Here is a 56599-nt window from a genome sequence, read left to right on the forward strand (position 1 = left end):
TCGAGATCTGTCGACGACTCGACGGCCTGCCGCTGGCGCTGGAGTTGGCTGCCGCCCGGCTGCGGTCGATGACGGTGCGCCAGGTCGCCGACCGGCTCGACGACCGGTTCCGGCTGCTGACCGGCGGCAGCCGCACCGCGCTGCCGCGGCACCGGACGCTGCGTGCGGTCGTCGAGTGGAGTTGGGGCCTGCTAGAGGAAGCCGAGCGCGAGCTGGCGGCGCGGCTGTCGGTGTTCCACGCCCCCGGCACGCTCGAAGCGGTGGCCGCCGTGGCGGAGCAACCCGCCGAGGACGTCGTCTACGTGCTGGCGTCGCTGGTGGAGAAGTCGCTCGTGCTTGTCGGCGACGGGCGCGACGGCCAGGTGCGGTACCGGATGCTGGAGACCGTGCGGGCCTACGCCGCCGAGCGGCTCGACGAATCCGGTGCGACACCGAGGACCCGCGACGTGTTCGGCAGGTACTTCCTCGCCCTGGTCGAGGAGGTCGAGCCCAAGCTGCGCACCGGCGAGCAGATCCATTGGCTGGCTCGGCTCAAAGCCGACCAGGAGAACCTGGTCGCCGCCCTGCGCTACGCCATCGCGGTCGTCGACGCGGATCTCTCGTGCAGGCTGGCGGTGCGCGCGGTCTGGTTCTGGATGCTGGTGGGCGGGCAGCAGGAGGCGCTGGCGTTCGCCAAGCAGGCGAGTGCCCTGCCTGGTCCCGCGCCCGCCCACGCGCGGGCCGCGCTGCGGACGATCGGCGCGTTCGACCCACGGGCCGGGATTCCGCAGTCCGATGAACTGCGGGGCCTGTTGGCCGAACTCACCGCGACCGGCGCCGTCCAGCACTACCCGATGCTGGGGATGATCGGGCCGATGCTGACCAGCCTCGCCGGTGACGTCGAAGGCGCCATCGCCGACCTGGAGGCCCGGCTGGACCACCCGGACCTCTGGGCGCGCGGGATTTCGTTGCTGGGACTGGCGTTCGTGCGGGAGAACTTCAGCGAGCCCACGGGCATGGACGACCTCGCCCAGCGGGCGCTGGAGGCGTTTCGCAAGACCGGCGACCGGTGGGGTCAGGGCATCGCGATCTGGACCCTCGCCGAACACCAGTCCCTGCGCGGCGAGCACGCGGCGGCGATCGCCGCGCACCGCGAGTCGCTGCGGCTCGTCGAGGAACTCGGTGCCCTGGACGAGATTCCCACGCTGATGGGCAAACTCGGCATCCAGTTGGCCCGCGCGGGGGAGCCGGAGGCCGGGGAGCACGTCCTGCTCGACGCGATCACCTTGGCCAGGGGGCGAGGTCCCGCCGAGACCGTGGCCGCCCTGCACGCCTGGCTGTCCACTGTGCTCAGACAGCGGGGAAACCTGGGTCGGGCGCGGGAAGTTCTGGTCGAGGCGGAGGAAGCCATGGTCGACGTCCCCGTGTGGGCGCCGCACTGGTGGGTGGCCCATCTCGTCGCCCGGGCGCAGATCGCCATCGACACTGGCGACACCGACTCAGCGTTCGCCGATCTCCGCGAGGGCTTCGAGGCGATCCAGACACTGCCGGACCTACCGGTCACGGCGGCTGTCGCGGAGGCGACCGCGCGGGCCCTGCTGTGCGCGGGCGACGCGGTCGCGGCCGCGCGGCTTCTCGGGATCAGCATCGCGATCCGGGGCACGCCAGATCTCGGCAACCCGGATCTGTCCGTTTTGGAGTCAGGGATCGATGCCCGGATCGGGGTCGAGGCCCGGACCGCCGCGGTCGGCGACGGCCGGGGCCTCGACCGCGTCGCCGCGGTGGGTGAACTGTGTTCGGTGCTGGGCGCCGGTCAGCCCACTCGCCTGCGGTAGGCGCGCAGTGCCAGAGGGAAGAACACGGCCGCGATGCCCAGGGCCCAGACGAACGCCCATCCCGCGTGGGCCATCCAGTCGCCGCCGAGGAGTAGGCCGCGGCCCGCTTCGGTGAGGTGGGTGACCGGGTTGATGTCGACCCACGCGCGCAGCCAGCCTGGCATGGTCGACGAATCGACGAACACGTTGCTGCCGAAGGTCAGCGGGAAGATGACGACCAGCAGCGTGCCCGGCACCGCCTGCGGGCTCGACACCAGCATGCCGACCCACACCGACACCCAGCACAGGCACAGCCCGAACAGGATCATCAGTCCGGCGGCGATCAGGAACCGGGCCGGGTCGGTCTGCACCCGGAACCCCAGGATCATCGCGAAGCCGACCAGCACGACCAGGGTGATCACGAACCGGACGATGTCGCCCAGCACCGCGCCGACCAGTGGCGCAGACCGGGCGATCGGCATGCTGCGGAACCGGTCGAAGACGCCCTTGCCGATGTCGGTGTTGAGCGCCATCCCGGTGCCGAGGCTGGCGAAGGCGATGTTCTGCACCATCAGGCCGGGCACCAGGAACTGCAGGTACTCGCTGGTGCTGCCCTTGAGCGCGCCGCCGAACATGTAGACGAACAGCAGCAGGAACATGATCGGCTGCAGGGTGACGTCCAGCAGCGACTCCGGGTTCTTGCGGATCTTGATGACACTGCGGCCCGCCAACGCGAGCCCGTGTCGGATGGCCTGGTTCGGTCCGATGTGGAGTGTCGCGGTGGTCATGCGGGAATCCCCTCTCGGGTGCGGCCGGTCATCGCGAGGAAGACCTCGTCGAGGCTGGGCAGCCGCAGGGCGAGTTCGTCGACGGTGATGCCCGCGTCGTCCAGCCGGCGCACCAGAGTGGACAGCAGCATCGGGTCGTCGACGGGGGCGGTGAGCAGGCCGGTGTCGAGGTCCACATGCGGCTCGCCCGCGAGCCCGCGCAGGATGGACGCGACCGCCGCGACGTCGCCGATCAGCGTCGGACGGACCTGCAGTGTCTGGCCGCCGGTGCGGCGCTTGAGGTCGTCGGGGGTGCCGGTGGCGATGACCTTGCCGTGGTCGATCACCGTGATCAGGTCGGCCAGCTGGTCGGCTTCCTCCAGGTATTGCGTGGTCAGCAGCACCGTCACGCCCAGGTCGACCAAGCCCCGGATGGTGGACCACACCTCGTTGCGGCTGTGCGGGTCCAGGCCCGTGGTCGGCTCGTCGAGGTAGAGCACCTCGGGCCTGCCGACCAGGCCCGCGGCGAGGTCCGCCCGCCTGCGCATGCCGCCGGAGTAGGTCTTCACCGCCCGCCCGGCGGCGTCGGTCAGCTCGAACTGGGCGAGCAGCTCGGCGGACCGGGCCTTCGCCTGCGACTTGGTCAGCCCGAGCAGTTTGCCGATCAGCACGAGGTTCTCGGTCCCCGACAGGTCCTCGTCGAGCGAGGCGTACTGCCCCGTCAGACCGATCAGGCCACGCACGGTGGTCGCGTGGGTGCGCACGTCGAACCCGCAGACCCGAGCCGACCCCTCATCGGCCCGGAGCAGCGTCGCCAACACCCGCACCGCCGTCGTCTTGCCCGCCCCGTTCGGGCCGAGCACCCCCAGCACCTTGCCCTTCGGCACCATCAGGTCGACCCCGTCGAGCGCGACGGTGTCACCGAACCTCTTGACCAAGCCCTCGGCTTCGATCGCGTTGGACATCGGCGTCCCCTCCTTCAGTCCAGTCGAGCCTGTCGGCGGGCGCTGTCAGACCGCGCACAGCGCGCTGTCAGGCCGGTCGGACGGGTGACAGGACCGGACACGGTGACCGACTTGCCGGTGGGTGTCGTCGCGGTGCGGGATCATGGAGCCATGGGATTCGAGAGCGGACAGTCGTGACCTGGGGGCTTGACGACGCCATGGAGGAACCGAGGGAGGCCCCCGTCCGACGCAGACGGTGGGTCACGGTGGTTCTCGCGCTGTTCGTGCTGGCACTGCTGGGACTGTGCGTGCTCCGGTTGGGCGGATTCGACCTCAACCGGTACACGACGGCGGCGATCGCGCTCACCCCGTACCTGGCCGCGGCCGGGTTGCTGCTCGCCTTCCTCTCCCTGGCCCTGCGCCGACGGCTGCTCACCTTCACCGCCCTGGTGCTGGCGATCGCCTTCGGATTCCTGCTGATCCCCCGCTACCTCGCCGACGGCGAGCCGCTGCCCACCGGCCAGCGGGTGCGGGTGATGACGGCGAACCTCCTGATGGGCAAGGCCGACGCGCCCACCGTCATCAGACTCGCCCGCGATGCCAAAGTGGACGTGCTCGTCCTGCAGGAGCTGACCCCTCAGGCGCTCAACGCCCTCGACGCGGCAGGTCTGCCCGGGCTGCTGCCGCACCGCGTCGCCCAGCCCGCGGGTGGCACTTCGGGGACGGCGATCCTGGCGAAGGTGCCGCTACGGCAGATCGTGCTCGTCCAGGGAAGCTTCCACGACCAGCCCGCGGCGGTGGTGGACCTGTCGGGCAACACCGACGTCGAGATCGTGTCGGTCCACGCGTACCCGCCGGTCCTCAACGAGGAGGGCAGACGCCGCTGGCAGGCCGATCTCGAGGCGCTGCCGTCGTCGGACTCGAAGGGACGCCCCCGCATCCTGGCGGGCGACTTCAACGCGACCCTGGACCACAAGGCGCTGCACGGGGTGATGGACCGGGGCTACTGGGACAGTGCCGAGGTCGTGGGGGAGGGGATGCGGCCGACGTGGTCGCAGTTCCCGTACGGCCCGCCGGTGGCCATCGATCACGTGCTGGTCGATCGGCGGCTGGGGGTGGCGGAGGTGAAGGTCTACGACCTGCCCGGCAGCGACCACAACGCGGTCGTGGCCGAGGTCGCGCTGCCCCGCTGACCGTCAGCCCAGCCGGGACTGGATCTCGCCCAACGCCTCCGCCGCGGGCATCGGCAGCGAGATCCCCCGCCCGTGCCGAACCTCCGGCTCCCGGGGGTTGATCCGGATCAACGCCCCTGTGGCCGCGCTGGCGAGTTCCGCCTGCCTGCGCACCGTGGGAATCGCGTTGCCCGCTCCGATCTCCACCACTACCAACCGTTTGCCGAGCTGGCTGCGCCGCCAACTCGCAAGTGCGTCCAGGTCGCGCTGGCTGCGGTCGGGAACCCAGGTGTAGTCGCCGAACATCAGGATGTTCGGTCGGGCCAGGGCGCCGCAGCTCGGGCACTCGGGCAGCGGCCCGGTGGCTCGCATCGTCTCGGGGTCGACCTCGATGGCGACGTCGTCGGCGGGCCAGATGGCCGAGCGGCACGGGAGTAAACACTGCAGGTGGTGGATCGACCCGTGGACCTCCGCCACCTCGGTGAACCCGGCCTTCTGGAACTGGCCGTCCACGTTGGAGGTGAACGCCCGCGCGCCCCAACCCCGCAGGATGTCGAATCCGCTGTGCGGGACGGTGGCGCGGTAAAGGGCCAGGCGGTGGCCGTAGAAGCCCCACGCCAACTCCGGGTCGCTGCCGAAGTGGACCGGGTCGGCCAGCTCGACGAAGCTCAGCCCAAGGCGCTGGTACGGCGGGTACGCCCGCCAGAACCCCTCGTCACCACGGAAGTCGGGCAGGCCGGAGTCGACCCCCATCCCGGCGCCGGCGCACACCATGACGGCTTCGGCGCCCGCGATCAGCTCACCGGCCTGGTCTAACGCCGCCCTCACTCGCCCGTGCGCGGACCCGCGCTCTGCACCACCTCGAACTCCAGCAGGCTGGCGCCCGTCGACACCGGCTTCGCCCGCTCACCGGCGTGCGCCTGCCGGGACGAGCCGTTCGCCCAGGCCTGGAAGTGCTCCTCGGTCTCCCACCGGGTGTAGACGAAGTACCGCGTCTCACCCGAAGTCGGGCGCAGCAGCTCGAACCCGAGGAACCCTGGCTCGCCCTCCACCGCACCGAGCCGCGCGGCGAAGCGCTTCTCCAGCTCGGGCCCGGCACCCTCGGGAACCTCAATCGCGTTGATCTTCACAACAGCCATGAACTGAGCCTAGCTCGACTCGGATCGCCGCATCGCCGCGAGTTCAATCGCCCTCGCCGCTCGGAGCGACTCCGGCATGATGACCACCGTGACTCGATCGAAGCTGACCATCGCGGCGGAAATCGCCGCGGTCGGGGCGTTTGTCATCGCGGTTCTCGCCATTGTCGTGACGGTATTCTTCGATACGGGAATCCGAATTCCTTGGAAGTCCGAAGGTCAATCCCAGTCAAGTGTGGTCACGAGTCCCGTCACCACCTCTACGACGCCCAGTCAGTCGACAACCACGAGCCAGCCGGCGACCTCGAGTCAACCGCAGAGCACGCCTGCCAACGAAACCCGGCAATCCACGCCGACGCCGGTCGCACGTCACTGGCTTGGCTTGAAATTGGCCGCGGCCAAGGAATTCGGAGACGGTGCGAGCTTCTGGGTCGTCGTCCTGTTCGCCCTGCTCGCCCTGGTGGCGATGGGCTCGATCGTGTGGGCGCTTTACGCCTTTTTCATTCCCATTTCAGTGATGTCACACTTTTTCGCGGCAGTCGTTCCGATGGGCGCGATCGGCTACCTCTACTTGTGGACATTCTGGACAAATCTATCCAACCTGGGTGTCGTGGTCTTTATACTCGGGGCGATTATCACGACCGTCTACCCGGTTAGTCAGTCTTGAGATTCCTGATCGCGTCATTGAACCGCTCGGATTGTTCGAGGTTGCACAAGTGGCCCGTCCCCGGAATGACCACCATCCGGGAGTCGCGGATCGGGGCGGCCAGGGCGGCACCGACAGTGTCAGCCGGTGCGCGTTTGTCGTCGTCGCCGTAGAGCAGCAGTACCGGCACGTCGATCGTCGGCAGCACCGGGCGTAGGTCGGCCTCGGCCATGGCGTGGGCCATGGTCCGGAAGCCGCTGGGGTGGAAGTCGGACATCATCGCCGTGACCTCGTCGGCGAAGGTGTCGGTGGTCAGCAGGCCCGGTAGCCAGTCGGGCACGAAGGACTCCGGGGCCAGTTCCGACTGGGCCAGGCACGACGCCAGCCGCTCGGCGCACACCTCCGGTGGCAGCGAACCCGCCCAGCCCGCGTACGCGCTCGCCAGGACCAACGCCGAGGCGACCCCGGGGTGCCGGTGGTGGAATTCGATGGCCAGGGCGCCGCCCCAGGACAGGCCGACAAGGACCGGGTCGTCGAGTTCCAGTGCGGCGATCACCGCCCCAAGACAGTCGGCGTACTCGGCGAGCCGCCACGTCGAGGGCGGGTCGGCCGACTGGCCGCAGCCCGGTGCGTCCCAGGCGACGACGGTGAACTCGTCGCGCAGATCCGCGAGCTGGGGCCGCCAGGAGCGGCTGTCCTGCAGGATCCCGTGAAGCAGCACGAGCGGCGGGCCGGTGCCCGCCACCTCGACCCCGACGGCGACACCATTGATCAACACGGCACGACCACGACTCCATCGACCATCAAGCCCATGTCGACTGAATCTACTTGCGCAGGCTGCCCGGGTAGAGGAACTCGTCGGCGGGCTCGCTTGCGGAACGGAACCAGGCGTAGAAGAAGGCCGTCAGGTCCTGGCCCGCGATTTCGCCCGCCAGCTTCTCGAACTCCGGCCAGCTGGCGTTGCTGTCCTTGTGCTTGGCGATCCAGTCCTTGAGCAGCCGGTCGAACGCCGGGTCGCCGATCTGCCTGCGCAGCGCGTGCAGCGCGAGCTGGCCCTTGTCGTAGACGGCGGTGAACTCGTTGCCCGCGCCCATGTCGTAGAGCTTGCGGTTCCAGTAGCGCTCACGGTCGTGGTTGCGCGCGACCTGCGTGCGGTACCGCTCGTCGAGGTTCGCCTGCTCCTTGGCCTCCGCCCACATCCACTGCGCGTACGAGGCGAAGCACTCGTTGAGGCAGATATCGGCCCACGTCTTCACCGACACGGCGTTGCCGAACCACTGGTGGGCCTGCTCGTGGACCACGACCTCCAGCTCCGCCCACTTCGCGTAGACGGGCCTGCCCTGGGTTTCCAGCGAGAAGCCGATGTTCTCGTTGAGGTAGATCCCGCCCGCCGCGCTCTGCGGGTACGCGCCGAACTTGGCGCTCAGGAAGTCCAGGACCTCGGGCATCCGCGCCTGGACGGCCTTCTTGTCCTCGGTCCCGGGCGCGTACGCGTTGACCACCGGTGTCCCGCTCGCCAGCGTGGACCGCTCGAAGGTCCACTTGTCGATGCCGATCGTGGTCAGGTACGTGGCCAGCCGGGTCGGCTCGACCCACGTGTAGGTCGTCCAGCCGCCCGCGGCGACCGGGGGCTCCTCCCGGCCGTTGGAGACCACGCTCCACCCGTCCGGCACGCGCGCGGACAGCCGGAACGTGGCCTTGTCGCTCGGGTGGTCATTGACCGGGAACCAGTGGCTCGCCGCGTGCGGCTCACCGGCCGCGAACGCGCCGCCGGACTGGGAGATCTGCCAGCCGCCCGCGCCGAGGCCCTTGTCCTCACTCGGCTGCGGCTCGCCCTTGTAGCGGACCCGGGTGGCGAACTTCGCGCCCTTGGCGACCTCGGCCGCCGGGGTGATCACCAGTTCGTGCTTGCCCTCGCGCTCGAACTTGGCCTGCTTGCCGTCGACCTCGACCGCCGACACCTCGAACCCGATCAGGTCCAGGTTGAACGTCGACAGCGCGTCCGACGCGGTCGAGGTGACCACCGTGTCGCCGTCGAGCACCTTCGTCGCCGGGTCGTAGCTCAGGGAGACCGCGTACCCCTCGACGTCGTAGCCGCCGTTGCCGTCGTTCGGGTAGTACGGGTCACCGATCCCGTCGGCCGATGGCGGCGCGACCTGGGCTGAGCCGAGCGGCGACGACGGCGCGGGCGAACTCGGTTCGGGCGCGTTCGTGCAGGCGGTGAAGGCCACCGCCGCGAGCAGAACGCAGCACACGCGGACAACCGAGTACATCCAGGACACTCCAGCCGTAGGGGATGAGTCCATCATGGCGGGCGAGCTGTGTAGCCGCGGTTGCTTCCGGCAGACTCGGGCCCATGCTGGTCGAGTTCGGTGGTGCGGGTCAGCCGATTCTGCTGCTGCACGGTCTGATGGGCCGGGCGAGCACGTGGTGGCCGGTGGCGCGGTGGCTGACCGCGTACGGCCGGGTCGTGGGCCTCGACGCCCGCAGCCACGGGCGCAACCCACACCGCGGCGGCCACTGGCGCACGCCCGATTTCGTCGGCGATGTCGCCGATGTCCTTTCCCAACTCGGTCCGTCTGTCGTGATCGGACACTCCATGGGCGGCCTGCACGCCCTCGGGGCCGCCGCCGAGCACCCCGAGCTCGTGCGCGCGGTCGTCGTCGAGGACATGGCCGTCGATCTGCGCGGCCGCACCGCCGACGGCTGGCGGGCGATGTTCGACGCGTGGCCGACGCCGTTCCCGTCGCTGGGGCACGTGCACGAGTTCTTCGGCGCTCTGGGGCCGTATTTCGCGGAGTGCGTGGAGGAACGCGATGGCGGCTATCGGCTCATCGCGTCGATCGACGACCTGTTCGAGATCGCGGGCGAGTGGGGCGAGCACGACTACTGGGACTTCGTCGAGCGGGTGCGGTGCCCGCTGCTGGCCATCGAGGCGGAGCACTCGATGATGCCGCCCGGCCAGCAGGCGGAGATCGCCAAGCGCGCCGACGGCAGGCACCTGATCGTCGAAGGCGCGGGCCACGTCGTCCACAACGACGCCCCGGACATATACCGGGGAGCCGTAGAGGCTTTCCTGTCCGAAGTCCTGAGCCGCTGAGCACGGCGACAGACATCGTTCGTGAGCCCAGGGGACCGTGACGGCGCCTGACCACGGTGACCGACCAATCGCATGGTTCCCGGGGGCGCAACCAACACTCAAAATTCCGGGGAGGCGGAACTGTTAGAGGTCGACCAAGACGTCGATCTCGTCGTTCGTGGTGTCCAGTACCGCGATCTGCCGGGCGCGCACCCGGATCGGCGTGACCGGGAACAGGGCGTCGAACCCCGCGACCATCTGCTCCCGCGTGACGCCTTGGGCCAGGGTGCAGTGCGCCATCCACGCGCCCGGCAGGTAGTAGGCGCTCGGGTTGCGGACCCGGCCGGCGAGCACGTCGTGCACCGCCGAGTGCACCGCCAGCAGCTCGCCGTCGGTCACCGCGGCGAGCATCAGGACGTTCTCCGTCGAGGAGAACGTCGACAGCGCTTCGAGCCCGATGTTGGGCACGGCCAGCATCCGAAGATCACTCTTCAGGGCGGCGCGGGTGCGAGCCGGGATGTCCGTGGCCATCGCCAGCGTCAGGTGCGGCGGAAACTTCCGCTCGGTCGGCAGCCCGGCCGCGTCCAGCTTCGCCCACAGGTCCCGGACCTGGCCGTCGGCCTTCGGATCGAACGTCAACACGACACCCTGCGCCATGGCCGAGATCGTGCCGGCTACCCCTCGAGCAGCATCCGCCAGTCCTGCGTCTCGACGACCGTCCCACCCGCCGACAGCGCACGGGCCGCCTTCGCCGCGTCGCTGTCGCCATGCGGGTCGACCTGCCGGATCAGCAGCGGCCACGCGGCGGCGCCGATCAGGCCGCTCTCGTCGGCGACCGCGGTGGCGTAGCAGGGCTCGTCGGGCAACCCGGCGCTTCGCGCGAAGCGGCTCATCGCGGCGAACGTCGACGAGCCGAAGACGCCGTCTGTCGGGACGTCGCGCTCACCTCGGTCCCGCAGCAGGTGTTGGGCGGCCAGCACGCGAGGCCCCGTGTCACCAGGTCGCAGCAGCGGCCAGCTCTTGGGCTGGGTGACCGGCACCGCGAGCCGTTCGCCGACGACCTTGCGCAGTTCCGGCAGCCGCTTATAAAGCAAGTCGCCGGGGCACTGGGTGTTGGCGAAATCGCGGTGTCCACAGATCTCGGACGGCTTGATCTTGTACTGCCGGGCGATGAAGGTGACCAGGTCGACCAGCGCGTTCCACTGCGCCGGAGGCATGTCGACGGTGGTGTAGGTGCCCTCGTTCTCGATGCCGATGACCTCGCTGTTGCGGTTGGCCACATGGGCGCCCCGGACGTGGTGCGCGCCGTCGCGGACGATCTCGAGGCTGCGGTGCCGCCCCTCGGTCAGGTGCCCGCCCCGGCTGTTGGTGAACTGCTGGCCGGTGTCGATCCACCCGCGACTGTCCATGTGGTAGTTCTGGATCGCCCGCGACAGCTTGAAAGCCTGCTCCTTGCTCAGGTCCTCGCTGTTCTTCGTCGCCGTGTGGTGCACGACGATGTACGCGGGTGTCCGCTTGAGTACCTCGATCGACTCTTTCGGCGGGCGGGCCGCCCATTCGGCGGTCGTCCAGACCTTCGGGTTGGTTTCGGCGGCGGCGGTGAACGTGGTCACGGACAGGGCGGAACCGGTCAGTCCCAGGGTCGCACCGGTTCGGATCAGGTCGCGGCGGGTGAGTGCCAACTCGACCTCCCAGGGTCAATGTTCGCCGGGTAGCGCGAACAGTCCATCAGCGGTCTGCTCGACCAGGCCGTCGACCAACAGCGAGTCGAGGCACCGGTCTCGTTGACCACTGTCAGCCCAAACCAGGTCCAAGCGCGACTTGGCGGCGGGCTCGGCCGACCCCCGCAGCACGTCGAGGAGCAGCCCCCGCACCTGCCGGTCGGTGCCCGCGAACCGTTGCGGAGCCTTGGAAGGGCCGGTGTAGGCCGGGCGGCCCGCCCGCTGCCAGGCGCAGGTGGACAGCACCGGACAATCCACACAGCGGGGTGAACGGGCCGTGCAGACGACGGCGCCCAGTTCCATCAACGCGGCCGACGCGCGCGCCGCCGTGGCGTGGTCGGCGGGCAGCAGGGCGTCGACGTCGGCCAGGTCCCGGGTCGTCGACGGCGGCCCCGCCTCACCCGCGCCGTGAACCGACCGGGCGACGACCCGGCGGACGTTGGTGTCGACCACCGGCGCGCGCAGGCCGTAGGCGAACGCGGCCACCGCGCGGGCGGTGTAGGCGCCGATGCCGGGCAGCGCGAGCAGGGTGTCCACGTCGGCGGGCACCACGTCGCCGTGGTCCGCCGCGATCACTCCCGCGGCCGCGTGCAGCCGCAGCGCACGGCGGGGGTAGCCGAGCTTGCCCCAGGCACGGACCACCTCGCCCTGGCTCTCCGCGGCGAGCGCGGAGGGCACGGGCCAGCGGGCCATCCAGGTCAGCCAGATCGGCTCGACCCTGGCCACGGGGGTCTGCTGCAGCATGATCTCGCTGACCAGCACGCCCCACCCGGTGGTGCCGGGGGCGCGCCAGGCGAGATCGCGGGCGTTGGCGTCGAACCAGTCGACTACGGCTTGGACGTCCATCGTCCGCCGAAGTTAGTCGACCTCGGTGAGGGCGGCGTTGTTGACGTCGTAGACGAAGCCGCGCACCGCGTCCCGGTGGAGCAGGAAGGGGCTGCGGCGGACCCGCTCGACGGACTGGCGCACGCTGTCCTTGACCTCACGGAACGACTCGACAGCCCAGGGCGGGCGGAGGCCGGTGTCCTGTTCGAGTTCATCTTTGAACTCGTCCTCGGTGATCGTCATCAGGCCACAGAGGGTGTGCTGCATGACGATCACCTCCTTGGTCTGGAGCCTGCGCTGGCTGATCGACAGCGACCGGATCATGTCGTCGGTGACGATTCCGCCTGCGTTGCGCAGGATGTGGACCTCGCCGTGCTTGAGCCCGAAGACGTCGAACACCTTGATCCGAGCGTCCATGCAGGTCACGACCGCCAGGTGCAGGCTGGGCACGGGCGTGAGGATGTTCGGGGCACCGTGATCGGGCCCATCCAGATGGCGCTGGAGCAGGTCGTCGATGGCGGCCATGGAAACCTCCAGGTCAGGTGGAGCGTGTGCCCAGTGATTGGAACGTCCCTCCCACCTCCCGGACAAGGGTGAATAGACGAATCTCACTGATAGTGGAGTCTGTTCGCTGCGACACACCCCGATCGGGTCACCGCGAATCCGTGGCGGCTGGTAGCGGCGGCGTTACCGTTTTGGCGATGATCGACCCACCCGAAGCCGACCCTCGCGCCGTCTACCTGCGCAGACGAGCTCTCGCCGTCGCCGGGGCAGTGCTCGGCGTCATCCTGCTCGTGTGGCTCATCAGTGGGCTGGTCGGGTCGGATGAGGAACCGCAGGTTCAGGGAGCCGCGGTGCAGGTTCCGGCCAGCGCCCCGCCGTCCACCGTGTCGAGCCCGCCCGCGTCCTCGTCGACCGCGGCGCCGACCAGTTCGGCCGCGGTGCAGAGCCCGGCGCCGCCGCCCGCGCCGCCGCCGGACCCCAACCAGCCGTGCCCGGACGCCGCGACGATCGTCACCGTCGAGCTGGGTGCGCCGTCGTATCAGGTCGGACAGCGGCCGAAGCTGAGCCTCGTGGTGGTCAACTCCGGTGCCGTGCCCTGTACCCGCGACCTGGGACACGAGCTGCGGGAGCTGTTGATCACCACGCCGGACGGGGCCACCCGGATCTGGTCGAGCAACGACTGCTACTCACCCAAGGGCCCCGAGCCGACGATCCTGCAGCCCGGTGAGCGCAAGCAGTACGACGTGAGCTGGGCGGGCCGCACCTCGGCCCCGGGCTGCCCCTCGAAGCGGTCCGCGGTCCCGGCGGGCACCTACGCGGTGACACCGAAACTGGGCGGCCTGGTCGGACCCGCGGTCCCACTGGTCCTCACGCCTCGCTGAACCACGGAGACTCAGGGGCCGAACCAGCGCTCCTCGGTGTTGCGCGGCGCGGCCGACGTCGTGCCCATGATCAGCTCGGTCGGGAGGGTGATCTCCCGCGGCCGGGTCGGGTCGGGGGAGGCCAGCAGCAGCTTCCCGGCGGCCTTGCCCTTCTCCAGCACCGGCTGCCGGACGGTCGTCAGGCCGAGCCGCTCGCCTTCGGCGATGCCGTCGAAGCCGGTGATCGTCAGGTCCTGCGGCACCCGCAGCCCGCGCCGCTTGGCCTCGGTCAGGGCGCCGAGGGCCAGGATGTCGGAGGTGCAGATCAGGGCCGTGACGTCGCGGTCGGCGTCGAGCAGCTGCGCCGCGGCCGAGGCGCCGCTGGCGGTGCTGTGGTCGAAGCGTTCGACGACGGGGACGCGGTTCCAGTCGACGCCGACCTTGCTGAACGCCTCGGACAGGCCTGCCAGGCGCGTGCGCTGGACGTGGAAGTGCGCGGACTTCTGCCGCTCGACCGGGGCGAAGCCGTCGTTGCGGTCGCGGGCCAGGCGCATGCAGATCACGCCGACCTTGCGGTGGCCGAGGGTGATCAGCTGCTGGGCCAGGCCCATGATCGCGCCACGGTCGTCGATGCCGACGCGGTCGACGCCGTCCACCGTGGGCTGGTCGGCCACGACGGTGGGCACCGGCCGGGACAGGACCGCCGCCAGGTGCGGGTCGTCGTCCGGCACCGAATAGACCACGAAGCCGTCGACGCCCGCGCGGTGCACGGCCGCGACGTCCTCGCGTTCCGGGTTGACCGGGACGAGGTGCAGCCCTTGGCCCGCGCCCTCGCAGGCCAAGGCCAGGCCCTCCAGGAAGCCCAGCGCCGCGGGGTCGCGGAAGGCATAGGAGAGGTTCTCGGTGAGCAGGAGTCCCACGGCGCCCGCCTTGCGGGTCCGCAGGGACCGGGCCACTGGGTCGGGCCCGGGGTATCCGAGCCGCCGAGCGGTCTCCAGGACTCGGCGCCGCAGCTCTGGGGAGAGCTGATCGGGCCGGTTGTAGGCATTGGACACCGTGGTGCGGGACACCCCGAGTTCCGCTGCCAGCGACGCCAGCGTCGCTGGTCGTCGCACATGCATAGACCGCGCCATGGGCTGACCGTAACGGTTCAGAACCAATTGCAGAAGTCCGGCCTCCGTGCCCACCTGTCCACAGCGTCACCCGCTCGGGTGTTCAAGCGGGAATGTGGTGACGTATGCTGCGAATCGACAACGGTTTCCATTGTCGTCGTACTCACCGATAGCCCACAGGAGTGCTCCCGATGACCTTCTCTCCCTCACGGTCCGTCACGGTCGTGGCCGGGCTGGCGGCACTCGCCCTCGTGGGCGTGTCGGCCTGCTCGACGACCACCAACCCGCCCGCCGCTGAGCAGGGCAAGGTCTCGGTGGTCACCTCGACCGAGGTGTGGGCGAGCGTCGTCCGGGCCGTGGGCGGCGACCTGGTGTCGGTGCGGTCGATCATCAGCGGCAGCACCGGCGACCCGCACGGCTACGAGGCCAAGCCCGCCGACGCGGCGGCCTTCAAAGACGCCAAGCTCGCCCTCTCCAACGGCGGCGGCTACGACGACTTCTTCGCCGGCCTGGCGAGCAACGCGGGCGGCGACCTGCGCAAGATCGTCGCGGTCGAGTTGCAGCACAAGGACGAGCACGCGCCCTCGGAGACCCAGCCCGCTGAAACCAAGCCCGCCGAGACCAAGCCCGTTGAGACCAAGTCCGCCGAGGGCGAGCACGACCACGCCAACGAGCACGTCTGGTACGACTTCGAGACCGTCCACGGGGTCGCGGAGAAGCTCGCAGCGGAACTGGGCGCCATCGCGCCGGAACACAAGGACAAGTTCACCGCGAACGCCACCGCCTTCGGCGGCAAGCTCGAGGAACTCGAGAAGAAGGCCGAGGCCATCGGCGCGGCCAAGCCCGGCACGAAGGTCGCCGCCACCGAGCCCGTCGCCGGGCTGCTGCTGGCGCACGCGGGCCTGACCGACGCCACGCCCGAGGCCTTCGTCGAGGCCGTCGAGGAGGAGACCGACCCGCCGGCCGCCGCCATCGCGGAGACCGAGGCACTGGTCACCGGCAAGCAGGTCGCCGCGCTGATCTACAACGAGCAGACCGAGACCCCGGTGACCAAGTCCATCAAGGACAAGGCCACGGCCGCCGGAATTCCGATCGTGACCATGACCGAGAGCCTCCCCGAGGGTGTCACCGACTACCTTGACTGGATGACGAAGCAGGTCGACTCACTCGCGGGAGCCCTGGCGAAGGCATGACCGTAGATCGCAGCGCGCGCACGGCCACGCCGTCCTTACCGGACGGCGTGGCCAGTGTCGTCTCCATGTCCGGGGCACGGCTGTCCTATGGCGACCGCGTGCTGTGGGACGGCCTGGACCTCGACGTGCGACCCGGCGAGTTCATCGCCGTCCTGGGCCCCAACGGGTCCGGGAAGACCAGTCTCATGCGGGTCCTGCTCGGGCTGCAGAAACTCTCCAGCGGAACCGTCCGGGTCGCGGGCGCCGCGCCCGGCAAGGGCAACCGGCGCATCGGCTACATCCCGCAGCAGCGCGCGCTCGACCCGACGCTCGCGCTGCGCGGACGCGACCTGATCGGCCTGGGTCTCGACGGCCACCGCTGGGGCATCGGCTTCGCGGGCCGCGGCGAGCGCGCCCGCAAGGTCGACCATGCGCTGGCCGAGGTCGGGGCCACCGCGTTCGGCGACCGGCCGGTCGGGCTCCTCTCCGGCGGTGAGCAGCAGCGGCTGCGCGTCGCCCAGGCGCTGGTCAACGACCCGCGGGTGCTGCTCTGCGATGAGCCACTCCTGTCGCTCGACCTCGCGAACCAGGCAGCCGTCAGCAAGCTGATCGACGAGCGCAGGCGGGCCGCGGGCACCGCGGTGCTGTTCGTGACCCACGAGATCAACCCGATCCTGCCCCTGGTCGACCGAGTGCTGTACCTCGTCGAGGGCCGCTTCCGGGTCGGCTCGCCCGAGGAGGTCATGACCTCTCGGACGCTCACCGAGCTCTACGGCACCAAGGTCGAGGTCGTGCGCGTCGGTGGCCAGATCCACGTCATCGGCGCCCACAGCGACCTGTGCGAGGACACCCCGCACCACCACGCGGAGCACTGATGGACAAGTTCTTCGACTTCGGGCTGACCGCCGAGCTGCTCCGCTACGACTTCGTCGTCGCCGCCCTGTTCGCCGCGCTCGTGCTCGGCCTGCTCGCCGGGGTGCTCGGTCCGCTGATCGTCAGCCGGAACATGGCGTTCTCCGTGCACGGCACCAGCGAACTCGCCCTGACCGGCGGCGCGGCCGCCCTGCTGCTCGGCTGGGACACCGGCGGCGGCGCGCTGGCCGGGGCCATCGTCGCCGCGCTGGTCCTGGGTCTGCTGTCGCGCCGCAGTTCCGACTACGACTCGGTGATCGGGGTCGTGCTCGCCTTCGGGCTCGGCCTCGGCGTGCTGATGCTGTGGCTCTACAAGGGACGGTCGTCGAACAAGTTCGGGCTGCTCACCGGTCAGATCGTCGGCCAGGACTTCGCCAGCCTCACGCTGCTGATCGGCTGCGCGGTCGGGGTGTTCGCGGTGCTCGCGGTGATCTACCGGCCGCTCCTGTTCGCGAGCGTCGACCCGGCTGTCGCCCAGGCTCGCGGGGTGCCGACGACGATGCTGGCGCTGGTGTTCGCGGTGCTGGTCGGTGTCGCCACCGCGCTGGGTGTTCGTACCGTGGGGTCGCTGCTGGTGTTGGCGCTGATGGTCACGCCCGCGGCCGCGGCGTGTCGGGTGACGGCCAGTCCGCTGCGGGCGACGCTGCTTTCGGTGCTGTTCGCTGTCGTCTCGGCCGTTGGCGGGATTGTGCTTTCGCTGGCACCGGGGGCTCCGGTGAGCGCGTTCGTCACGGCGATCTCGTTCTTGATCTACCTGGTCTGCTGGGGAATCAGCCGCTCGCGCCGCCAGCTAGCCCAGTAGCAACAGCACCTGCAGTTCGCCGACCAAGGCGCCGATGGCCGCGCCCACGGCGATCAATTTCCACTCGTCCTGGCGGAACGCGGGACGCAACAGGCCCTCGTATTCCTCGCGGGTGAGGCGGTTCATCTTCTCCGCGATGGTGTTGCCGATGTCGAGGGCCCTGCTCGCGTACGGCTCGGCTTGCATCGCGGTGTGGTCGAGATAGGTCATGGCCTTGTCGGCGGCGGCGTGCTTCATCTCCTGGAAGCGGCGCGTGCCCACGGCGACGGCGACGAACGGCTTGGCGATGCTGGCCTGCTCGTCGACGGTCTTCTGCACGATTCGCTGGATCATCGTGAGCAGCCGGTCGGACTTCGGGCCGCGCAGGATGCCGTCGATGATGTTCGGGACGGTCATGACCTCGCGGGCCACCAGGTCGCCGTACTGGCGCGCGACTTCGAGCCTGCGGCGCTGGAAGACGCCCTGGAATGGGAAGACGCCCAGGATGCGGCGGCGTTCGCGGGGGAAGAACACCAGCTTGATGGCCAGCCAGTCGGTGATCCAGCCGATGGTCGCGCCGAAGATCGGCAGAATCAGCGGCTCGCGCGTCAGCGCCCACACGAACGTCTGCACCACGCCGAGCGCGAAGCCGAAGTAGATGCCGCAGCGGGCGATGAACGACATCTCCGGGCGCGAGATGTCGCGGGTGAGCCGGACCAGCAGCTCCTTGTCTCGCTCCAGGGCGTTCACCGCGACCTGTTCGACGTCGAGGACCTCGCCGATGTTGGTGCGGATCTCGTGCATGATCTTGCGGACCATGACCGGCGCGCCCGCCTGGACCTGCTTGATGATCAGGTCCTGGGCCAGCACGGGCAGCATCTCCCACAGCTGCGGGTGGTAGCGCTCCATGACGTCGCGGGCGATCTCGTCGATCGTCATCAGCAGCGGGCCCTGGATCTGCCGGGCCACCTCGTCCGGGTCAAGCCGGTCGGCGATCTCCTGCGGGTCGATGAGCTTGCCGGTGATCAGCTGCGCCGACGTCCGGATCATCCGTGCGGAGTTGCGCGGGACCACGCCCTGCCAGCCCAGGAACGGATCCCAGATGCCCACGAAGCGCAGGGGGCGGAACATCATCTCGATGGCGGCGCGCTTGGTGATGTAGCCGATGATCGCCGCGATGAACGGCATCGACACGTACACCGGCCAGTGGGCGGCGAAATCGTCGAGGATCAGGACGCCCTCCCTTATCTACCTGTCGGTAGATTAATGCAGCACCAGCAGGACCTGCAGTTCACCCACGAGGAACCCGATGATCGCGCCGACCGCGATCAGCTTCCACTCGTCCTGTTTGAACGCGGGCCGCAGCAGGCCCTCGTACTGGATCGGGGTCAGCTGCTGGATCTGCTTGATGATCGTGTTGCGGATGTCGAGGGCGTCGGTCGCGTAGTCCTCGACGTGCCGCAGCGTGTCCGGGATGCGCTCGATCGCCTTGCGGGCGGCCTCGTGCTTCATCTCCTGGTACTTGCGTGAGCCCACCGCGGCCACCACGAACGGCTTGGCGATGCTGGTCTGGGTGTCGATCGAGCGCTGGACCTCGCGTTGGATCATCGCGTAGAGCCGGTCCGACTTGGGGCCGGTCAGCACGGCCTCCATGACGTTGCGGACCGTCATGATCTCCTTGGCGATCAGGTCGCCGTAGTCGTGGGCGACCTCCATCCGGCGCTTCTGGAACATGCCCTGCCAGCCGACGCCGAAGAACTTCTTCGGCTGCCGCGGGAAGAAGATCATTTTGAGCGCGAGCCAGTCGGTCAGCCACCCGGTGAGCCCGCCGAAGATCGGCATGATCCACGGGTTCTTGGTCAACGCCCAGGCGACGAGCTGGACCAGCCCGATGATGAATCCGAAGTAGATGCCCGACATCGCGATGAACCGCATCTCCGGCTGCGCGGTGTCGCGAATCAGCCGGTTGAGCATGGCCTTGTCGCGCACCAGGTTGCGCACCGCCATGTCCTTGACGTCGAGCACGTCCTCGATGTTGGCGGCCAGCTCCCGCATCAACTTCTCGACGATCCGCGGCGCCTCCGCCTGCACCCGCGACAACACGAGCCGCTGCGCCTGCTGCGGCATCAGCTCCCACAGGTTGGGCTGGTACTGGGCGAGCAGCTCACGGGTGATCTCGTCCACCGCGCGGGAGATGGGTTCCCGCAGTTCCTCGGTGACCTTCTTCGGGTCGAGCCGGGCGAAGATCTCCTTCGGATCGATCAGGTTGGTCGTCATCAACTCCATCGCGGTGGAAGCCATCCGATGCGAGTTGCGGGGGATGACACCCTGCCAGCCGAGGTAGCCGACCCCGACGAACTCCAGCGGCTTGAACATCATCTCGATGGCCGCGCGCTTGGTGATGTACCCGATGATCGCCGCGATGAACGGCATGGACACATAGACGTGCCAGTGCGCGCTGAAGTCGTCGAGAATTGCCCGCCAGTCCACAACCCCTCCGTCCATCGCGCGAAGTGAGGATCGCACGTACCCGGAGTATCCGAACGGGTGACCGGCCCATTCTGTGACCCGGAATGCTCAGTGGAGTGAGCAGAACCAATCAAGTACCCGTCGGCGAGTCCAGCGTGTAGCTGTACTTGGTCGGAGCGAGTCGGCGCTCGTCGGGAGCCCAGTCGGTCCACACGCGGAGGTTTCCGCCAGTCGTCGCGTACTCGCCGTTGTCCAGCCGCCGGACGCTGATCCGGTCGACCACGACGAGATCGGTGGGCCGGTGGTTGTGCGCGTGCGCGACCTCGTTGACGGTCAACTCGACCGCCAGTGCGTCCCGCGAACTGCCCTTCACCTCGACGTGCCGCTCCGGGCCGAGACCGACGACCCTCAAGTCATATGGCTTGCCGAGTTCCTCGACATGCGTCGCACCACGATCGAGGTAGTAGCGCGTGACTTCGCGAACCGCGTGTTGTTCGATGGCGCGCCGCAGTTTGCTGTCTTGCACGCGACGCGAGCCGCCGGGGGATTCCGTGGGTGCCATCCCGTCCAACTCGGCGAAGACCGGGAGCAGGGCGGCCGGAAACTTGGTCAGGTAGGTCTGCGCGGCCCGGATTTGGCCCGGCCGATAGAAGACGAACGGAAAGTAGAGCGACCCTCGGACACGTTCGGAGAGTTCGCGGTGAACCTCCCGCAATCGTGGTTCGACTTCGGCGAGCCGCTGTCCACCGACCGGCCGTGCCAGTCGCTTGAACTCGGCGCACGGCATCCGCCAGCCCTGTCCGGTTGTCGCGACGCCACGGTTTCGACCTCGGGTACCGCGTGCCAACCACGAGTAGTTGTCCTCGATGGAGAGCGGGCCGGTCACGGTCGACCAGCCCACGAGGGCGGGGTAGCCGAGCAGAGTCGCGTGCCAGTGCAGGACAACGTCCCCAGGCCGGGTCTCCGTCACCAGCGTGTAGCCCCACTCTTCGCGACCCGCCGCGTTCAGCGTCGGCGCGTTGAGGTCTACGCCAAGGTCGTCGCGAACGGTGATTTCCATCCAATACCGTTCGGCGCCGTCGCCCGCCCACCAGTCGTTGATCGCCATGGGGGCATGGTGTCAGCCGTCGCGGCCCTAGAACTGGTAATACAAAAACGGGCTGAACGTGCCCGTGGCGACCAAGATCGTGGCCCACAGGAGGCCCGGTCCCATGACCACCGCACGCAGCACTGTCGCCGTGCGGCCGCGGGAGGACTCCAGCATCGGGCCGGTGACCGGTGACGCGGGCATGAACAGGATCGCCAGGGCCACCAGCAGCACCACCAGGACCTGGTTGCCCAGCGCCGCGTCCACCTCGTCGGTGAGGCCGGAGAAGTCCGGCAGCAGCATGTGGCCGATCATCACCAGCGCCTGCCCGAGGTCGGCCGCGCGGAAGAACACCCAGCCGAACACCACCAGCGCGACCGTCAGGGCTCGGCGGCCGACGCGGCGCAGGGGGTCGGTGGGGGCGCGGTCGAGGCCGTAGCCGCGTTCGATGATCAGCAGGGCGCCGTGGAACATGCCCCACACCAGGAACGTCCAGTTCGCGCCGTGCCACAGGCCGGTCAGCACGAAGACGATGCAGAGGTTCCGGTACGTCTTCGCCGCGCCGGAACGGTTGCCGCCCAAGGGGATGTAGACGTAGTCGCGGAACCAGCGCGACAGCGACATGTGCCAGCGGCGCCAGAACTCCGTGATCGTGACCGACGAGTACGGCCGGGCGAAGTTCTCCGGCAGCCGGAAGCCGAGCATCCGGCCCAGCCCGATCGCCATGTCCGAGTACCCGGAGAAGTCGAAATACAGCTGCAAGGTGTACGTGATCGCGCCCAGCCACGCCACGGCGAAGGTCATCTGGTCGGCGGGGGTGGCGAAGCACTGCTCGACGAGCGGGCTCAGCGAGTCGGCGATGATGACTTTCTTGCACAGCCCCAAGGCGAACCGCGGGAACCCGGACGCCACGTCGTCGAGCCGGTGGGTGCGCGGCTGGGGGAGCTGGTCGGCGATCTCCCGGTACCGCACGATCGGCCCGGCCACCAGCTGCGGGAACATCGCGATGTAGGTGACGAACGCGACCGGCTTGCGCAGCGCCGGGCGTTCGCCGCGGTAGATGTCGACCACGTAAGAGATGTGGTGGAACGTGTAGAACGAGATGCCGATCGGCAGCAGCAGGTGCACGACCGGGAAGTCGCCGCCGAGCAGGCGGGCGAACCCGGCCAGCTGCTCGGTCGCGAACCCCGCGTACTTCCACACCACCAGCACCGCGACGTCGAACCCGACGACACCGAAGAGCAGCCTGCGCCGCCGCTTGCGGTTGGTGTCCTGCTCATCGGGTTCGAGGTAGTGCCCGGCGGCGAAGTTGACCACCATGCAGGCGAGCAGCAGCAGCGTCGTCGGACCCGCGCCCGCCGCGTAGAACAGCAGGCTCGCCCCGGCGACGACCCCGTTGCGCCAGTGCCTGGGGGAGAGCAGGACAGTCGCCAGGACCACGGGCGTGAAGAACCACAGGAACAACGGACTGGCGAACGACATCCCTTGGCCCCCTCGACCCCACGACGCCAGCGACCCTAGCCGACCGGCGGGAACCGGCAGTCGGAAGCCGGGACCCGGTGAGCGTTCTCACCTGATCCCGGCTGCGACGTAAGTCAGACGCGGCCCGCGGCCCGACGGCGGCGGGCGACCTCGGCGAGCACGACACCGGCGGCGACGGAGGCGTTGAGCGACTCCACGCCCGCCGACATCGGGATCGAGATCGTCGCGTCGCAGGCCTCCTTGACCAGGCGCGACAGGCCCCGGCCCTCGGAGCCGACCACCACGACCAGCGGCGACGTGGCCAGGTGCAGGTCGTCGAGTTCCATCGAGCCGTCGGCGTCCAACCCGATGATCATCAGGCCCTGGCTCGCCAGCGCCCGCAGCTCACGGGTGAGGTTGGTGGCGATGGCGACCGGGATCTTCGCCGCCGTGCCCGCGCTGGTGCGCCACGCGACGGCGGTGATGCCCGCGCTGCGGCGCTGCGGGAGCAGCACCCCGTTCGCGCCGAATGCCGCCGCGGAGCGGATGACCGCGCCGAGGTTGCGGGGGTCGGTGACGCCGTCGAGCGCCACGATCAGCGGCGGCTCGTCGGTGGACCGCGCTGCCTCGAGCAGGTCGTCGGGGTGGGCGTACTCGAACGGCGGGACCTGCAGACCCAGGCCCTGGTGCATCGCCATGCCGGTCAGCCGGTCGAGCTCCGGGCGCGAGACCTCCAGCACCGAGATGCCCCGGTCGGCGGCCATGCGCACGGCGTCGGCGACCCGGTCGTCGGTGTCGATGCCGATCGCCACGTACAGCGCCGTCGCCGGGATCTGGGCGCGCAGGCACTCCACGACCGGGTTGCGGCCCGCCACCAGCTCGCTGGTGGGCTTGTCCTTCGAGCGCTGCTCACGCTTGGCCGAGGCGTTCGCCTTGCGGTACGCGTGATGGCCGGGGCGCTCCTCGGCCTTGGGCGTCGGGCCCTTGCCCTCCAACCCCTTGCGTCGCTGACCGCCGGAGCCGACGACCGGGCCCTTCTTGGAGCCCGGCTTGCGCATCGCGCCTTGGCGTTTGGAATTGCCTGCCACGTCAGTCCTTAACTGTCCACAACGGACCGCCGGGGGTGTCCTCGACGGCGACGCCCGCGTTGAGCAGGCGGTCTCGGATCGCGTCGGCGAGGGCGAAGTCCTTGTTCGCCCGTGCTCGCTGACGCTCTTCGAGCAAGTCCTCTACCAGCGCGGCCACCGCTGAACGCAACCCGGTGTCCACAGTGGAGCTGTCGCTCCACCGCTCGGACAGCGGGTCAAGGCCGAGGACCTCGGTCATCCCGCGCACCGCGGCGGCCGCCTCACGGGCGGCGCTGTCGTCGCCGTCGTCGAGCGCGGTGTTGCCGACGCGCACGGCGTTGTGCACCGCCGCGAGGGCGGCCGGAGTGGCCAGGTCGGCGTTCATCGCGGCGACGAACTCGGCGTTCGGCTCGGCGATGCCCACGACCCCGGTGCGCTGGGTGATCTTGCGCAGGAATGATTCTACGCGCTGGTACGCGCGCACCGACTCCTCGAGCGCCGCCTCGGAGTACTCGATCATCGACCGGTAGTGCGGGCCGACCAGGTAGTAGCGCAGTTCCTGCGGCCGGACCCGGTTGATCATCTCGGGGATCGACACCACATTGCCCAGCGACTTCGACATCTTCTCGCCGCTCATGGTGACCCACGCGTTGTGCATCCAGTACCGCGAGAACCCGTCACCGGCCGCGCGCGACTGGGCCTGCTCGTTCTCGTGGTGCGGGAACACCAGGTCGATGCCGCCGCCGTGGATGTCGAACTCCGGGCCCAGGTACATCGACGCCATCGCCGAGCACTCCAGGTGCCAGCCGGGGCGGCCGGGGCCCCACGGCGACGGCCACGACGGCTCACCGGGCTTCGCGCTCTTCCACAGCGTGAAGTCGTGGTGGTCGCGCTTGGTGGTCGACGCGGACTCGCCCTGGTTCCAGTCGTCGAGCTTGTGCCCCGACAGCTCGCCGTAAGCGGGGTATGAGGGCACCGAGAAGTAGACGTCGCCACCCGCCGCGTACGCGTGGCCCGCGTCGATCAGCCGCTGCATGAGTTCGACCATCTGGGTGATGTGCCCGGTGGCGCGCGGCTGGATCGTCGGCGGCAGGCAGCCGAGCACGCCGTAGGCCTCGTCGAAGGCCCGCTCGTGCGTCGCCGCCCACTCCCACCACGGCCTGCCCGCGGCGGCGGCCTTCGCGAGGATCTTGTCCTCGATGTCGGTGACGTTGCGGACCAGCGTCACGTCGTGGCCGGTGTGGGTCAGCCAGCGGCGCAGCACGTCGAAGTTCAGGCCGCTGCGGACGTGGCCGATGTGCGGGATTCCCTGGACCGTCGCCCCACACACGTAGATCGACGCGGCCCCGTCCTTCAGCGGCGTGAACTCACGCTGACCGCGGGTGGCGCTGTCGAAGATGTGCAGGGACACGGCATTCTCCTGAGGGAAATCAATTCTTACCGGGAAATGGTACGGCTATTGCGGGGGCGACCTGACGGTCAGCCCGCGATCCCGCATGATCGCAACGCGCTGATCAGCGCGTCGGGGCGCGCCTGGGTCGGCCGCGGCTCCACCCGCTCGAACCGACAGCCGAGCGTGGCGGCGGCCCCGTCGGCCTCGACGCTGTCGCCGATCATCAGCGCCCAGTCCGGTTCGACACCGAGGCGGTCGCAGGCCAACAGGAAGATCTTCGGGTCGGGCTTGACCACGCCCTCGGCGTAGGAGAGGACGTATTCGTCGACCAGTTCGGCGATTCCGCGCGCCTCGAATGCCCCACGCACATCCCACGCGATATTGCCGCCGACGGCGACCGGAATCCCCGCGCCTTGGAGAATCCGCAGCGCGTCGGCTGTATCCGGGTAGGGAACCCAGGAGCGCGGCTCGCGAACGCGCTCGTAGAGGGTCTCGGCCACCCCGGGGCCGATATCGAGCCCGGCGGCCCGCAACGCCGCGATGGAGACCGAGCGGTGGACGTCGGAATCAAGGTCGCGGCGCGCCCAGTCCGCGCGGAACTCGGGCGGGAGATGCGCGGACGGCCCGACCGGCGCGGTGAGACTCACCAGCAAGGAATCCCGCGCGATCTGGTCGAGAGCGGCCCCGTCATGCCCCACCAGCCCGTCGACCCACGCGGCACCGGGTTCCAGACGGAACAAGGTGCCGGAGTAGTCGAGCAGCACGCCACGGATGGCCACGGCGACCAACTTAGCCCATTGGATCCACAGCGCCCGCCAGTTATCCACAGCCCCGCCGCCAACCCCCTTTCCGCCGCCCTACACCGGCCAAGGGCAGCCCCCCAGGGCGGGTGGGGGTTTGTGCTGGTGGGGGCGGTTTGTTTGTGAAAGATGCTCGTTGGCCGGCTGCGGCGGTCAGTCGGTTCGGGTGCGGCTGCTTGTCGGTTGGGTCCGGTGGGCCGGCGGTCAGGTGGAGTCGCGTGGGTGGCGGGCGGCTGAGCTGGGACTGCGGTCAGGTGGAGTCGCGTGGGTGGCGCGCGGCTGGGGTGGGGCCGCGGTAGGTCAGCCGAATTCGAGGGTGTCCGGGTCGGCGGCCGTCTGTTCCTCTGGTCGTGACCACGGGGTCACCGGGCGGCGGTGTGGTTGGCCGTCGATCACCAGGTCGGTGCGTTCGGCCCAGAAGCAGATGTGGTCGCGGACCTGTTCGGCGTCGTGGAGCGGGTCGGGATAGTGCCAGGCGATGTCCGCGCCCGCCGGGCTGCCGCCCACCAGCGAGTAGTACGACGCGTGGCCCTTGTAGGCGCAGGTCGACCTCGTCTCGCTCGGGGTCAGGAGGCTCAGCTCGACGTGCTCCGGCGGGAAGTACCAGCGCGGCGGCAGGTGGGTCTCCAGCAGCAGCTTCGGGCGCGCACCCGCGGCGAGCAGGACGCCCGCGTGCGACACCTCCACGAGGCGTGAGCTGGTGAGGACCTCGATGCGCTTGAACGGGTCGTGTGCGTGGCCGACCGTCTCCTGCTCCTCGGCCCACCACGAGTCGAAGGCGCCGAAGTCGAGGATCACCATGCCTGCGAGGTCTTGGTCCACCGGGACGAAACCGGCCTGGGGCAGGGTCACCCCGTCCACTTCGAGGTCGACGACCATCCCGGGGCAGGTGTGGATGCCGAAGTCGCTCGGGCCCAGCATCGGCGGGAGGCCCGCCAAGTCGGGCGCCGGTGGCTGCGGCTCCGTGGGACCACGTGGCCACGGATGTCGACGAGCGGCACCGCGTACACCGGGACGATCCGCCGGGGCTCCCACACCAGCATCGCCGTCCAGGTGTCGACCACGACCGAGTCGGCAAGGCGGGCCCGGGTCCGGAACGGCACGGGTTCGTAGCGCAGGTCTGACATCGCCGCACCCAGATGGTGCTTCATCCGTAGCGCCATGACGGCTCCTCACAGCTTCCGTCCGCCCAGTGTCCACCCGGAAGCGGCCACGTGGAGAGAAAGCGCGAGTCAGGCGCGTTGCGTGATCAGGGCGGTGGCGACGGCGGCGATGCCCTCGCCGCGGCCGGTCAGGCCCAAGCCGTCCGTCGTCGTGCCCGAAACCGACACCGGGCCGCCGACGGCCGCCGACAGGGTCTCCTGGGCTTCGGTTCGGCGCTTGCCGATCTTGGGGGCGTTCCCGATCACCTGCACTGCCGCGTTCTCGACCCGCCAGCCATCCGCGTCCAGCAGTCGGCGGACCTCGGCGAGCAAGGTGATCCCCGACGCGCCCGCCCAACGGGGGTCGCCGGTGCCGAAGACCGCGCCCAGGTCGCCCAGGCCCGCGGCCGACAGCAGCGCGTCGCACAGGGCGTGGGCGGCTACGTCGCCGTCGGAGTGGCCCTCGCAGCCGTCGACGCCGTCCCACAGCAAGCCGGCGACCCAGCAGGGGCGGCCGGCTTCGATCGGGTGGACGTCGGTGCCGATACCGACTCTCACTGGCCCTCCTGGGCGGCCAACACGGCCTCGGCGATCGCGAGGTCGAACGGGGTTGTGACTTTCATCGCATAAGGGTGTCCGGGGACCGTGGTGACCGCGATCCCGAGCTTTTCGACCAGCCCCGCGTCGTCGGTAGCGGAGTCGGCCAGCGCGTACGCCGCCACCAAAGTCGCGGCGTCGAAGCCCTGCGGGGTCTGCACGACCCGCAGGCAGGCGCGGTCCGGGGTGGCCAGGACGGCGCCCGCGGCGTCGACCTGTTTGACCGTGTCGGCCATCGGCAGAACCGGGATCACCGCCCGCGCGCCCGCCTCGACGGCGGTGACGACGGCCTGGATGACCGACGCCGGAGTGAAGGCCCGCGCCGCGTCGTGGACCAGCACGACCCGGGTGTCCGGGATCACCTGTAGCGCGTGTCTCAGCGCCAGCCCGACCGAGGCCGTGCGGTCGGCTCCACCGGCCACGACGAGCGCGGGCAGCCCCGCGGCCTCGAGCAACAGGCGAGTCGCGGCGACCTCGGCGGGAGGGGCCGCAACGACGACATGCCGCACGCAACCCGCGTCAAGCAGGCCGCGCACGGCATGTGCGAGGAGAGCTGTCCCTCGGACCGGGACGAACGCCTTCGGCATACCGAAGCCGAGCCGCTCGCCACGTCCGGCGGCGGGCACGAGCGCCACAGTGCTCATGCCCGGCTCCGGACGGCGATCCCAGGGGATGTCATGCACATCTCAATCGGGCCAGGTCTCCGCCGAGCTGCCCGGTCGGGACGTGCAAATCAGACAGTTGCGGTTGACAGGACCTCGTCGAGCAGAACCTCAGCCTTGTCTTCGTCGGTGCCTTCGGCCAGCGCCAACTCGCTGACCAGTATCTGACGAGCCTTGGCCAACATCCGCTTCTCACCTGCGGAAAGGCCTCGATCCTTCTCACGCCGCCAGAGGTCTCGCACCACTTCGGCAACCTTGTTCACATCGCCGGAGGCGAGCTTCTCAAGGTTGGCCTTGTACCGACGCGACCAGTTGGTCGGCTCTTCGGTGTGAGGCGCCCGCAGCACGTCGAAGACTCGATTGAGGCCCTCCTGGCCCACGACATCCCGCACGCCGACGATCTCGGCGTTGTCTGCGGGGACGCGTACCGTGAGGTCACCCTGCGCGACTTTGAGGACGAGGTACTGCTTTTCCTCGCCCTTGATCACGCGGGTCTCGATCGCTTCGATGAGTGCGGCACCGTGGTGCGGGTAGACGACGGTCTCTCCGACCTTGAAAACCATGTGTCCTCTGCCCCTTTCGCTGTAGTCATCTTAACACGTGCTGCCTTGTCGACGAGAGGGGAGGCGTAACCGTCTCCGCAGGTCAGCGGCCACATGATGGTGCGGGCGGGGGTTGACAAGTGCTCTCTTGGTGTACTCAGCCCCTAATTCCGAAGACACTCGTACTGCTCACAATTGATCCACTGTGGACGTGATTGTGATCGCGCTTGATCCGTAGTGGCCGACCACACGCGTGCCCGATTCCTTGCGCGGGCTACGCTTCCGCTCGATAGGTGGAATGTCCGCAGCAGACGCAGGAGCTCTCGTGAGTCGTGCACAGCAGAACTCGACCGGACGGCTGCGCTTGGCCACGGCCGCGTCGGGACTCGCGCTGACCGCAGTTCTGGGTGCCGCCGGGTGCTCGGCAGGCCAGATCACGCAGACCGATTCCCAATTGCCGGCTGTCAGCGGCGCGACGGGCCAGGCCGGTCCGATCGCCGTCCGCGACGCCAAGCTGGCGTTCCCGCACGAGGGCTTCTACGCCGCGGGTGCCGACGCCCCGCTGATCCTCAGCATCATCAACACCGCCGCGGCCGACGACGAGCTGCTCGAGGTGAGCAGCCCGTTCGCCGCCGAGGTCAAGCTCGAAGGCGACAAGGCCGTCCCCGGCACCGCGGCCCTGGCCGTCGGCAAGCCCGGCGAGGAGGCCAAGGCCGCCGAGCACGGCGAGACCTCCTCCTCGGCGCACCCGACCACAGACTCGGCGCACCCGACGACGTCCGGTTCGGCGCACCCGACCACCTCGGACGCCGCGCACCCGGCGACCACGAGCGCCGCGCCGACGAGCGCGGCCGCGACCAGCGCCGCCAAGGCGGTCGGCAAGCTCCAGATCGTCCTCGCGGGCCTCAAGGAGAAGCTGCACCCGGGCAGGCTCATCCCGGTGACGTTCGTCTTCGCGAAGGCGGGGACGATCACCGTCGAGCTGCCGATCGGCCAGCCGTCGAGCCCGCGCGGTGAGTCCGGGGACCACTGACCCGGTTTTGTCGGCGCGCGGCGCTAGCGTGACCGCGTGGCCAAACCCGCTAAGCCGAGTTACCGCTGTGCCGAGTGCGGCCACGGCGTCGCCAAGTGGCTCGGGCGCTGCCCGGAGTGCCAGGCGTGGGGAACGCTGTCGGAAGTCGGCGTCCCCCGCGCCGCGCTGACGAAGATCAGCGCGGGGCTCCCCAGCGTCCCGGCCCGGCCGATCGCCGAGGTCGACGTCGAGTCCGCGAAGGCCCGCAAGACCGGTGTGTCCGAGCTCGACCGCGTCCTCGGCGGCGGGCTCGTGCCCGGTGCGGTGGTGCTGCTGGCGGGCGAGCCGGGTGTGGGCAAGTCGACCCTGTTGTTGGAGGTCGCCTACCGCTGGGCCGCCCGCGACGGCGAGTACGGCCCGACCCTGTACGTCACCGGCGAGGAGTCGGCGGGCCAGGTGCGGCTGCGCGCCGAGCGCACCGGCAACGTCCACGCCTCGATGTTCCTCGCCGCCGAGAACGACATCTCGGCGCTGCTCGGGCACGTCGACGCGGTCAAGCCGGGGATGCTGGTCGTCGACTCGGTGCAGACCATGGCCTCACCGGAGGTCGACGGCACGCCCGGCGGGGTCACCCAGGTCCGCGCGGTCACGGCGGCGCTGGTCTCGCTGGCCAAGGAGCGCGGCCTGCCGGTCCTGCTGGTCGGCCACGTCACCAAGGACGGGTCCATCGCGGGCCCCCGCGTGCTCGAACACCTCGTGGACGTCGTCCTGCACTTCGAGGGCGACCGCCACTCCACCCTGCGGATGCTGCGCGGGATCAAAAACCGCTTCGGCCCGGCCGACGAGGTGGGCTGCTTTGAACTGGTCGACAGCGGCATCGTCGGTGTCACGGACCCGTCCGGCCTGTTCCTGAACAAGCGCGACGTCGGCGTCGCGGGCACCGCCGTCACGGTCGCCGTGGATGGGAAGCGAGCGCTGCCGGGCGAACTGCAGGCCCTGGTCGCCAAGTCGCCGCTGGGCACCCCGCGCCGGGCGGTCAGTGGCCTGGACTCCGCCCGGGTGGCGATGGTCCTGGCGGTTCTTGAGCGCCGCGGCGGCATCAAACTCGGCGACTCCGACGTCTATACGGCGACGGTCGGCGGCATGAAGATCACCGAGCCCGCGGCCGACCTGGCCATCGCGCTGTCGGTGGCCACCGCGGCCCGGGACGTCGCTCTCCCGGCCGATCTCGTGGTGCTCGGTGAGGTCGGTCTGGCCGGGGAGGTCCGTCGGGTCAGTGGCGTGCGCGCCCGGCTGGCCGAGGCGATGCGGCTCGGATTCACCAAGGCGCTCATCCCGCCGGACTGCGGTGAGGTGCCCGACGGGATGCAGATCAGGATCGTGCCCGACCTCGGCTCGGCGATGAACAACCTGTCCGTGTTGCGCTGACCGCGGTGTCAGGGGCATCACCCCCGACACCGCGGGTCAGCTACGGACGGTCCCCGATAACCGGAACCACAGCGTCGGTGAACACCGCGACCATGAACTCCTGGTCCTTGGTGAATCCGTTGAACGCCGCCATGGCCACGTTGCGGTAGCCGATCACCCGGGCATTGGCCGGGTCTATGAGCAGGTCGTGTCGGATCTCCTGATTGGTCCGCCAGGTCACCGCGGTCGCGGCTCGCCCGTCAGCGGTGACCTGGTCGGGCAGTACCCCGATCTCGGAGAAGTAGCCGAGCGCCCCCAGCAACACCGCCCGCTGGGGGGCGGTGGCCCAGCTGGACCGCAACAGCCCGACCAGGTGATCGGCGGCGCGGTCCCCCTTGGCGGTTTGGGTGTCCCGGTAAAGCACAGCGGGATCGGACGGCAGCGCCGCGAGCGCGTCGAGCTCGTACACGCCGATCTCGTCCGCGGTCCCACGCTCTTCGGTAGGCCTGTTGTTCTCGTTCCCGCCCTGGATCCCACCTTGTGACGCCTTGCGGTGCAGCCAGTCCTGGCCGGGTGTCCCTGGTGCCCAGTGCTCGTCGACCATCGAGCCGCCCGCCCCGGTGGCCGACTTCGCCTGGGTGGTCACCATCTTCACGTAGCGGTACTTCCCGGCGGGAACCTCAACGTCCGAGGCGGCGGCGGCGAGGTCGCCCGCGGGATTCACGGGTGAGGAGCCTGGCGCGACCGACGTGGAGGTGGTCGTCGGCTGCCCACCGACCCCGACCACGCCGTCCGGCGCGCGCATCACCATCACCGCACCGACCCCCACTACGGCCACCGCGGCCGCGGCGACCAACCATGGCGCCGCCCGCCGTGTCGGCGGACTGCGGTGCTCGGTCGGCAGCGGGATCACCACCGGCTGGTCGTGGGAAACCGTTGACAGCACAGGCTTTCCGGGCCCGATGGCCGCCGTCAGCCGCGCCCGCCCGGCGGCGAACGAGGCGTCGGTCATCTCGGGGACATCGGAACGGAAGCCACGCAGCAGGTCGTCGTCAGACATCGGAGTCCTCCTTGCTCAGGTGCCCGCGCAGGGCCGTGCGGGCGCGGTGGAGCCGGGTTCGGACGGTGGCGACCTTGACACCCAGCGCGTCGGCGACCTCGGTGGGCCCGAGGTCGGCCCAGGCCACGAGCAGCAGCACGTCCCGCTCCTCGTCGCGCAGCCCGGCGATCGCCCCCGCGATCCTCTGGGCTTCGCGCGCCGCATCGATGCGGCCCGCCACCAGGGCGGTCGGATCGGAGTGGGAGGCCACGCCCTGGCGCTCCATCGCCCGCAGGGCGCGGACTTCCGAACGCGCGTGTCTGCGGAAGAGGTTGGTCGCGATGCCGTACAGCCACGCGCGGGCACTCGCCCGGTCGCGCCGGTAGTCGCCGCGCTGTTCCCACGCGATAAGGAACGTCTGGGCCACCAGGTCGTCCGCCGTGGCGGTGTCGAGCCGCCGGGCCAGGTAGCGGTGAATCTCCCGCGCGTAGCTGTCGTAGAGCCGCGTAAGTGCGGCCGCCCCACCTGGGCCCGCCAGGTCGGGGTGGTCGCTCGGGGTCATGCTCGCCATCGTCACACCCGTACTTGCCCGCAGGGTGCCTGGGCGTTCCGAGTCAAGCTATGGCACGGCACCGATGCTCGGGACGACGACGGGCCTGGCGATCGAATTCGTCGAGTCCTCACCCGGCCCGGGAAGCCGCCTGCTGGACTCGATGTGCCACCGCGTCTCCCGCAGGTGACCCGTTGCCGAGTCGAAGTAGCAGTCGACCCAAGCCTCGTCGCCGTACTTGGCCCCGCTGAGCAGGGTCGCGCGGGTGCCGTCTGCCAGCCGCTGATCCGGCCGAAGGTCGACGTCGGGCACATATCCGAGCGTGGTGAGGCGCAGGTCGCGCTCCGGTGTGGTGATGAAGGGGTTGCGCAGCAACGGCGCCAGGAGCTCGTCCCGTGCCTGCGCCGCCGCGTCCGGCGCCTCGCCAAGCCGGGCGCGCAGGCCCTCGTACGCCTCCGCGGGCGTCGGTTCCAGCAGGCCCACCTCGGACCGCTCCCGCCGCATCCCATGAGTCACCTCCGGCTCCTTGCCGGATTCGGTGTACCGCATCATCGTCGGCTGACCCACCTGGGCAGGCCACCACGTCTCGGCGACCGAGTCGGTCTCGGGTCGCCCGGACACTCGCCGCTTGGTGACGATCCGCACGTAGAGGTACTGCCCCGGCGTCAGGACCGGGTCGGGCACGTCGGTCGCCAGGTCGCCCGCCGCGTTGACCGGGTGGGCGGGCATCGCGGGCAGGCCGCCGACAGCCTTGATGACTCCCCGCTGCCTTGGCGGCTCGGCGACGGGATCATTCGACTCGCCGCGCAGGAGCACGACGGCACCGATGGCGACGATGAGCATGGCGACGGCACCGATCAGCCAAGGGGTCCGGGGAACGCGCCGCTCACTGGTCGCCCCGGCCGCCGGGAGTCTGACGAACATGGCCTCTTGGGCCGCGGCCAGCCGGTCGCGACCAGCGCGAAAGACGTCGTCGGACATGGGCGGCACCTCGGCGCTCGCCGGTCCGTCGTACGAATATCCGCGCGCGCGGATGAGGTCCGTCGCGATCTCGAGGAGCCACGCCTTGGCCCGCTCTTGCTCGGGCCGATAGTCGGCCCGCCGGTCCCAGGCGACCAGGAAGGTCTCGACGGTCACCTCGTCAGCGGTCGGCACGTCGACCCCGCGGACGATGTCGCCGTGCAAGTCGCGGGCGTGGGTGTCGTAGAGCTGTGTGAGCGCGGCCGCGCCGTCCAGACCCGAAAAGTCGAGACGTTCCCCCGAAGTCATACCGCCATCGTCACAGCGGCTGCCGCGCCGCGCGCAGCGAATGTCCGGGGTGTCCCTTATCGGCTGAAGGATGCGGCAAACGCCATAAGAGCGGAGCCTGTGCGGTATAGCTCGACCAGGAGTGGCCGTAGCTCCATGCCCGCCGCGGTGAGCCGGTAGCTGGTGCGGGCGGGGAATCCTGCGAGCGTGTCCCGCTCGACGAGCCCTTGGCCGACCAGTTCGGTCAGCCGTTCCGTCAGAACCTTCGCGGACAGCTCGGGAAGCGCTTCCCGCAGGTCGGAGAACGAGTGCGGGCCGCCCATGAGTTCGCGCAGCACCAAGGTCTTCCAGCGGCCGGAGATGGCCGCCAGCGCGACCTCGACCGGGCATTCCGGTTCCGGGCGGCTGGTCCGGCCGCGGCCGTCGGGCACCAGCTCGGCGTGGGTTTCCGTTTGGTGACCTTCGATCCGGCGGTCTTGGCTGGTCGCATGAACGTTGAGCACGACTCCAGTGTCCCCCTGACCACCGACCCGGCGCGGCACCCCTTCGTCTTCGCCGAGTCCTTCAACAGCGGCAGCGGCGACGCCGTCGAGCGGGTCTACGAGCCCGACGCGGTGTTCGTCCAGCCCGACGGCACCGCGGTCACCGGCGCCGACCGGGTCGCGGCGAACGGCGAGTTCCTCGCGATGGGGCGGCCGATCGAGGTGACGCCGCGCCAGGTGCACGTCGCCGGTGACCTCGCCTTGATGATCGTCGACTGGGAGTTGGGCGGCGAGGGACCCCGTGTCGCGGGCACCGCCACCGACGTCGCCCGGCGCGGGATCGACGGGCGGTGGCGGTACGTGATCGACAACCCGTTCGGCCTGGCGAGCGGGCAGCCTCAGTAGTTGGTCCACTCCTCGCGCGCGTAGCGCAGGATGATCGGGTCCATCAGCGTCGAGACCGCCAAGTCGCCCGGGTTGCGGCGGTCGGGCGGGAACACGGTCGCGGCGGCCAGCGTGGCCGAGTCCAGCGACCGCAGCGGCATCCCGGGCGGGAGAGCGAGCGCGGGAACTGCCTCGCGGGCGGCGAGGTGGAATCCCCACTCGCCGAACGCGGGGACCGACACCTCGTACGGCACCGTCTTGAGACCGGCGGCGCGCAGGGTGTTCTCGACGCACCAGAAGGCGTTGGGGGCGAAGTACGGGGAGCCGGACTGGACGCTCATCCGGCCGCCGGGCGCCAGCGCGCGTTCGACCAGGCCGTAGAACTCCAGCGAGTACAGCTTGGCCGTCGCGGTGGAGTCGGCATCCGGCATGTCCACGATGATCACGTCGTACCGGTCGGGCGCGCCGCGCAGCCAGGTGAAGGCGTCCTCCGTCCGCACGACCACCCGTGGATCGGCGAAAGCGTTGCGGTTCAACGAAGTCAGCCGCGGCTCGGTGCGGGCCAAGTCGATGATCGCAGGGTCGAGTTCGACCAGGGTGACCCGCTCGACATCGGGGTAGCGCAGGATCTCGCGCAGCCCGAGGCCGTCTCCGCCACCGAGGACGAGCACGCGGCCATGCGGCCCGGACATCGCCGGGTGCACCATCGCCTCGTGATAGCGGTACTCGTCGACCGAGCTGAACTGCAGGTCGCCGTTGAGGAACAGCCGCACGTCCTTGGTGCCCGCGAGCGCGACCGACTCGGTCAGCACGATCTCCTGGTACGGCGTGCGTTCCGCGTGCACGACGGGGTCGGCGTAGAGGGCCTGGCGGGCGGTGACCTCGAAGTCCTCCGCCATGAGGTAGGCGCCGCCCAGGACACCGCCGACCACCACAGCCGAGCCGATCAGGACGGCCTTGGCCCGCCTGCCCAGTTCGCCGCGGAACACGGTCAGCACCAGCCCGAGCCCGGCGACGGCGTTGACCATGCCGACCGCCAGCGCGCCCTCGATCTGGCCGAACAGCGGCAAGAGCACGAACGGGAACGCTAGCCCGCCGAGCAGCGCGCCCACGTAGTCGGCGGCGAACAGGTCGGCGACCGCGGAACCCGCTTCCTGGCGGCGGATCCGCTGCAGCATCTCCATCAGCAGCGGGATCTCAGCGCCGATGAGCGTGCCCAACACGAGCGCCATCGCGATGAGCGCCGGGGTGTAGAGGCTGAGCCAGGCGAACGCCGCGTACAGCAGCAGCACGCTGAGCCCGCCGAGCAGCGCGAGGACCAGCTCCACCGCGGCGAAGGCGGCAGCCGCCCTGCGCTGCAACGGCTTCGCCAGCAGCGCGCCCATGCCCATGGCGAACACCATGAGCGAGACGACGATCGACGCCTGCCCGACGGTGTCGCCGATCAGGTAGCTGCCGAGCGCGACGAGAGCGAGTTCGTAGACGAGCCCGCACGCCGCGCACACGAACACGGTCGCCAGCAGCGCGATCCTGGCCGACCGGGTCCGGGTCATGAGATGGCGGCGGCGATGATCACGCTGACGACGAGGTGCGCGGTGGCCGACACCCAGACGCCCGGGTGGCCTTCCTCGGTGCAGATGACCTCGCCGAGGCTGCCGGGGGTCACGGCGTCGATCACGACGAACGCGAGGCTCATCAGGGCCAGGCCGATGACGCCGTACACGGCGGTGTTCAGCAGGCCCAGGGCCAGGTTGTCGTCGCTGATCACGATGGCCGTGGTGAGGATGACACCGATGCCGAGCAGGCCCGAGCACAGCAGCACCGCGGCGTTGCGGTTGCGCTCCACCCAGATCAGGTCGCGCAGCTTGCCGGGGGTGGCGACGTCGACGAGGACGAAGCCCAGCGTCATCAGGACCAGACCGACAGCCCCGTAGGCCAGCGTCCCGAGCAGTCCGTTGAGCAGGTCGGACACGGTGACTACCCTTCTTGACTGCGCTTGCGGCGCAGGATGAATCCGACGACGAGACCGATCAGGGCGAGGCCGCCGAAGATCGACAGTGAGATGATCGCGCCGCGGTGGGAGGCGGCGAAGTCCGAGCCGGGATGACCGATCGCGGTCGCGGGCTGGGCGCTCGCGGCCTCGGGCTCCAGCGGCTGGACCACCCCCTTCTCGACCAGCAGCAGGGGAAGCGCGAGGGCGCCGTAAGCGGTCGCGGTGGTCGGCTCCTCCAGCAGCGCGGCGGTGTCCACGCCCACGCGGGACAAGTCCCCGGAGAACAGGTACGGCAGGTCGGTGGAGGTGCGCACGGTCACCGACGCGGAGTCCTCCGACTCGCTCGACGCCGACGTGTAGTTGATGTCGGTCGTCAGAATCGCGTACCGCCCGCAGGTCTTGGCGGAGATGTCGATGCCGCGGCTCGACCCGGAAGTGACCGGCTTGCTCGAGCCGCCGTCCACCTCCCAGCCATAGCAGATTCCGTGCGCCTTCTCGGCTTTCGCGAGTCGGGCGACCAGGTCATTGCCGTCGGCCTCCGACAGCGTCGGGATCGTGGTGTCGTTGTCGCTCGACGACCACCACCCGGCGTCGAGGCCGATCATGAACGCGACCAGTGCGATGACGGTGGTCCAGACGATGGCCTTCTTCACTTGCCCGCTCCTGGACCGCGTCCCCGGAACGACTCGCCGTGCCCGGATGTCCAACCCCAGTTGCCGCCGACCGACGAGTGGTACGTGCGGTAGGCGCGTTCCACGTCGTCGACCCGGATGACGCTGCCCTTGCCCTGCGGCCGGACCAGCACCATGTCGTCGTTGTAGCGCAGGTAAACCCCGCTCGCGTCGGCGTACTGCGACACCGGCTTCCATTTCCCGACGATGTTCGCCGCCACCAGGGTCGGCGCCTGCGGGCTGGTGAAGGCGATCTCCTCGCCCCGGTCCAGGTTCGCCGCGCGGGTGTAGGTGTTGTCGACGTAGTCACGCACGGTCGTCCCGCGCGCGAGCATCGCGATGGCGATCACCCCGGCGATGGCGCCGAGGATGCCCGCCATCCAGAACCAGAAGCGCGGTTTCGACGTCACCGGGGGAGGAGGCGGAGTCGGCGGCGGGGTGGGCTTCTTGCGCTTGCTGTTGGTCATGCCGGACCTGCCGGGTAGATGCGCACGTCGTAGATGGACAACTTCGTGCCGGTCGACGCCTCCCAGTCGGCGTCGCCGTAGGCCTCAAAGGACAACAGCGAGTCACCGGCGGTGTAGTCGTGGTACTTGACGACACCCTCGGCGTTGAGCCCGGTGGTCGCCTCGCTGCGGAACTTCGCCTTGCCGGACTCGTCGGACCGGTACTGCCTGCCGTCGTGCGAAAGCGTTTTCTCCCCCGGTGCCAGGTCGAGGTCGACCTCGGTCCAGGCGACCAGCTCCAACTCGGGGTCCTCCTCGACGGAGAGCCACACCCGGTCACCGTTGGTCTGCTCCAAGAGGTGCTCGGACCATGACCAGCCACCCTCATCGAGCCGCAGCGTGCCCCGCACCATGTAGGACTCACCGCGCAGTTCGACCAGGTCACCGGCCTTGAGCTTGCGCGGATCACCGTGGATCGCGTGGTGATCGTTGTCCGCGTACGGGTCGACCGGGCTCTTGGCGACCGCGGGCTTCCGCTTGCGCAGCCAGAGCCCCACGATCACCGCACCTATGGCCGCCGCGACGACAACGAGCAGCAGGACGACAAGTCCGTCCACTCAAGACCCCCTACCCAGATCCGACTCAGCGGCTCACACGGTAGGACATAGCGCAGCGTGGTCGGACGTGATCCCGCAAACTCACGCCCGCACTCCCCGTCGGCACTCGGGCAGCTGACCTCGTCCGTCCCGGTTCACCGACTGCCGCCTGGCGTTCCCACGGCTTCGAGCCCGCGGTCGAGCCAGCCCAGAAACGCCGGATAGTCCGCCGTCACGCTCAGCCGGACCAGGTGGCCTGTGGGGTTGACGGTCAACCGGCCCGCCGCGTCCACAAGCACGCGTTCGCGTGCCAGGCCCACGAACGGCAGTTGCAGGGCGGCGGCGAGAGTCAACGCGTCGTGCTGGATTGTGGATGGGTGGAAGTGTTCGAACCATTGATCCAGGTGGGCGGCCACCAGTTTCGCCCAGGGAAGCGCGTCTGATCGGGAGAGGCGGCGGTGCAGTGTGCTGCCGCGGCGAATTTCGATCTCCGGGGTGAATGTCGTGTCCGACAGGACCAGTTTCGGTATGCGCGCGGTGCCGACCAGAGTGGCGGCCGCGACCGGGTCCATGCGGAAGTTGTGTTCCGCGCGCTCGGGGTCGCGGTAGTTGACCGCGCCGCCCTTCTGCGTCACCACCAACCGTTCGGCGAGATCCGGTCGTGCTGTCAGCACCTCGGCCAGGTTGGTGGCCGGGCCGATGCCAACCCAGCGCACCAGCCCATCCGACCCGGCGCAGACACGTGCGACCGCGTCCGCCACACCACCCGGCTGGGCGGTGGCAGACTCGGGCACCAATCCGGCTATGCAGTCCAGGCGGGTGTTGCCCAGATCCGCCCCGGCCACGACCGGAACCTCCTTGCGCCCCAACAGGTCCAACAGCAGCCGAACGAATCCGGCGCGCCGTCCACCCAGTTCGTCCACAGTGGTCACCAGCGCCAATGTCGGCTCCTGTGCGGCGAGAACGATCGCGATGGCGTCGTCCGGGTCACCGCCCGCGTCGGTGTCCACGATCAACGGCTCACCCGCCTGTGAAGGCGGGAACGGCCCCCCGGACACGGTTTGCGGCAAACCGAAGCGCTCCGCGAGGGCCACCAAATCCTCGCGCTCACGGTTCAGTTCCGCGCCGCTCAAGCCTTGATCCAGTTCATCGTTCGGCACCACAGGAAGTGGCCGCCGTCATCCCGGCATTCGCCCTGCCGCGATGAGGTCGTTGCCGGGCAGTTCGATGCTCATTTCGCCACCTGGGTTGACCACCAGCGTGGCGTCGGCCAGCAGTGGCAGGAGGGCGCGGCCGTCGGCCTGCATCGTTCCCGTGCCGCCGCGTGGGGCGTAGCGGGGGGAGGAGTAGACGACGAGGAAGCGCCTTCCTTGGCCGTCGACGCCGACGCGGAGTTTGTCCGGGCTGTCGATGTCGAGGATGAACGGGCTGCCCAGCGCGGCGCCGAGGATTCGTTCGTGGGGCAGCCATCCGGCGGCGATGAAGTTGAGTACCAGTTCGAACTCGGTGCGTGGTTCGGGGAAGCCGCGTTTGCTCGGGCCGGGGCGGTAGTCGTCGTTGAGGTAGGTCTCGCCGGTCAGCTCGCCCGCTTGGTCGACCTTGTACGCACCGAGCAGCGCGAAGTTCGGCACGCCCTCGATGTAGCGGGGGTCGACTTCCGGGTCGGCACACCACACCCAGCCGCCCGGGTTCCGGCGCGCCTCTTCGCGCATGCCGTCGGTGATCGGGGGCAGGGTGGGTGGGCTCGGCGCAGCCGGCGGAGCCGAGATCTCCACCATGTGGCCGCTGGCCAGATACTCGCTGATCGGTTTGGGCACCAGGTACAGGCGCCCACCCGCCTCGGCGACGGCGGTGACGACCACCCACGTGTCGCCGACCAGCCGGTACCGGTGGTATTCGCGTTCGGCGTGGTCGGCGGGCAGCCCGCGTTGTTCGAACGGGGTGTCGGCGAGGAAGAGCAGGTTGCCGTCGGGCGTGCCGTAGCGGTCGACCTCGACGTCGGCGGGTGGCTGGGTCGTCATGACCTGGGTGAAGTTCTCCAGTGACGGATCGAGGTCGGACACCGTGTCATACGGGGTCTGCCACCAGTAGATCTCTTCGTCCAACTGGTACTGGAACTCCTGGTGACCGGCGACGAGTTGGCCCGCGAGGTGGGCTGCCGCGTTCCGGGCATCGCCGAACCGCATGCTGGACCGAGTCGAGTCCCCGTCAGCCCAGTAGACGACGTACCAATCGCCATCCCGGATCAGGCACCACGCTTGGTCCTGGTGGTAACCCCACGAGTAGCGCTTGGGACTGATCGCGTACCGCGAGACGACGTGGAACACCGGGGCGTGGGCTTCCTTCAAAGCCTCAACGACGCTGGATTCGTCGTCCCATGGCCTGCCCATCGCCAGCGCGGCGGCCCGGCTCATCGCGATCCTGGGCACCTCGACCGGCAGCTCGTACCCGTTCTCCCGGATGTGATCGACAAGGTGCAGAACCGGTGGGACGTTGTGTTCGCGCAGGTAGTAGGCGACCGCGCTGGGCCAGATCCACCGTCCGTCGGTGTGGAAGCCCATCGGGACCGTCGGCTCGTCGCCGTCGCCATCGCCGAGGAGGTCTTCAGTCAGTCCGCGCGAGGACAACACGAGCGGCGCGTTCTCGAGGTAATGCAAGACCGCGTCGAGTTCCATCGCGCTGACCTGCGGGCGGTACCACGCAGGCCGACCCGTGGTGTCGGTCCCGTCGAACAGCCGGACCAGCTCAGTGCGGCCGCCGCTGTCCGCCGGCCGATCACCTGACACCACCCGCTGGATGCCTTGCGCGCGAAGCCTTTGATGTATCCCCAGCGCGGCCTCGAGCTGCCACGGCGCGATCGCATAAGGCCCCCGAGGCAGTGCCCGCAGGTCCTCGGTGACATGTCGGAGGTGGGCGAGGTCGGTCTTGCCGACCTGCCAGGACGGCCCGGCCTGGGGGTCGCCGAACGCGTGCGTCCCAGGCGTGCCCTGCGCGAACTCGAACTGAGCGGTGGACCAGACACCGTCGACAGGGCGGTAGCAGCGCATGCGCAAGCGGTGCAGCCACTGGCTGACCATGGCAGGGGGCGACCACGCTCTGACCTCGCCGTTGGCGAAGACCACCGTGGCGGCCAGTTCCATCCGTGCCACGGTCGCCGTGCAGCGGAGGGACAACTTCACCCAGTCACGGGGAGCGCGCTCCGCGATCGCCGCCATGGTCGCGTCGAGCACCGCTGTGTAGTCGGGACGCGTCGAGTTGCTGACCACGACCGCGGGGAATCGGGGCCACAGCGGCCCCGGCATCGGCGGCATGCGGCGAAGCTGGACGAGCGACGTGTCGGCTTCCGGTGCCACGTAACCCGTGAGTGGGTCCGCGTCTTCGACCAGCTGGTTGCCGCCGTCGGCGAGCCGGAACGTCTGGATGCTGAACACCGACTCGAACAGCGACGCCTGGGCCTGTTCGACCGTGCGGCCATCGTCCAACTGGACAACCGGGTCACCGGACTCACGCGCGGGGTCATGCGCGAGGTAGGCGGTCGTTCCCGGCCCGTACTCGAACCGGAACGCCTCGTCCCGGTCAACCGCGATGTCGAAAGGCACTTGCTCGCTCACGTGTTCTGGTCCTTGTCAGCTGGTCGCTCAACGCCTGTCATCACCAGTCACCGAATTTTTCCTCATCGGCGCTGGTCCATCCCTGGGAGCCGACTCCGCCGAGCCAGTCGTCGAATCGGCCGGCTGCTTTGCCTTCGGCGGCGTGATCTTCTGGGGTGGGTTGGTACCACGGGAGTCCGGTGCGGATGGTGAGCAGATCAGTCATGTAGGCACTGATATCCACTCGTTCATACTCGACCGGTCCGTTGCCGTCCGGGGCCTGGCGGAAGCCTTTCTCGGCGACGCTGGCGACAAGTTTGGCTACTTTTTTGCGGTCGATGCCAGAAACGCCCGCCACGGAAATTTTGAGCCCGAAGACGTATGCGACTTCTGCGTACCACCGTTGGAATTCACCTCGGACAAAGGTGCAGTTCAATGCTTGCCCGACGCGTGCGGCGACCTGCTGCAGCTCCTCGTCGGTATCCAACCGGACGCTGAAATATATCTTCTGTCGCTTCATCTGAGTACCTGGCATTTCATCACCAGTCGCCGAATTTTTCTTCGTCGGCGCTGGTCCATCCCTGGGTGCCGACTCCGCCGAGCCAGTCGTCGAATCGGCTGGCTGCTTTGCCTTCGGCGGCGAGGTCTTCTGGGGTGGGTTGGTACCACTGGAGTCGGGTGCGGATGGTGAGTAGATCGACCATGTAAGCGCTGATATCGACTCGGTCATATTCGACCTGGTCACTGCCATCCGGTGCGTAGAGGAACCCCTTCTCGGCAACTTCGCCGACGATTTTGGCTACGTCCTTGCCGCCGATGCCAGACACGCCCACAACGGAAATTTTGAGACCGAAGACGTCCGCGACCTGTGCGTACCACCGTTGGAACTCGCCACGGGCAAAGATGCAGTTCAATGCTTGCCCTACGCGTGCGGCGACCTGCTGCAGCTCCTCGTCGGTATCCAACCGGGCGCTGAAATACATCTCCTGTCGCTTCATCACCAGTCGCCGAATTTTTCTTCGTCGGCGCTGGTCCATCCCTGGGTGCCGACTCCGCCGAGCCAGTCGTCGTATCCGCGGGCTGCCTTGCGTTCGGCGGCACGATCTTCTGGGGTGGGCCTGTACCACTGGAGTCCGGTGCGGATGGTGAGCAGATCGACCAGATAGTCGCTGATATCCACTCGGTCATACTCGACCTGGTCGCTGCCATCCGGTGCGTAGAGGAAGCCATTTTCGCCGACACTGCCGACAAGTTTGACTACGTCCTTGCCCCCGATGCCGAACACGCCCACCAGTGAGATCTTGAGGCCGAAGACTTTCGAGACTTCTGCGCGCCCCCGTTGGAACTCGCCTCGGGCGAAGGTGCAATTCAACGCTTGTCCGACGCGTGCGGCGACCTGCCCCAACTCTTCGTCGGTATCCAGCCGGGCGCTGAAGTATATCTTCTGTCGCTTCATCATTTCGTTACCAGTCGCCGAACTTTTCCTCATCGGCGCTGGTCCATCCCTGGGTGCCGACTCCGCCGAGCATGTCGTCGAACCCGCGGGCTGCTTTGCGTTCGGCGGCGTAGTCGTCTGGGGTGGGTTGGTACCACTGGAGTCCGGTGCGGATGGTGAGTAGATCGACTATGTAGGCGCTGATATCGACTCGGTCGTACTCGACTTGGTTGCCGCCATCCGAGTCATAGAGGAAGCCGTCCTCGCTGACGGCGCCTACGAGTTTGGCCACGCTTTTGCCGCCGATGCCAGTCACGCCCACCAACGAAATTTTGAGGCCGAAGACGCCCGCAACCTGTGCGTACCACCGTTGGAACTCGCCTTCGGCGAAGGTGCAGTTCAATGCTTGTCCGACGCGCGCGCCGACCTGCTCCAGCGCCTCGACCGGCACCGGCGTCCTCTCGATATCCACCCGAGCGTTGAAATGTATTACCTGTCGCTTCATCTGAACTCTTTTCGTGGCGAAATATGCGTGTCGCGGGTGCGCGCGGGCATCACGGAGATGTTACCAAGGCTGCTCCGCGCGAACGGCGATCACAGATTCCTCGATTCCTCGGACGTGCGGGAAAGCCCGCTTGAGTGCTTGGCCGATCTGCTTGCCGAGCCAGACGACGTCCGGCGGATCTATGTCGTCGGGCATGATCTTGATATCGTCGCTGTCCAAGCCCGGATAAGTGGCGACAAGCTCATTGAAGGTCTCCTGGTCGACCACCACGTAGAGATCGACATCGAAGTCATACGGGTCGAAGCGGGTCTTCCCTTTATGTGCACCGCGCATGCCGGTTTGCATGCTGCCGATGTATCCGATCTCGTGGCCGCGGTATTTGAAGTCCGGATTGGCGAGGACATCGTTGATCTTGGCTTGGGTTTCTCGGAACGAGGCTTCCCAAGCCGCCGCGCCCTCGCGGTCGATGGTGCTCGTCGCTTTGCCCTCGGCCAGGGCAGGCTCCCCGGTCGAGGCCGCGAATCCTTCCAACTCGGTCATGAGCTTCTCAGCCTCTAACACCTGCCTGTTGATCAACTCCGCAGCCCGGCGGCTCCCTTCTGGCGAGAGCGCATACTCGTCCGCCTTACTCAGGAAGAGCTGTTTCCACAGTGTCTTGAATTGCTTGGTCTGGTGGGACTGGAGGTCGCGGATGCGGTCGGCGTACTCCGCTTCGAAGCGTTCTCGGGTCGCGGGGTCGGCGGTGTGGAGCATGTAGCTGCGGAAGTTGTCGATGCCGATCCAGGCGCGGCGGAACTCGGGGGTGCCGGGCAGCTCACCTGCGAAGCTGTCGGCGAGTTCGGTGGCCGCGGTGCTGTCGAGGTTCAGGGCGTCCTGAAGGGCGACGGTGGCGGCGCCGACGTCGGCCGCTCGGCGCGGATCTGGGCGGTCCTCCAGCCGGGTCACGGCGCGGGTCAGGCGGTGCGTTGCCGCGCGGGCTTCGAACATCGCCCGCACGGGCGCGGGCACGGTCGGGCCGCCGTTGCGGGCGTAGGCGTCGGCGAAGTCGGCGCGGAGCTGGGTGATCGCCGCCGGGGACAGCCCGAACTCGGAACCGAAGTGGCCGATGCGCTGGGTGAACAGCGCGACGTCCCGAGCCGGTGTGCCGATGGGACTGCCGGCGGCGTCCATCGACTGGTGCAAAGTGGGGGCGTCGATGAGCGTCACGCCCGCGTCCGCGTCCCAGAGGAAGTTGCCCAGGTGGGCGTCGCCGTGGGCCAGGCCTGCCGGGCCCGGGTCGGCCATGGCGTCGGCGATGGTGGCGTCCATCGCGGCGTTGAGCTGGTCGAGGTCGATGCCGAGCCGATCCAGGACCGGCCGCCGGGCGTCCAGCTCGGACAGGTGGCCGCGGATCGCGTCGGCGTGCGGGTTGAGGTAGGCCGGTGATGCCTGCCGGTCGCCTCCACGGTGCAGTTCGGCCATGCCCTCGGCGACACCGGTGACGGCCCGGCGCAGATCGTCCATCGCCCTGTCGCGGTCCCAGGCCAGCGGGACCCGGCGGAGCAGGCCGTCGACCGGGTCGCCCGGAGCGAGTGCGGAGAACAGCGCACCGCGGCGCGTGCCGTCCGGGCCCGGCACTGAGGCGACCGCGAGGACGTCGGGCACACCGAAACTGGTCAGGTTGGCTTGGTGGAGCCGATCCGCTGCCGACAACTCGCTGGCGAACTCAGCCCCGTCCGGCACGACCTTGACGTAGCCGACCGGCTCGCCGTCCACCATCACCTGGTACACCGGGCGGGTGGTCCGGGCGCGACCGTCGTGGCCGCCGACCGGCTCCAGCGTCACGTCGCCGTCGAACACCGTCGCGACCAGGTCGCGGATCGAGTCCGGTGAGTCGTCCCGCAGGCTCGGCAGCCCGTTGAGCAAGTCCGCCACCGCGCCAGGGTCGACCTCGCCGGTGTCGGTACGTGTCAGCGCCGCTGCCTGGCGGGCCGCGTCGACCGTGTCCTGGGCACGGCCGTCGGTAAGGCGCGAATGGTCCGCGGCCTGCTCCGACCCGTCGGTCGACTGGCCGCGTTGCTCGGACTGTGACTGGTGGGGCGGTTTCTCGCCAGGTCGTTCGGCGGCGCCGTCGTCGTCGCCTCGACGCGCCGCTCCCTTGGGCGCTTGCTGGGGAAGATCGCCCTTGCCGTCCGTCCCCCAGCGCGGCGTGTGGCCGGGAGGGAAGGGGCTTTCGTCGATCTTCCTGCTGCCATCCGGGCCGAACGTGTGCCATTCCCCGTTCGGCGGCCACCCCGGTCGAACGCCGGGCCCCTCGTAGGTGTTGCGGGATTGACTGGCGAACACATTGCCGTCGTAGTCGACCCAAGCGTCCGTGGTGGGTGCGATGACCTCGACCCCGGTCTTCTTCGCCAGTTCCGCGGCGAAGCCGTCAGGCAGCTTCCCGGTGCCGCAGCCGATCAACAGGATCGGTGTCTTCCCGTCCCAGTCCGGGTTGGCCCGCATGATGTCGGCGACATCGTCCGCGGTGAGGGTGGACCTTCCTGCCTTGACGTGCCGTTCGGCTCCGTGCATGTCGATGACGTAGGCGCCGGGGATCGGCGCCACCTGGTTGGCTGTGTGCCGTTCGTTGCCCTCCGAGCGGTCGAAGATCGACATGCCCGCGTCGGTCTTCTGGATGTGCTCGCGCACCTTGTCGAGCCGCTCGTCGGACAGTTCGCCGATTCGCTGACCGAGTGGGCGTTCAGGCTTCGCCGCCTGTTCGGTGCGTTCCCGTGCTTGCAGCTGCTCGGCCCGCCGCGAGTCCGCCGCCGCTTTCGCCTCGCGCTCTTGCCTTTCCTGCTCCCGCCGTTCCAGAGCCGCGCTGCCCTCAGGCCCGAATGACTGGCCGTCGGGCGCGTCGGAGTGCCCCATGGGCGCTCCGGAGGCGGCGACTTGGGGCGGCATGCCGAACGACGAGGGGCGTCCCTGGTCGTAGGGCGTTGTCGGGCGGGGCTGGTTCGCGCCGGGTGGATGGCCGAAGCCGTTGGGGGACGTCCGTGCCGGGGCGGATGCCTGGCTCGCTATCGCGTTCGCGGGCGACCCGGTGGCGTTCGGCTGGTGTGGTGTCGTGCGCCCGGGCGACTGTGCGGCCGGTGGCTGAGTGGACGGGGTCCGGAAGCCTTCTGCGTCGCGGTGGGCCCGGTCCGGTTCTCTGGGTGACGCGTCGTCGAGCCGCGGTGAAGCCGACGACTGTTGGTCACGATCTGTTCCCTGGCCCGCGGTGCGCTGGTCGGGTTGCGCGGTCGGCGTCGGATCGGCGGCCTTCTGGTTGCCGATGAAGTCCGGGTTGGGCTCGAACGGCCCGTCCACGTACCTGCCCGGGGGACCGCTGTCATAGGTGACCTTGTGCCAGCCCGCGACGTAGCGCCAGTCGATGCCGCCGGGAAACAGGACTTCGCTTTCCCCGCGGCCCCGGTCACCGGCCGCCGCCATGGTCGGATCCGTGAGGATGCCGCCCGGGGCCTGGATGACGTAAAGCCTGCCGGAGCCTGTTTCCCCGCGGCCGACCTCTGCCTCGGTCGACGTGCTGACGAATCCGTTCTGGTCCCCGCCGACGTGCTTCTTCAAGTCCGGGTTGGCGGAGTCCCAGGGCCGGAATCCACCATCCGCCTTGATCTGTTCCGGCGAGCGCCGATCCCCGCGGTAGAGGACGTTCTCCTTGTCCTGCCAACCGTCTTCGGGTCGCACGAAGATCTTGGGCACGCCGTATTTGGCCGGGTCGGTGTATTCCAGTGGCACTGGCGGCAGACCATCGGCCCTGGCCGCGGGTGCCTGCGGAGGGGGCGTGACGTTCGCCGGAGCGCCGTCGTGACGGGCGGGCCCGGAAGCGTTGGCGGGTGGGCCATAGTTGCCTGGTGCCCCGGGATGCGGGCGCGACTCGGGTCGGCCCTGACCGAACGGTGGGCCTTGAGGACGCGGCGGCAGGGGATACCCGCCAGGCATTGGCGGCATTGGTTGCCGCGGCGGGCCACCATACGGCGGGTTGCCGTATCCGGGGTTCGGAACACCCGGGTTGACCGGTCGCCCAGGAGCCGGTTGGGCGTATCCCAGGTTGGGGCGAGACGGATGGGGGGCATGGGCGGGCGGTGTGCCCGGCCCGGGCGGGGCATAGCCCTGCTGCGGGTGCGGTCCGCCCGGCTGCGAGGGTCCTGGGTACGGCCTGCCTGCCGGTGGCATGCCGCGGCTCGGTTGGCCGGTTCCGTGCTGGGGGTGCGGTCCGCTCGCCGGTGGCATCCCGCGGCTCGGTTGGCCGGGTCCGTGCTGTGGGTGGGGTCCACCCGCCGGTGGCGTGCCCCGACCATGCTGCGGAGGTCCCTGCTGCGGGTGCGGTCCGGCGGTGGGTGGCATGCCGCGGCCAGGACCACGCTGTGGATGCGTGCCCTGACTCGGCCGGTTCGGGCCTGCGGCTCCGTGGTGCGGCTGCCCGCCTGCGGGAACGCCGGAGTGGTTCCGCACGGGTGGCCCGTCGGGGCCCGGCCTGCCACTTGGCGGCGGGGAGCCCGGCGAACCAGAACCGGTGCGGTGTGGGGGATTCCCACCCGGGGGAGGGCCTGCCATACCCGGCACGTTCTGTGGTCGGGCTCCCGGCGCCTGGCCTGGTGGGCCGGTGTTCGCGGCAGGTGCCACCGGGTGGCTGGGCCTGCCTGCGGTGGGTGGCGGGAGCGGGCCACCCGCCTGCCTTTGTGATGGCCCTCCAGGACCTTGGTGTGTACTCGGGTTGGTGGGGCCGCTCGAGAATCCGGGGGCTCCCTGGCGTGGAGCGGTTCCGCCCGGGGGCGTTCCTGGCCTGCCCTGCTGTCCGGCGGCATTCTGCGCGGACGAACCGGCGGGTCCCTGCGGTGACCCACCGCGCCCTTGTTGACCGGTCGCGCCGCTGGATCCCGGTGGAAATCCGCCCGCCTGCCGCGGCGCCGCGCCTGCCGGGGGCGTTCCCGGCCCGCCCGCTGGCCCGCCGCGTATTGCGGAATCGACGGTCCCGCCTGCCGGGAGGTGGGACCTGCCTGGGCGGGCGCACGGTTCCCGGAGTTCTGGGGCGGACCGGAAGTCGGGGTGGCCGCCGGGCGGGGACCACTTCGCGGATCACCGGCGGGTGGGCTGCCTCCGGGCCGGGAACCGCCTGAAGGTGCCGTCGCCTTGCTGACGTTCGAGGTAGGCCCAGTCGAGTTGGCCGTGGCGGCCTTCGCTTGCCCCCCTTGCACGGTAGGCGAACTGGACGGGCGCGCCGCGTTGCCGCTGCTGCCGGACTGTCCGGTGCTGCCTGACCCGCGCGAAACCGTCGGCGAGGAACCCTTGCTCTCGATCCCGCCCAGCTTCGACGCCGCGGCCTGGTCCGTTCCCCGCGTGGCCTGTGCTGTCGCCTTGGTTTTCGCGCCCGCGTTCTCCGCCGCCGTGGCCGCCTTGTCGGCGCCGCTGCGGGCGGTGGAAATGGCTTCGTCCGCCTTGCCCATCGCGACCTGGCCGAACACACCGGCGCTGCCTGCGCTCGCGCCGATGTTGAGTTTCGCCGCCACCCCGTCGCGGAGTTGGCTGCTGCGACTGGCGATCCGCCCGCCCAGCGACTCCACGGAGTCGGCGTTCATCCCGACGCCGCGGCCCCCGCTGACGCCCGGCGAAGACGACCCGCTCGACGAGGAGGACGAGGGCCTGCCGCTGTCGCCGCCGTGGTTCGTCGTCGAGGGTGAGCTGTCGTTCCCCCTGCGCCGGGCCATCAGGCGTTGGCCGGCGGCATTTCGTACGGCTGGACCGCGTCGTAGGCCGTCTTCGCGTAGTCGCCGTAGTCGGCGAAGCGCTCCAGGCCCTTCATCAGGCCCTTCATCTTCTCGCCCAGCTGCGCCAGCCTGCCGCCCATGCGGCTCATCGCCTCGCCGAGCTTGGACAGCTTGCCCGCGATCTTCGTGGCCAGCATCGCCGCTCGCGTTCCCGCGTAGCCCGCGTAAGCGGCGATGGAACTGCCGAGTGAGACCACGGCCGACGCCGCCGCCATGATCGCGCCCGCGATGAGCTCGCCGAGCAGCTCGGAGATCATGTCGAACACCATGGCGCGCAGTTCGCAGACGATCGCGCCGGACAGCGCGTAGATCGCCGCCGTGCCGTCCATTGTGGACCCGAGGGCTTCGTACTCGGCCGCCATCTGGTCCATGTTGGCGCGGAACGCGTCGCTCGCCTCGCCCGACCAGTCGTCGACCGAGCCCAGGTCCTCACGGTGCTCCCGGGCGATCATCTTCATCTCCAGCGCCGCGGACTTGAGCTGGTCGACGTTGGCGTTGATCTCGTCCGGGTTGCCCAGCAGCGCGTCGAGCGGCTCGCGCAGGAAGCTGACGTGCTCAAGCAGCCAGCCGACACCCGCGGACGCGATCCCGGCCAGCGGGTTGGCGGCGAACCCCACCGTCTCCACCACCAGACCCGCGCCGCCGATGGCGACGTCGAGGAAGTCCGGCCCCTCGCCCTCGGCGTCCGACGTCAGCGACTGGACGAACCCGTCAACACTCTCGACAATGCCCGCACCACTGGACCACGTGGTCGAACTCGCTTCCTCAGACACGCACTACCCCCCAGAAACCGCGCTACTTCTTGAAGATCGCCGACTCGTCGCTGAAATCACCGTCGTCGAGCGAGTTCACGCTCGGGTCGGGGCGGCGCGGCCTGGCCCTGGGCGGCTGCGGCGGCGGTTGCATCTCCTCGATGAACCCGGGCCGGTGACGCTCCTGAGCCGCGGGCGCCTCTTCCTCCGGCGGCAGGTACTCGGTGATCGCCCGCAGCGTCTCCGACTCCGGTCCGTGCGCCGCCTCGAACACCTCGGCCACCTTCGCCGCGGCCGACCGCTGGGCCTTGCGGGCCACCGCCATGAGCTCCGCCGACAAAGCCGTGTGCGACTTGCCCATCGCCGCGGGAGTCAGGCGGACATCGGTCAGCGCGCCGTTGGCCGCGACCGCCACCGTGATGGCGCCGTCGTCAGACGACGCCGACGACGCGGCACCGGCCAGGCCGTCCTGGACCATGGCGGCCTTGGCCTGTGCGGCGGCGATCTTCCCTTCGAAGTCGCGCATCCACTCGTCTGGCGATTTCACTGTCCCCCCAGGTGTCCGGAACAGGTTGCCACACCACGCACCGTCACCGCAGGCGAAAGGCCGACTACGCGGAGAGGAGCTGTGCGCACCTGATCAGGCCGAGATGTGAGTACGCCTGCGGGTGGTTGCCCAGCGAGCGCTCCGCGATCGGGTCGTACTCCTCGGGCAGCAGCCCCGTGGGCCCGGCCGCGTCGACGATCTGGGCGAACAGGTCCTCGGCCTCCGGGCGGCGGCCGGTGAGCAGGTACGCCTCGATCATCCACGCCGCGCACAGGTGGAAGCCGCCCTCGTCGCCGGGCAGGCCGTCGTCGCGGTGGTAGCGGTACACCGTGGACCCCGAACGCAGCTCCGCCTCGATCGCGGTGACCGTGGAGTGGAAGCGCTCGTCGTCCGGGTCGATCAGGCCGACCATGCCGATGAGCAGCGTCGCGGCGTCGAGGTCGGTGCCGTCGTAGGCCGTGGTGAACGCCTTGACCTCGTCGTTCCAGCCGTTGGTCAGCACGTCGTGGGCGATCTCGGCGCGCAGGAACTCCCAGGCGGGCTCCGGCTCGCGGTCGTAGGTGGCGGCCAGGGCGAGGGCACGGTCGATCGTCAGCCAGCACATGACCTTCGAGTACACGTGGTGGCGCGGGCGGTGCCGCTCCTCCCAGATGCCGTGGTCGGGCTCGTGCCAGCGCCGGGTGACCGCTTCGGCCATGGCGCACACCATGCGCCAGTCGTCGTCGGTGAGCTTGCCGCGCGCCTCCGAGAGGGCCACGACAAGGTCGACGACGGGACCGAAGACGTCGAGCTGGACCTGCTGGTTGGCGAGGTTGCCCACGCGCACCGGACGGGAGCCCGCGTAGCCGGGAAGCGTGTCGATGACCGCTTCCGGGCCGAGCGTGGTGCCCGCGATCGTGTACAGCGGGTGCAGCCGCTCCGGGCCGGGCAGCGTGGCCAGCACACCGTGCACCCAGCCGAGGAACGCTTCCGCCTCGGCGGTGGAACCCAGTGACACCAACGCTTTCGCCGTCATCGACGCGTCGCGCAGCCAGCAGTAGCGGTAGTCCCAGTTGCGGATGCCGCCGATCTCCTCCGGCAGCGACGTGGTCGCCGCGGCCATGATCGCGCCGGTCTCGCTGTGGCACAGACCGCGCAGCGTGAGCGCCGAGCGCGCCACCAACTCCTTCTCGACCGGCGGCAGCACCAGCGTGTCGAGCCACTGCGACCAGTACGCGCCGGAGCGCGCTTTGCGGTCGGCCTCGGGAATCTCGTGCGGTTCGAGGCTGTCGGTGCCGCAGCGCAGCTCCAGCACCACCGGCGCGTCGCCGCTCGGCCGGATCACCGCGCGGGCGGTGTCGTGCATGCCGTCGGAGGTGATCTCCCAGGTGACGCCGGGGGAGCGCAGGGTGATCGGGTCCGAGGTGTCGAGCACCCGGATGCCGTCTTCGGAGGCCTCCAGCCGCACCTGCACCTGGCCGAACTCCGGCCGCGGCGCGAACTCCACGACCGCCGGGGTGGTGCCCGACACCACGCGGATCAGGTCGGTGCGGTGCGCGTCGGTGAAGTGGTCGAGGTAGTCGGTGACGAGCAGGCCCGACCAGCGGGTCTCGACCGTCATCGTCCCGGGCAGGTAGCGCTGGCCCAGTGGGAGACCGCCGCGTTCCGGGGTGACCGAGAAGTGGCCCGCGGCCGTGCCGCCGAGCAGGTCGGCGAAGACCGCCGCCGAGTCCGGCTCCGGGTGGCACATCCAGGTGAGGCGGGCGTCCGGGGTGACCAGGGCGACCGAGCGCTCGTTGGACAGCATCGACAGCCGCTCGATCGGCACCGCCTGCTCGCCGTAGAGCCAGTTGCGGCGCTCCTCCAGGACCATGGCGAGCACGGTGGCGACGTCGATCGGGTCGTTGATCCGGTACACGGCAAGGCTTTCGCCGTCGCCGACCTTGATCCCGACGTCCGGGCCGGAGAGCCGGGCGAACGCCTTCTCGTCGGTCACGTCGTCGCCGACGAAGATCGCCGCCGTGGCGCCGACCTGGTGGCGCAGCACGTCGAGGGCGTGGCCCTTGTCGGTGTGGATCACCGCCAGCTCGACCACGGCCTTGCCCTCGGTGACCTGCACGCCTTCCCAGGTGCACGGGCCCGAGCGGACCACGGCGAGGATGCGCTCGGCCACGTCGGCCGCGGCGCGGCGCACATGCACGGCGATGCTGGCGGGCTTGACCTCCAGCTGCACGCCGGCGGCGCCGTCGACGAGCCGTTCCAGCTCCGCCTCGACCCGGGCGTGCAGCGCCCGCGCCTCGGCGTCGAGCGCGTGCACGAAGCCCACGTCGAACTCCGAGCCGTGGCTGCCGACCAGGTGCACCTCCGAGGGCAGCCTCGACAGCGTCGCCAGGTCACGCAGAGCGCGTCCCGAGATTACCGCCGTGGTCGTCTCGTGCAACCCGGCGAGCGAGCGCAGCGCGCCCACCGACTCGGTGTGCGGCCGTGCTTTTTCCGGATCCTCGACGATCGGCGCGAGGGTTCCGTCGTAGTCGCAGGCGACCAGCAGTCGCGGTGTCCTCGCGATCTGCACGATCGCGCGGCGCAGGTCGGCGGGCAGGGACTCGGCGGTCAACGCCTTCTCCTGGGGCTAGGGGCTCTGTTCAGGACTCAGGGCGTCGAGGAATGATCGAGCCCACCGGTCGACGTCGTGGGTCAGCACTTGACGCCTCAACGCGCGCATCCTACGACGACCTTCTGCTGGATCGATCGTGAGGGCCGCATGCATGGCGTTCTTGACTCCGTCAAGATCGTGCGGATTCACCAGGAAGGCGCTCGTGAGCTCGGCCGCGGCGCCCGCGAACTCCGAGAGCACCAGCGCGCCGCCGAGATCGTGGCGGCAGGCCACGTACTCCTTGGCGACGAGGTTCATGCCGTCGCGGACCGGGGTCACGAGCATCACGTCCGCGGCGGAGAAGAACGCGGCCAGCTCCGCCCGGTCGACCGACTGGTGCAGGTAGTGCACGACCGGGCGGCCGACCCGGGCGAACTCGCCGTTGATCCGGCTCACCACTTGCTCGATGTCACCGCGCATGCGCTGGTAGTGCTCGACCCGCTCGCGGCTGGGCGTCGCGAGCTGCACCATGGCCACTTCCCGCGGGTCGATCCGGCCCTCGGTCAGCAGCTCCTGCAGCGCGTAGAGCCGCAGGTCGATGCCCTTGGTGTAGTCGAGGCGGTCGACCCCGAGGATGATCTTCTTCGGGTTGCCGAGGTCGGCCCGGATCTGGGCCGCGCGGGTCACGGTCTCGCGCTTGCGGGCCAGCGCGTCGAGGCCGTTGGAGTCGATGGAGATCGGGAACGCGCCCACGCGGACCGCGCGGTCGCCGACCTGGATGACACCGGGCCGGGTCCGCACACCGACGGCGCCGCGAGTCGGTTCCAGGCCCAGCAGCCGTCTGGCCAGCCACAGGAAGTTCTGCGCGCCGCCCGGGCGGTGGAAGCCGACCAGGTCGGCGCCGAGCAGGCCGCGCACGATCTCGGCGCGCCAGGGGAGCTGCATGAACAGCTCGGTGGGCGGGAACGGGATGTGCAGGAAGAAGCCGATCCGCAGGTCGGGCCGCTGTTCGCGGAGCAGTGCGGGCGCGAGTTGGAGCTGGTAGTCCTGGATCCACACCGTGGCGTTGGGCGCGGCGACCTTGGCGCAGGCGTCGGCGAAGCGGTGGTTGACCTTGACGTAGCTGTCCCACCAGCCTCGGTCGAAGACCGGGGGCGCGACAACGTCGTGGTAGAGCGGCCACAGGGTGGCGTTGGAGAAGCCCTCGTAGTAGTCGCGGACCTCGTCGGAGGTGAGCGTCACCGGGTGCAGGCGCAGCCCGTCGTCGGTGAACTCGTCGACCTCCACGTCGGCCACGCCGGGCCACCCGACCCACGCGCCGGTGTTCTTGCGCAGGAACGGGGCGAGCGCGCTGACCAGGCCACCTGGGCTGTGCTTCCAGCGTTGTGAGCCGTCCGGCAGCCGCTCTAGGTCGACCGGGAGCCGGTTCGCGGCGACGATGAAGTCGGCGCCGTTGTTGCTGGGGGCGTTGTCGCTGCTCACGCCTGGCGTGCCTCCTTTGGAAGCCGGTGCGGGATGCCCGAAATTCCAAGGCTAGTCACTCCGCGCCGCCACCGCGTGATGCGAATGTCTATGACTCGGTGTGACGTTTGTTGGGTTGCAATGGGCCGGATAGCCGGGGCCCGGCGAGCCGCCGCTCCAACCGCCCGAGCTTGGTGCGCACGGGTTGGGCCAGGTATTCGCCGAGCACCACGCCCGCTGCCAGCGCCAACGCGATGGCGGCGGCGATCATGAGCGTGGAAAGGCCCGCGGGGGAGCGCTCGATCGCCAGTTCGTACAGCGCACGGTAGGTCGGAAGGCCGGGAAGCAGCGGGACCATGCCGGAGACCGCGACGATCAGCGGCGGCATCCGGAACCGCCGGGAGATGACACCGCCCGCGAACCCGATCACCACGGCCGCCCCGGCGGAGGCGACGATCGGCCCGGCCCCGGCGAGCACCAGCCCGCCGTACCCCGCGGTCCCCACGCCACCGGCGACGGCGGCGACCAGCATGGAGCGTGGCGGGGCGTAACTGGCCAGCGCGAAACACCCGGCGGCGGCGGCTCCGGCCAGCGTCTGCACCGGCAGACGGAGCGCGGAGGGCGGCAGAGGATCGGCGAGCGGCGTCTCGGGCAGCCCCAGCGCCACGGCGATGTTGAGGGCGATGACGACGCCGGCGGTGAGGCCCGCGGTCATCAGCGAGACCTCCATCGTGCGACCGGCGGCGGTGACGTTGAACCCGGTGATGGCGTCCTGCACGGTGGAGACAACGGTCAGCCCGGAGAGCAACACGGTGATAGCGGCGGCGACCAGCACGGTGGGTTTCACCGCCGGAAACATCCCGCTCGCGAGGAGGGCGAGCGCTCCGCCGGTGGCCAGCGCACCGCCGAGGACCTGCTGGAAGAAGAACGGCAGCGCCCGCCGGTTGAGCATCCGCCCCACCCGGTCGATGAGCGCGGTGATCAGGGCGGCGAACAGCGCCATCAGCGGATCACCACCGATGAAGATCGTGACCGCGGCGGCCAGCCCGGCATAGGAGGCGGTCGCCACCCACCGCGGGTATGGGTGCTCAGCGGAGTTGATCCGGTTCAGCTCGGCATGCGCGTCCTCGACCTCGATTCGGCGTCCGGTGATGTCCCGCACGAGCTTCTCGACCGCCGCCAGCCGCGTGTAGTCCAGGCCCCGGGTCTGCACCACGCGCAGGGTGGTCACCGGGGAAAGCTCGGTCCCGCGATGGCAGGCCACGGTGATCGACGTGAAGATCACGTCGACCTCACAGTGCGGAAGCCCGTAGGCATTGGCCACCGCGATGATCGTCGCGGTCACATCGGCGGCCCCCGCCCCCGAGGACATCTGCACCTCACCGATCCGCAGAGCAAGATCCAAAACGAAGTGGACCGTCCGCTCTTCGGGGAGTGCGGGCCCCTGCACGACCATCGGCTCAACCGTCGGCTCCG

General features: G+C 69.6%; 55 protein-coding genes (1 of these 55 cut by a window edge). 11 read left to right on the top strand and 44 right to left on the bottom strand.

Annotation, left to right across the window (positions count from 1 at the left end; translation table 11 throughout):
• Positions 1-1814, top strand: partial view of a BTAD domain-containing putative transcriptional regulator gene (locus C8E96_RS10105; protein WP_166657939.1) — the 3' portion only. The gene continues 1309 nt to the left of window position 1, outside the view; 1814 of the gene's 3123 nt are visible here — the last part of the coding sequence; its start codon lies off the left edge, out of view; it ends in the stop codon at positions 1812-1814.
• Here the strand turns inward: C8E96_RS10105 and C8E96_RS10110 are convergent.
• A complete protein-coding gene (locus C8E96_RS10110) occupies positions 1793-2581 on the bottom strand; it encodes an ABC transporter permease (RefSeq protein ID WP_091379852.1) in 789 nt (262 codons plus the stop codon). The genes C8E96_RS10105 and C8E96_RS10110 overlap by 22 nt on opposite strands.
• Positions 2578-3525, bottom strand: coding sequence for an ATP-binding cassette domain-containing protein (locus C8E96_RS10115; protein WP_091379849.1), 948 nt, complete (start codon positions 3523-3525; stop codon positions 2578-2580). The genes C8E96_RS10110 and C8E96_RS10115 overlap by 4 nt, the downstream gene beginning before the upstream one ends.
• A 173-nt stretch (positions 3526-3698) precedes the next feature.
• On the opposite strand from C8E96_RS10115, the gene C8E96_RS10120 reads away from it, so the two are divergent.
• Entirely contained in the window at positions 3699-4697 is a 999-nt protein-coding gene (locus C8E96_RS10120; protein WP_091379847.1) for an endonuclease/exonuclease/phosphatase family protein, read from the top strand.
• A gap of 3 nt (positions 4698-4700) precedes the next feature.
• On the opposite strand, the gene C8E96_RS10125 is transcribed toward C8E96_RS10120, so the two are convergent.
• Together C8E96_RS10125 and C8E96_RS10130 are read right to left on the bottom strand one after the other, a co-directional pair.
• Positions 4701-5450 carry an SIR2 family NAD-dependent protein deacylase gene (locus tag C8E96_RS10125; RefSeq protein ID WP_091380540.1) on the bottom strand — a complete coding sequence of 250 codons (750 nt, stop codon included), beginning with the start codon at positions 5448-5450 and terminating at the stop codon, positions 4701-4703.
• A 50-nt stretch (positions 5451-5500) separates the two neighbouring features.
• Positions 5501-5815, bottom strand: coding sequence for an antibiotic biosynthesis monooxygenase family protein (locus C8E96_RS10130; RefSeq protein WP_091379844.1), 315 nt, complete (start codon positions 5813-5815; stop codon positions 5501-5503).
• Between the two features lie 88 nt (positions 5816-5903).
• Between C8E96_RS10130 and C8E96_RS10135 the strand changes: the two genes are divergently transcribed.
• Positions 5904-6479: a hypothetical protein gene (locus C8E96_RS10135; protein ID WP_133794322.1), complete on the top strand. Its 576-nt coding sequence runs from the start codon at positions 5904-5906 to the stop codon at positions 6477-6479.
• Here the strand turns inward: C8E96_RS10135 and C8E96_RS10140 are convergent.
• Together C8E96_RS10140 and C8E96_RS10145 are read right to left on the bottom strand one after the other, a co-directional pair.
• A complete protein-coding gene (locus C8E96_RS10140; RefSeq protein ID WP_091379839.1) occupies positions 6466-7236 on the bottom strand; it encodes an alpha/beta fold hydrolase in 771 nt (256 codons plus the stop codon). The genes C8E96_RS10135 and C8E96_RS10140 overlap by 14 nt on opposite strands.
• A gap of 46 nt (positions 7237-7282) precedes the next feature.
• The gene (locus C8E96_RS10145; RefSeq protein ID WP_091379836.1) at positions 7283-8731 is read right to left on the bottom strand and encodes a M1 family metallopeptidase; all 1449 of its coding nucleotides are present in this window, start codon (positions 8729-8731) and stop codon (positions 7283-7285) included.
• An 83-nt stretch (positions 8732-8814) separates the two neighbouring features.
• On the opposite strand from C8E96_RS10145, the gene C8E96_RS10150 reads away from it, so the two are divergent.
• Positions 8815-9558, top strand: a complete 744-nt coding sequence (locus C8E96_RS10150; RefSeq protein ID WP_176926802.1) for an alpha/beta fold hydrolase — start codon at positions 8815-8817, stop codon at positions 9556-9558.
• Between the two features lie 123 nt (positions 9559-9681).
• Here C8E96_RS10150 and C8E96_RS10155 read toward each other — a convergent pair whose 3' ends face one another.
• From C8E96_RS10155 to C8E96_RS10170, 4 genes are read right to left on the bottom strand one after another with little or no spacing between them, the layout of a single operon-like run.
• Complete coding sequence (locus C8E96_RS10155; protein WP_091379829.1) at positions 9682-10194, bottom strand: 2'-5' RNA ligase family protein; 513 nt, start codon at positions 10192-10194, stop codon at positions 9682-9684.
• A gap of 17 nt (positions 10195-10211) precedes the next feature.
• Positions 10212-11219 (bottom strand): peptidoglycan recognition protein family protein, encoded by a 1008-nt coding sequence (locus tag C8E96_RS10160; protein WP_091379826.1) that lies wholly within the window; start codon positions 11217-11219, stop codon positions 10212-10214.
• Between the two features lie 15 nt (positions 11220-11234).
• Positions 11235-12104, bottom strand: a complete 870-nt coding sequence (locus C8E96_RS10165) for an HhH-GPD family protein (RefSeq protein WP_091379823.1) — start codon at positions 12102-12104, stop codon at positions 11235-11237.
• A 12-nt stretch (positions 12105-12116) separates the two neighbouring features.
• Entirely contained in the window at positions 12117-12608 is a 492-nt protein-coding gene (locus C8E96_RS10170) for a beta-class carbonic anhydrase (protein ID WP_091379819.1), read from the bottom strand.
• A gap of 176 nt (positions 12609-12784) precedes the next feature.
• On the opposite strand from C8E96_RS10170, the gene C8E96_RS10175 reads away from it, so the two are divergent.
• Complete coding sequence (locus C8E96_RS10175; protein ID WP_091379816.1) at positions 12785-13468, top strand: hypothetical protein; 684 nt, start codon at positions 12785-12787, stop codon at positions 13466-13468.
• Positions 13469-13479: 11 nt separating this feature from the next.
• Here the strand turns inward: C8E96_RS10175 and C8E96_RS10180 are convergent, their stop codons facing one another.
• Positions 13480-14580: a LacI family DNA-binding transcriptional regulator gene (locus C8E96_RS10180; RefSeq protein ID WP_091380537.1), complete on the bottom strand. Its 1101-nt coding sequence runs from the start codon at positions 14578-14580 to the stop codon at positions 13480-13482.
• 170 nt (positions 14581-14750) lie between these two features.
• Here C8E96_RS10180 and C8E96_RS10185 point away from each other — a divergent pair, with 170 nt between their 5' ends.
• From C8E96_RS10185 to C8E96_RS10195, 3 genes are all read left to right on the top strand, one after another.
• On the top strand, positions 14751-15752 hold the full coding sequence (locus C8E96_RS10185; protein WP_091379813.1) for a metal ABC transporter solute-binding protein, Zn/Mn family: 1002 nt from the start codon (positions 14751-14753) through the stop codon (positions 15750-15752).
• A gap of 65 nt (positions 15753-15817) precedes the next feature.
• The gene (locus tag C8E96_RS10190; RefSeq protein ID WP_228770111.1) at positions 15818-16606 is read left to right on the top strand and encodes a metal ABC transporter ATP-binding protein; all 789 of its coding nucleotides are present in this window, start codon (positions 15818-15820) and stop codon (positions 16604-16606) included.
• Complete coding sequence (locus tag C8E96_RS10195) at positions 16606-17445, top strand: metal ABC transporter permease (protein WP_091379807.1); 840 nt, start codon at positions 16606-16608, stop codon at positions 17443-17445. The genes C8E96_RS10190 and C8E96_RS10195 overlap by 1 nt, the downstream gene beginning before the upstream one ends.
• Here the strand turns inward: C8E96_RS10195 and C8E96_RS10200 are convergent.
• From C8E96_RS10200 to C8E96_RS10250, 12 genes are all read right to left on the bottom strand, one after another.
• Positions 17434-18612, bottom strand: a complete 1179-nt coding sequence (locus tag C8E96_RS10200) for a DUF445 domain-containing protein (RefSeq protein ID WP_091380535.1) — start codon at positions 18610-18612, stop codon at positions 17434-17436. The two genes, C8E96_RS10195 and C8E96_RS10200, sit on opposite strands and share 12 nt — an antisense overlap.
• Before the next feature lie 75 nt (positions 18613-18687).
• Complete coding sequence (locus C8E96_RS10205; RefSeq protein ID WP_228770079.1) at positions 18688-19929, bottom strand: DUF445 family protein; 1242 nt, start codon at positions 19927-19929, stop codon at positions 18688-18690.
• Between the two features lie 94 nt (positions 19930-20023).
• Positions 20024-21001, bottom strand: coding sequence for a protein NO VEIN domain-containing protein (locus C8E96_RS10210; protein WP_091379802.1), 978 nt, complete (start codon positions 20999-21001; stop codon positions 20024-20026).
• Positions 21002-21028: 27 nt separating this feature from the next.
• Entirely contained in the window at positions 21029-22462 is a 1434-nt protein-coding gene (locus C8E96_RS10215) for an MBOAT family O-acyltransferase (protein ID WP_091379799.1), read from the bottom strand.
• A 113-nt stretch (positions 22463-22575) separates the two neighbouring features.
• Positions 22576-23529, bottom strand: a complete 954-nt coding sequence (rlmB, locus tag C8E96_RS10220; protein WP_091379796.1) for a 23S rRNA (guanosine(2251)-2'-O)-methyltransferase RlmB — start codon at positions 23527-23529, stop codon at positions 22576-22578.
• A gap of 1 nt (position 23530) precedes the next feature.
• Positions 23531-24919, bottom strand: coding sequence for a cysteine--tRNA ligase (gene cysS / locus C8E96_RS10225; protein ID WP_091379793.1), 1389 nt, complete (start codon positions 24917-24919; stop codon positions 23531-23533).
• Positions 24920-24987: 68 nt separating this feature from the next.
• On the bottom strand, positions 24988-25680 hold the full coding sequence (locus tag C8E96_RS10230; protein ID WP_091379788.1) for an HAD family hydrolase: 693 nt from the start codon (positions 25678-25680) through the stop codon (positions 24988-24990).
• Positions 25681-26001: 321 nt separating this feature from the next.
• A complete protein-coding gene (locus C8E96_RS10235; RefSeq protein ID WP_228770078.1) occupies positions 26002-26622 on the bottom strand; it encodes a DUF427 domain-containing protein in 621 nt (206 codons plus the stop codon).
• A complete protein-coding gene (locus tag C8E96_RS33955) occupies positions 26550-26864 on the bottom strand; it encodes a hypothetical protein (RefSeq protein ID WP_228770077.1) in 315 nt (104 codons plus the stop codon). Before C8E96_RS33955 ends, C8E96_RS10235 begins: the two co-directional genes overlap by 73 nt.
• A 69-nt stretch (positions 26865-26933) precedes the next feature.
• Positions 26934-27401, bottom strand: coding sequence for a 2-C-methyl-D-erythritol 2,4-cyclodiphosphate synthase (gene ispF, locus C8E96_RS10240; RefSeq protein WP_091379784.1), 468 nt, complete (start codon positions 27399-27401; stop codon positions 26934-26936).
• A complete protein-coding gene (gene ispD / locus C8E96_RS10245; protein WP_091379781.1) occupies positions 27398-28084 on the bottom strand; it encodes a 2-C-methyl-D-erythritol 4-phosphate cytidylyltransferase in 687 nt (228 codons plus the stop codon). The genes ispF and ispD overlap by 4 nt, the downstream gene beginning before the upstream one ends.
• A gap of 89 nt (positions 28085-28173) precedes the next feature.
• Positions 28174-28665, bottom strand: a complete 492-nt coding sequence (locus C8E96_RS10250; protein WP_091379778.1) for a CarD family transcriptional regulator — start codon at positions 28663-28665, stop codon at positions 28174-28176.
• Positions 28666-28969: 304 nt separating this feature from the next.
• On the opposite strand from C8E96_RS10250, the gene C8E96_RS33190 reads away from it, so the two are divergent.
• Both C8E96_RS33190 and radA read left to right on the top strand, forming a co-directional pair.
• Positions 28970-29677, top strand: coding sequence for a copper chaperone PCu(A)C (locus tag C8E96_RS33190; RefSeq protein ID WP_166657940.1), 708 nt, complete (start codon positions 28970-28972; stop codon positions 29675-29677).
• Between the two features lie 36 nt (positions 29678-29713).
• Positions 29714-31084, top strand: coding sequence for a DNA repair protein RadA (gene radA / locus C8E96_RS10260; protein WP_091379775.1), 1371 nt, complete (start codon positions 29714-29716; stop codon positions 31082-31084).
• A gap of 40 nt (positions 31085-31124) precedes the next feature.
• On the opposite strand, the gene C8E96_RS10265 is transcribed toward radA, so the two are convergent.
• The 4 genes from C8E96_RS10265 to C8E96_RS10280 are packed head-to-tail and all read right to left on the bottom strand — an operon-like array spanning position 31125 to position 34403.
• On the bottom strand, positions 31125-32123 hold the full coding sequence (locus tag C8E96_RS10265) for a hypothetical protein (RefSeq protein WP_091379771.1): 999 nt from the start codon (positions 32121-32123) through the stop codon (positions 31125-31127).
• On the bottom strand, positions 32116-32664 hold the full coding sequence (locus C8E96_RS10270; RefSeq protein WP_228770076.1) for an RNA polymerase sigma factor: 549 nt from the start codon (positions 32662-32664) through the stop codon (positions 32116-32118). Before C8E96_RS10270 ends, C8E96_RS10265 begins: the two co-directional genes overlap by 8 nt.
• A gap of 57 nt (positions 32665-32721) precedes the next feature.
• Positions 32722-33921 carry a sigma factor gene (locus C8E96_RS10275; protein WP_091379766.1) on the bottom strand — a complete coding sequence of 400 codons (1200 nt, stop codon included), beginning with the start codon at positions 33919-33921 and terminating at the stop codon, positions 32722-32724.
• 56 nt (positions 33922-33977) lie between these two features.
• Entirely contained in the window at positions 33978-34403 is a 426-nt protein-coding gene (locus C8E96_RS10280) for a winged helix-turn-helix transcriptional regulator (protein WP_228770075.1), read from the bottom strand.
• On the opposite strand from C8E96_RS10280, the gene C8E96_RS10285 reads away from it, so the two are divergent.
• Positions 34389-34787: a YybH family protein gene (locus C8E96_RS10285; RefSeq protein ID WP_091379763.1), complete on the top strand. Its 399-nt coding sequence runs from the start codon at positions 34389-34391 to the stop codon at positions 34785-34787. The two genes, C8E96_RS10280 and C8E96_RS10285, sit on opposite strands and share 15 nt — an antisense overlap.
• On the opposite strand, the gene C8E96_RS10290 is transcribed toward C8E96_RS10285, so the two are convergent.
• The 17 genes from C8E96_RS10290 to C8E96_RS10370 all read right to left on the bottom strand — a co-directional run bounded on the left by C8E96_RS10290 (position 34781) and on the right by C8E96_RS10370 (position 56579).
• Positions 34781-36319, bottom strand: a complete 1539-nt coding sequence (locus C8E96_RS10290; RefSeq protein WP_091379760.1) for a polyamine aminopropyltransferase — start codon at positions 36317-36319, stop codon at positions 34781-34783. The two genes, C8E96_RS10285 and C8E96_RS10290, sit on opposite strands and share 7 nt — an antisense overlap.
• Complete coding sequence (locus tag C8E96_RS10295) at positions 36316-36738, bottom strand: DUF350 domain-containing protein (protein ID WP_091379756.1); 423 nt, start codon at positions 36736-36738, stop codon at positions 36316-36318. Before C8E96_RS10295 ends, C8E96_RS10290 begins: the two co-directional genes overlap by 4 nt.
• A 5-nt stretch (positions 36739-36743) precedes the next feature.
• A complete protein-coding gene (locus C8E96_RS10300; RefSeq protein ID WP_091379753.1) occupies positions 36744-37412 on the bottom strand; it encodes a hypothetical protein in 669 nt (222 codons plus the stop codon).
• Positions 37409-37897 (bottom strand): DUF4247 domain-containing protein, encoded by a 489-nt coding sequence (locus tag C8E96_RS10305; protein WP_091379750.1) that lies wholly within the window; start codon positions 37895-37897, stop codon positions 37409-37411. The genes C8E96_RS10300 and C8E96_RS10305 overlap by 4 nt, the downstream gene beginning before the upstream one ends.
• Positions 37894-38493 carry a DUF4178 domain-containing protein gene (locus tag C8E96_RS10310; protein WP_091379746.1) on the bottom strand — a complete coding sequence of 200 codons (600 nt, stop codon included), beginning with the start codon at positions 38491-38493 and terminating at the stop codon, positions 37894-37896. Before C8E96_RS10310 ends, C8E96_RS10305 begins: the two co-directional genes overlap by 4 nt.
• Positions 38494-38627: 134 nt before the next feature.
• Positions 38628-39605, bottom strand: coding sequence for a nucleoside hydrolase (locus C8E96_RS10315; RefSeq protein ID WP_228772106.1), 978 nt, complete (start codon positions 39603-39605; stop codon positions 38628-38630).
• A gap of 45 nt (positions 39606-39650) precedes the next feature.
• Entirely contained in the window at positions 39651-42083 is a 2433-nt protein-coding gene (locus tag C8E96_RS10320) for a glycohydrolase toxin TNT-related protein (protein WP_091379742.1), read from the bottom strand.
• A gap of 40 nt (positions 42084-42123) precedes the next feature.
• A complete protein-coding gene (locus tag C8E96_RS10325) occupies positions 42124-42582 on the bottom strand; it encodes a hypothetical protein (RefSeq protein ID WP_091379739.1) in 459 nt (152 codons plus the stop codon).
• Positions 42583-42601: 19 nt separating this feature from the next.
• Positions 42602-43060 carry a hypothetical protein gene (locus tag C8E96_RS10330; RefSeq protein WP_133794326.1) on the bottom strand — a complete coding sequence of 153 codons (459 nt, stop codon included), beginning with the start codon at positions 43058-43060 and terminating at the stop codon, positions 42602-42604.
• Positions 43060-43518 (bottom strand): hypothetical protein, encoded by a 459-nt coding sequence (locus C8E96_RS10335; protein WP_133794328.1) that lies wholly within the window; start codon positions 43516-43518, stop codon positions 43060-43062. The genes C8E96_RS10330 and C8E96_RS10335 overlap by 1 nt, the downstream gene beginning before the upstream one ends.
• Positions 43519-43525: 7 nt before the next feature.
• The gene (locus C8E96_RS10340; RefSeq protein ID WP_133794329.1) at positions 43526-44002 is read right to left on the bottom strand and encodes a hypothetical protein; all 477 of its coding nucleotides are present in this window, start codon (positions 44000-44002) and stop codon (positions 43526-43528) included.
• Positions 44003-44062: 60 nt separating this feature from the next.
• Positions 44063-47761 carry a scabin-related ADP-ribosyltransferase gene (locus C8E96_RS10345; RefSeq protein ID WP_166657941.1) on the bottom strand — a complete coding sequence of 1233 codons (3699 nt, stop codon included), beginning with the start codon at positions 47759-47761 and terminating at the stop codon, positions 44063-44065.
• A gap of 1969 nt (positions 47762-49730) precedes the next feature.
• The gene (locus C8E96_RS10350) at positions 49731-50564 is read right to left on the bottom strand and encodes a WXG100 family type VII secretion target (protein WP_091379721.1); all 834 of its coding nucleotides are present in this window, start codon (positions 50562-50564) and stop codon (positions 49731-49733) included.
• A gap of 22 nt (positions 50565-50586) precedes the next feature.
• Positions 50587-51090, bottom strand: a complete 504-nt coding sequence (locus C8E96_RS10355; protein ID WP_133794332.1) for a YbaB/EbfC family nucleoid-associated protein — start codon at positions 51088-51090, stop codon at positions 50587-50589.
• Between the two features lie 64 nt (positions 51091-51154).
• Complete coding sequence (gene otsB / locus C8E96_RS10360) at positions 51155-53683, bottom strand: trehalose-phosphatase (RefSeq protein ID WP_091379714.1); 2529 nt, start codon at positions 53681-53683, stop codon at positions 51155-51157.
• A 15-nt stretch (positions 53684-53698) separates the two neighbouring features.
• A complete protein-coding gene (locus C8E96_RS10365; protein WP_091379713.1) occupies positions 53699-55144 on the bottom strand; it encodes an alpha,alpha-trehalose-phosphate synthase (UDP-forming) in 1446 nt (481 codons plus the stop codon).
• 88 nt (positions 55145-55232) lie between these two features.
• On the bottom strand, positions 55233-56579 hold the full coding sequence (locus C8E96_RS10370; protein ID WP_091380522.1) for a threonine/serine exporter family protein: 1347 nt from the start codon (positions 56577-56579) through the stop codon (positions 55233-55235).
• Positions 56580-56599 lie beyond the last annotated feature (20 nt).

This window comes from Actinokineospora alba (assembly GCF_004362515.1).
Lineage (GTDB): Bacteria > Actinomycetota > Actinomycetes > Mycobacteriales > Pseudonocardiaceae > Actinokineospora > Actinokineospora alba.

Bases quoted from the DNA above. Each gene is read 5' to 3' on its own strand.
- C8E96_RS10110 (WP_091379852.1), bottom strand. From the start codon at position 2,581: ATGACCACCGCGACACTCCACATCGGACCGAACCAGGCCATCCGACAC.
- C8E96_RS10115 (WP_091379849.1), bottom strand. From the start codon at position 3,525: ATGTCCAACGCGATCGAAGCCGAGGGCTTGGTCAAGAGGTTCGGTGAC.
- C8E96_RS10125 (WP_091380540.1), bottom strand. From the start codon at position 5,450: ATGGTGTGCGCCGGCGCCGGGATGGGGGTCGACTCCGGCCTGCCCGAC.
- C8E96_RS10130 (WP_091379844.1), bottom strand. From the start codon at position 5,815: ATGGCTGTTGTGAAGATCAACGCGATTGAGGTTCCCGAGGGTGCCGGG.
- C8E96_RS10145 (WP_091379836.1), bottom strand. From the start codon at position 8,731: ATGTACTCGGTTGTCCGCGTGTGCTGCGTTCTGCTCGCGGCGGTGGCC.
- C8E96_RS10150 (WP_176926802.1), top strand. From the start codon at position 8,815: ATGCTGGTCGAGTTCGGTGGTGCGGGTCAGCCGATTCTGCTGCTGCAC.
- C8E96_RS10155 (WP_091379829.1), bottom strand. From the start codon at position 10,194: ATGGCGCAGGGTGTCGTGTTGACGTTCGATCCGAAGGCCGACGGCCAG.
- C8E96_RS10165 (WP_091379823.1), bottom strand. From the start codon at position 12,104: ATGGACGTCCAAGCCGTAGTCGACTGGTTCGACGCCAACGCCCGCGAT.
- C8E96_RS10170 (WP_091379819.1), bottom strand. From the start codon at position 12,608: ATGGCCGCCATCGACGACCTGCTCCAGCGCCATCTGGATGGGCCCGAT.
- C8E96_RS10175 (WP_091379816.1), top strand. From the start codon at position 12,785: ATGATCGACCCACCCGAAGCCGACCCTCGCGCCGTCTACCTGCGCAGA.
- C8E96_RS10180 (WP_091380537.1), bottom strand. From the start codon at position 14,580: ATGGCGCGGTCTATGCATGTGCGACGACCAGCGACGCTGGCGTCGCTG.
- C8E96_RS10185 (WP_091379813.1), top strand. From the start codon at position 14,751: ATGACCTTCTCTCCCTCACGGTCCGTCACGGTCGTGGCCGGGCTGGCG.
- C8E96_RS10190 (WP_228770111.1), top strand. From the start codon at position 15,818: ATGTCCGGGGCACGGCTGTCCTATGGCGACCGCGTGCTGTGGGACGGC.
- C8E96_RS10195 (WP_091379807.1), top strand. From the start codon at position 16,606: ATGGACAAGTTCTTCGACTTCGGGCTGACCGCCGAGCTGCTCCGCTAC.
- C8E96_RS10200 (WP_091380535.1), bottom strand. From the start codon at position 18,612: ATGCCGTTCATCGCGGCGATCATCGGCTACATCACCAAGCGCGCCGCC.
- C8E96_RS10205 (WP_228770079.1), bottom strand. From the start codon at position 19,929: ATGGACGGAGGGGTTGTGGACTGGCGGGCAATTCTCGACGACTTCAGC.
- C8E96_RS10210 (WP_091379802.1), bottom strand. From the start codon at position 21,001: ATGGCGATCAACGACTGGTGGGCGGGCGACGGCGCCGAACGGTATTGG.
- C8E96_RS10215 (WP_091379799.1), bottom strand. From the start codon at position 22,462: ATGTCGTTCGCCAGTCCGTTGTTCCTGTGGTTCTTCACGCCCGTGGTC.
- C8E96_RS10235 (WP_228770078.1), bottom strand. From the start codon at position 26,622: ATGCTGGGCCCGAGCGACTTCGGCATCCACACCTGCCCCGGGATGGTC.
- C8E96_RS33955 (WP_228770077.1), bottom strand. From the start codon at position 26,864: ATGGCGCTACGGATGAAGCACCATCTGGGTGCGGCGATGTCAGACCTG.
- ispD (WP_091379781.1), bottom strand. From the start codon at position 28,084: ATGAGCACTGTGGCGCTCGTGCCCGCCGCCGGACGTGGCGAGCGGCTC.
- C8E96_RS10250 (WP_091379778.1), bottom strand. From the start codon at position 28,665: ATGGTTTTCAAGGTCGGAGAGACCGTCGTCTACCCGCACCACGGTGCC.
- C8E96_RS10265 (WP_091379771.1), bottom strand. From the start codon at position 32,123: ATGTCTGACGACGACCTGCTGCGTGGCTTCCGTTCCGATGTCCCCGAG.
- C8E96_RS10270 (WP_228770076.1), bottom strand. From the start codon at position 32,664: ATGACCCCGAGCGACCACCCCGACCTGGCGGGCCCAGGTGGGGCGGCC.
- C8E96_RS10275 (WP_091379766.1), bottom strand. From the start codon at position 33,921: ATGACTTCGGGGGAACGTCTCGACTTTTCGGGTCTGGACGGCGCGGCC.
- C8E96_RS10285 (WP_091379763.1), top strand. From the start codon at position 34,389: ATGAACGTTGAGCACGACTCCAGTGTCCCCCTGACCACCGACCCGGCG.
- C8E96_RS10290 (WP_091379760.1), bottom strand. From the start codon at position 36,319: ATGACCCGGACCCGGTCGGCCAGGATCGCGCTGCTGGCGACCGTGTTC.
- C8E96_RS10305 (WP_091379750.1), bottom strand. From the start codon at position 37,897: ATGACCAACAGCAAGCGCAAGAAGCCCACCCCGCCGCCGACTCCGCCT.
- C8E96_RS10325 (WP_091379739.1), bottom strand. From the start codon at position 42,582: ATGAAGCGACAGAAGATATATTTCAGCGTCCGGTTGGATACCGACGAG.
- C8E96_RS10330 (WP_133794326.1), bottom strand. From the start codon at position 43,060: ATGAAGCGACAGGAGATGTATTTCAGCGCCCGGTTGGATACCGACGAG.
- C8E96_RS10335 (WP_133794328.1), bottom strand. From the start codon at position 43,518: ATGAAGCGACAGAAGATATACTTCAGCGCCCGGCTGGATACCGACGAA.
- C8E96_RS10340 (WP_133794329.1), bottom strand. From the start codon at position 44,002: ATGAAGCGACAGGTAATACATTTCAACGCTCGGGTGGATATCGAGAGG.
- C8E96_RS10370 (WP_091380522.1), bottom strand. From the start codon at position 56,579: ATGGTCGTGCAGGGGCCCGCACTCCCCGAAGAGCGGACGGTCCACTTC.